Annotated in this window: 53 protein-coding genes (2 of these 53 running past the window's edge); 23 read left to right on the top strand and 30 right to left on the bottom strand. The window is 32.3% G+C overall.

Annotated elements, in window-relative coordinates; translation table 11 throughout:
* Positions 1-771: the 5' portion of a glycosyltransferase family 4 protein gene (locus tag BUA99_RS00800; RefSeq protein WP_072986952.1), read on the bottom strand. It extends 300 nt beyond the left edge of the window; 771 of the gene's 1,071 nt are visible here — the first part of the coding sequence; it begins with the start codon at positions 769-771; its stop codon lies off the left edge, out of view.
* Positions 772-1,005: 234 nt separating this feature from the next.
* On the opposite strand from BUA99_RS00800, the gene BUA99_RS00795 reads away from it, so the two are divergent.
* Both BUA99_RS00795 and BUA99_RS00790 read left to right on the top strand, forming a co-directional pair.
* Positions 1,006-1,770, top strand: coding sequence for a lipopolysaccharide kinase InaA family protein (locus BUA99_RS00795; protein WP_072986943.1), 765 nt, complete (start codon positions 1,006-1,008; stop codon positions 1,768-1,770).
* A gap of 74 nt (positions 1,771-1,844) precedes the next feature.
* The gene (locus BUA99_RS00790; RefSeq protein ID WP_072986940.1) at positions 1,845-2,660 is read left to right on the top strand and encodes a glycosyltransferase family 2 protein; all 816 of its coding nucleotides are present in this window, start codon (positions 1,845-1,847) and stop codon (positions 2,658-2,660) included.
* Positions 2,661-2,666: 6 nt separating this feature from the next.
* On the opposite strand, the gene BUA99_RS00785 is transcribed toward BUA99_RS00790, so the two are convergent.
* Together BUA99_RS00785 and BUA99_RS00780 are read right to left on the bottom strand one after the other, a co-directional pair.
* Complete coding sequence (locus tag BUA99_RS00785; RefSeq protein WP_072986937.1) at positions 2,667-3,725, bottom strand: glycosyltransferase family 9 protein; 1,059 nt, start codon at positions 3,723-3,725, stop codon at positions 2,667-2,669.
* Between the two features lie 131 nt (positions 3,726-3,856).
* Positions 3,857-4,696 (bottom strand): 2,3,4,5-tetrahydropyridine-2,6-dicarboxylate N-succinyltransferase, encoded by an 840-nt coding sequence (locus BUA99_RS00780; protein ID WP_072986934.1) that lies wholly within the window; start codon positions 4,694-4,696, stop codon positions 3,857-3,859.
* Positions 4,697-5,128: 432 nt separating this feature from the next.
* Here BUA99_RS00780 and BUA99_RS00770 point away from each other — a divergent pair, with 432 nt between their 5' ends.
* The 3 genes from BUA99_RS00770 to BUA99_RS00760 all read left to right on the top strand — a co-directional run bounded on the left by BUA99_RS00770 (position 5,129) and on the right by BUA99_RS00760 (position 7,427).
* Positions 5,129-5,347, top strand: coding sequence for a type II toxin-antitoxin system RelE/ParE family toxin (locus BUA99_RS00770; RefSeq protein WP_072986931.1), 219 nt, complete (start codon positions 5,129-5,131; stop codon positions 5,345-5,347).
* A 62-nt stretch (positions 5,348-5,409) separates the two neighbouring features.
* The gene (gene ruvX / locus BUA99_RS00765) at positions 5,410-5,826 is read left to right on the top strand and encodes a Holliday junction resolvase RuvX (RefSeq protein ID WP_072986927.1); all 417 of its coding nucleotides are present in this window, start codon (positions 5,410-5,412) and stop codon (positions 5,824-5,826) included.
* Positions 5,827-5,933: 107 nt separating this feature from the next.
* A complete protein-coding gene (locus BUA99_RS00760) occupies positions 5,934-7,427 on the top strand; it encodes a malate:quinone oxidoreductase (protein ID WP_072986924.1) in 1,494 nt (497 codons plus the stop codon).
* A 62-nt stretch (positions 7,428-7,489) separates the two neighbouring features.
* Here BUA99_RS00760 and BUA99_RS00755 read toward each other — a convergent pair whose 3' ends face one another.
* The gene (locus tag BUA99_RS00755) at positions 7,490-9,697 is read right to left on the bottom strand and encodes an FUSC family protein (protein ID WP_072986921.1); all 2,208 of its coding nucleotides are present in this window, start codon (positions 9,695-9,697) and stop codon (positions 7,490-7,492) included.
* A 195-nt stretch (positions 9,698-9,892) separates the two neighbouring features.
* On the opposite strand from BUA99_RS00755, the gene def reads away from it, so the two are divergent.
* From def to BUA99_RS00735, 4 genes are all read left to right on the top strand, one after another.
* Positions 9,893-10,480 carry a peptide deformylase gene (gene def, locus BUA99_RS00750; protein WP_072986918.1) on the top strand — a complete coding sequence of 196 codons (588 nt, stop codon included), beginning with the start codon at positions 9,893-9,895 and terminating at the stop codon, positions 10,478-10,480.
* A 79-nt stretch (positions 10,481-10,559) separates the two neighbouring features.
* Positions 10,560-11,048 (top strand): DUF5606 family protein, encoded by a 489-nt coding sequence (locus BUA99_RS00745; protein WP_072986916.1) that lies wholly within the window; start codon positions 10,560-10,562, stop codon positions 11,046-11,048.
* A gap of 78 nt (positions 11,049-11,126) precedes the next feature.
* A complete protein-coding gene (gene mazG, locus BUA99_RS00740) occupies positions 11,127-11,900 on the top strand; it encodes a nucleoside triphosphate pyrophosphohydrolase (protein ID WP_072986914.1) in 774 nt (257 codons plus the stop codon).
* Between the two features lie 101 nt (positions 11,901-12,001).
* A complete protein-coding gene (locus BUA99_RS00735; protein ID WP_072986912.1) occupies positions 12,002-13,450 on the top strand; it encodes an APC family permease in 1,449 nt (482 codons plus the stop codon).
* Positions 13,451-13,460: 10 nt separating this feature from the next.
* Here the strand turns inward: BUA99_RS00735 and BUA99_RS00730 are convergent, their stop codons facing one another.
* Complete coding sequence (locus tag BUA99_RS00730) at positions 13,461-14,141, bottom strand: Crp/Fnr family transcriptional regulator (protein WP_072986910.1); 681 nt, start codon at positions 14,139-14,141, stop codon at positions 13,461-13,463.
* A 109-nt stretch (positions 14,142-14,250) separates the two neighbouring features.
* Here BUA99_RS00730 and BUA99_RS00725 point away from each other — a divergent pair, with 109 nt between their 5' ends.
* From BUA99_RS00725 to BUA99_RS00690, 8 genes are all read left to right on the top strand, one after another.
* Entirely contained in the window at positions 14,251-16,626 is a 2,376-nt protein-coding gene (locus BUA99_RS00725; RefSeq protein WP_072986895.1) for a heavy metal translocating P-type ATPase, read from the top strand.
* 117 nt (positions 16,627-16,743) lie between these two features.
* The gene (ccoS, locus tag BUA99_RS00720) at positions 16,744-16,947 is read left to right on the top strand and encodes a cbb3-type cytochrome oxidase assembly protein CcoS (RefSeq protein ID WP_072986892.1); all 204 of its coding nucleotides are present in this window, start codon (positions 16,744-16,746) and stop codon (positions 16,945-16,947) included.
* Positions 16,948-17,001: 54 nt separating this feature from the next.
* Positions 17,002-19,179 (top strand): cytochrome-c oxidase, cbb3-type subunit I, encoded by a 2,178-nt coding sequence (gene ccoN, locus BUA99_RS00715; RefSeq protein WP_072986881.1) that lies wholly within the window; start codon positions 17,002-17,004, stop codon positions 19,177-19,179.
* Between the two features lie 19 nt (positions 19,180-19,198).
* Positions 19,199-19,378: a CcoQ/FixQ family Cbb3-type cytochrome c oxidase assembly chaperone gene (locus BUA99_RS00710; RefSeq protein WP_072986879.1), complete on the top strand. Its 180-nt coding sequence runs from the start codon at positions 19,199-19,201 to the stop codon at positions 19,376-19,378.
* Positions 19,379-19,396: 18 nt separating this feature from the next.
* Positions 19,397-20,278 (top strand): cbb3-type cytochrome c oxidase N-terminal domain-containing protein, encoded by an 882-nt coding sequence (locus tag BUA99_RS00705; RefSeq protein WP_072986877.1) that lies wholly within the window; start codon positions 19,397-19,399, stop codon positions 20,276-20,278.
* Between the two features lie 101 nt (positions 20,279-20,379).
* Positions 20,380-21,798, top strand: a complete 1,419-nt coding sequence (gene ccoG, locus BUA99_RS00700) for a cytochrome c oxidase accessory protein CcoG (RefSeq protein WP_072986875.1) — start codon at positions 20,380-20,382, stop codon at positions 21,796-21,798.
* Between the two features lie 156 nt (positions 21,799-21,954).
* Positions 21,955-22,410, top strand: coding sequence for a FixH family protein (locus BUA99_RS00695; protein ID WP_072986873.1), 456 nt, complete (start codon positions 21,955-21,957; stop codon positions 22,408-22,410).
* A gap of 55 nt (positions 22,411-22,465) precedes the next feature.
* On the top strand, positions 22,466-23,167 hold the full coding sequence (locus tag BUA99_RS00690; RefSeq protein WP_072986871.1) for a sulfite exporter TauE/SafE family protein: 702 nt from the start codon (positions 22,466-22,468) through the stop codon (positions 23,165-23,167).
* 62 nt (positions 23,168-23,229) lie between these two features.
* On the opposite strand, the gene hemN is transcribed toward BUA99_RS00690, so the two are convergent.
* The 6 genes from hemN to BUA99_RS00660 all read right to left on the bottom strand — a co-directional run bounded on the left by hemN (position 23,230) and on the right by BUA99_RS00660 (position 32,169).
* Complete coding sequence (hemN, locus tag BUA99_RS00685) at positions 23,230-24,594, bottom strand: oxygen-independent coproporphyrinogen III oxidase (RefSeq protein ID WP_072986869.1); 1,365 nt, start codon at positions 24,592-24,594, stop codon at positions 23,230-23,232.
* Between the two features lie 131 nt (positions 24,595-24,725).
* Positions 24,726-26,747, bottom strand: coding sequence for a DUF349 domain-containing protein (locus tag BUA99_RS00680; protein ID WP_072986866.1), 2,022 nt, complete (start codon positions 26,745-26,747; stop codon positions 24,726-24,728).
* A gap of 233 nt (positions 26,748-26,980) precedes the next feature.
* The gene (locus BUA99_RS00675; RefSeq protein ID WP_072986864.1) at positions 26,981-27,730 is read right to left on the bottom strand and encodes a shikimate dehydrogenase family protein; all 750 of its coding nucleotides are present in this window, start codon (positions 27,728-27,730) and stop codon (positions 26,981-26,983) included.
* Entirely contained in the window at positions 27,730-29,127 is a 1,398-nt protein-coding gene (locus BUA99_RS00670; protein WP_072986863.1) for a tetratricopeptide repeat protein, read from the bottom strand. Before BUA99_RS00670 ends, BUA99_RS00675 begins: the two co-directional genes overlap by 1 nt.
* A 246-nt stretch (positions 29,128-29,373) precedes the next feature.
* Positions 29,374-30,558 (bottom strand): aspartate aminotransferase family protein, encoded by a 1,185-nt coding sequence (locus tag BUA99_RS00665; RefSeq protein ID WP_143151698.1) that lies wholly within the window; start codon positions 30,556-30,558, stop codon positions 29,374-29,376.
* 15 nt (positions 30,559-30,573) lie between these two features.
* Positions 30,574-32,169: an OstA-like protein gene (locus BUA99_RS00660; protein WP_234972866.1), complete on the bottom strand. Its 1,596-nt coding sequence runs from the start codon at positions 32,167-32,169 to the stop codon at positions 30,574-30,576.
* Between the two features lie 469 nt (positions 32,170-32,638).
* Between BUA99_RS00660 and BUA99_RS00655 the strand changes: the two genes are divergently transcribed.
* Complete coding sequence (locus tag BUA99_RS00655) at positions 32,639-34,516, top strand: alpha-amylase family protein (protein WP_072986859.1); 1,878 nt, start codon at positions 32,639-32,641, stop codon at positions 34,514-34,516.
* 87 nt (positions 34,517-34,603) lie between these two features.
* Here the strand turns inward: BUA99_RS00655 and BUA99_RS00650 are convergent, their stop codons facing one another.
* The 7 genes from BUA99_RS00650 to rsfS all read right to left on the bottom strand — a co-directional run bounded on the left by BUA99_RS00650 (position 34,604) and on the right by rsfS (position 40,300).
* On the bottom strand, positions 34,604-35,377 hold the full coding sequence (locus BUA99_RS00650) for a superoxide dismutase (protein ID WP_072986857.1): 774 nt from the start codon (positions 35,375-35,377) through the stop codon (positions 34,604-34,606).
* Between the two features lie 95 nt (positions 35,378-35,472).
* Positions 35,473-35,736 carry an acyl-CoA-binding protein gene (locus BUA99_RS00645; RefSeq protein ID WP_072986855.1) on the bottom strand — a complete coding sequence of 88 codons (264 nt, stop codon included), beginning with the start codon at positions 35,734-35,736 and terminating at the stop codon, positions 35,473-35,475.
* Positions 35,736-36,389: a phosphatidylserine decarboxylase family protein gene (locus tag BUA99_RS00640; RefSeq protein ID WP_072986853.1), complete on the bottom strand. Its 654-nt coding sequence runs from the start codon at positions 36,387-36,389 to the stop codon at positions 35,736-35,738. The genes BUA99_RS00645 and BUA99_RS00640 overlap by 1 nt, the downstream gene beginning before the upstream one ends.
* Positions 36,379-37,269, bottom strand: coding sequence for a phosphatidate cytidylyltransferase (locus BUA99_RS00635; protein ID WP_072986851.1), 891 nt, complete (start codon positions 37,267-37,269; stop codon positions 36,379-36,381). The genes BUA99_RS00640 and BUA99_RS00635 overlap by 11 nt, the downstream gene beginning before the upstream one ends.
* Position 37,270: 1 nt before the next feature.
* The gene (locus tag BUA99_RS00630) at positions 37,271-37,873 is read right to left on the bottom strand and encodes a lactate utilization protein B/C (protein ID WP_072986850.1); all 603 of its coding nucleotides are present in this window, start codon (positions 37,871-37,873) and stop codon (positions 37,271-37,273) included.
* A gap of 110 nt (positions 37,874-37,983) precedes the next feature.
* Complete coding sequence (gene ftsH / locus BUA99_RS00625; protein ID WP_072986848.1) at positions 37,984-39,909, bottom strand: ATP-dependent zinc metalloprotease FtsH; 1,926 nt, start codon at positions 39,907-39,909, stop codon at positions 37,984-37,986.
* Positions 39,910-39,928: 19 nt separating this feature from the next.
* A complete protein-coding gene (gene rsfS, locus BUA99_RS00620; RefSeq protein ID WP_072986847.1) occupies positions 39,929-40,300 on the bottom strand; it encodes a ribosome silencing factor in 372 nt (123 codons plus the stop codon).
* Positions 40,301-40,394: 94 nt separating this feature from the next.
* Between rsfS and BUA99_RS00615 the strand changes: the two genes are divergently transcribed.
* Positions 40,395-41,123 (top strand): biotin--[acetyl-CoA-carboxylase] ligase, encoded by a 729-nt coding sequence (locus BUA99_RS00615; protein ID WP_072986846.1) that lies wholly within the window; start codon positions 40,395-40,397, stop codon positions 41,121-41,123.
* A 136-nt stretch (positions 41,124-41,259) separates the two neighbouring features.
* Here BUA99_RS00615 and BUA99_RS00610 read toward each other — a convergent pair whose 3' ends face one another.
* Complete coding sequence (locus BUA99_RS00610; protein WP_072986845.1) at positions 41,260-41,652, bottom strand: orotate phosphoribosyltransferase; 393 nt, start codon at positions 41,650-41,652, stop codon at positions 41,260-41,262.
* A 19-nt stretch (positions 41,653-41,671) separates the two neighbouring features.
* On the bottom strand, positions 41,672-42,319 hold the full coding sequence (gene pyrE / locus BUA99_RS00605) for an orotate phosphoribosyltransferase (protein WP_072986844.1): 648 nt from the start codon (positions 42,317-42,319) through the stop codon (positions 41,672-41,674).
* Positions 42,320-42,326: 7 nt separating this feature from the next.
* On the opposite strand from pyrE, the gene BUA99_RS00600 reads away from it, so the two are divergent.
* Positions 42,327-42,926, top strand: a complete 600-nt coding sequence (locus BUA99_RS00600) for an NUDIX hydrolase (protein ID WP_072986843.1) — start codon at positions 42,327-42,329, stop codon at positions 42,924-42,926.
* A gap of 159 nt (positions 42,927-43,085) precedes the next feature.
* Here BUA99_RS00600 and BUA99_RS00595 read toward each other — a convergent pair whose 3' ends face one another.
* A complete protein-coding gene (locus BUA99_RS00595) occupies positions 43,086-44,816 on the bottom strand; it encodes a M14 family metallopeptidase (protein ID WP_072986837.1) in 1,731 nt (576 codons plus the stop codon).
* 137 nt (positions 44,817-44,953) lie between these two features.
* Between BUA99_RS00595 and BUA99_RS00590 the strand changes: the two genes are divergently transcribed.
* Entirely contained in the window at positions 44,954-46,300 is a 1,347-nt protein-coding gene (locus tag BUA99_RS00590) for a DEAD/DEAH box helicase (RefSeq protein ID WP_072986836.1), read from the top strand.
* Between the two features lie 665 nt (positions 46,301-46,965).
* Here the strand turns inward: BUA99_RS00590 and BUA99_RS00585 are convergent.
* The 3 genes from BUA99_RS00585 to BUA99_RS00575 all read right to left on the bottom strand — a co-directional run bounded on the left by BUA99_RS00585 (position 46,966) and on the right by BUA99_RS00575 (position 49,425).
* Positions 46,966-47,544, bottom strand: coding sequence for a PhnA domain-containing protein (locus BUA99_RS00585; RefSeq protein ID WP_072986835.1), 579 nt, complete (start codon positions 47,542-47,544; stop codon positions 46,966-46,968).
* Positions 47,545-47,728: 184 nt separating this feature from the next.
* A complete protein-coding gene (coaD, locus tag BUA99_RS00580) occupies positions 47,729-48,184 on the bottom strand; it encodes a pantetheine-phosphate adenylyltransferase (protein ID WP_072987686.1) in 456 nt (151 codons plus the stop codon).
* 269 nt (positions 48,185-48,453) lie between these two features.
* Positions 48,454-49,425, bottom strand: coding sequence for a D-alanine--D-alanine ligase (locus tag BUA99_RS00575; RefSeq protein ID WP_072986834.1), 972 nt, complete (start codon positions 49,423-49,425; stop codon positions 48,454-48,456).
* A 119-nt stretch (positions 49,426-49,544) separates the two neighbouring features.
* On the opposite strand from BUA99_RS00575, the gene BUA99_RS00570 reads away from it, so the two are divergent.
* Both BUA99_RS00570 and BUA99_RS00565 read left to right on the top strand, forming a co-directional pair.
* Positions 49,545-50,168 carry a PASTA domain-containing protein gene (locus BUA99_RS00570; RefSeq protein WP_072986833.1) on the top strand — a complete coding sequence of 208 codons (624 nt, stop codon included), beginning with the start codon at positions 49,545-49,547 and terminating at the stop codon, positions 50,166-50,168.
* Entirely contained in the window at positions 50,158-51,198 is a 1,041-nt protein-coding gene (locus BUA99_RS00565) for an RluA family pseudouridine synthase (RefSeq protein ID WP_072986830.1), read from the top strand. Before BUA99_RS00570 ends, BUA99_RS00565 begins: the two co-directional genes overlap by 11 nt.
* A 474-nt stretch (positions 51,199-51,672) precedes the next feature.
* On the opposite strand, the gene BUA99_RS15285 is transcribed toward BUA99_RS00565, so the two are convergent.
* The 6 genes from BUA99_RS15285 to BUA99_RS00535 all read right to left on the bottom strand — a co-directional run.
* Positions 51,673-51,825, bottom strand: a complete 153-nt coding sequence (locus tag BUA99_RS15285; RefSeq protein ID WP_234972865.1) for a hypothetical protein — start codon at positions 51,823-51,825, stop codon at positions 51,673-51,675.
* A 233-nt stretch (positions 51,826-52,058) separates the two neighbouring features.
* Positions 52,059-52,973, bottom strand: coding sequence for a cysteine synthase A (gene cysK / locus BUA99_RS00555; RefSeq protein WP_072986826.1), 915 nt, complete (start codon positions 52,971-52,973; stop codon positions 52,059-52,061).
* Positions 52,974-52,978: 5 nt separating this feature from the next.
* Positions 52,979-53,815 carry a serine O-acetyltransferase gene (locus BUA99_RS00550; protein WP_072986823.1) on the bottom strand — a complete coding sequence of 279 codons (837 nt, stop codon included), beginning with the start codon at positions 53,813-53,815 and terminating at the stop codon, positions 52,979-52,981.
* 291 nt (positions 53,816-54,106) lie between these two features.
* Positions 54,107-55,495 carry a dihydrolipoyl dehydrogenase gene (gene lpdA, locus BUA99_RS00545; RefSeq protein ID WP_072986820.1) on the bottom strand — a complete coding sequence of 463 codons (1,389 nt, stop codon included), beginning with the start codon at positions 55,493-55,495 and terminating at the stop codon, positions 54,107-54,109.
* A gap of 161 nt (positions 55,496-55,656) precedes the next feature.
* Entirely contained in the window at positions 55,657-56,202 is a 546-nt protein-coding gene (locus tag BUA99_RS00540) for a hypothetical protein (RefSeq protein ID WP_072986818.1), read from the bottom strand.
* A 50-nt stretch (positions 56,203-56,252) separates the two neighbouring features.
* Positions 56,253-57,671, bottom strand: partial view of an ABC transporter ATP-binding protein gene (locus tag BUA99_RS00535; RefSeq protein ID WP_072986815.1) — the 3' portion only. Its footprint extends 336 nt past the window's final position; the window shows 1,419 of its 1,755 coding nt (coding positions 337-1,755); the start codon falls outside the window, past its right edge — the gene reads right to left on this strand; its stop codon occupies positions 56,253-56,255.

Here is a 57,671-nt window from a genome sequence, read left to right as displayed (position 1 = left end):
ATGACATTTTGATAAATAGTATTGCTTTGCAACTTCATTTATTTTACCAGTTAGAAAAACACGGTGTTCTAATTTATTATCAATAATAAATTTTTCAATCTCTTTGCCATATCTAGTATTGTTGTTTCCTGAAAGAATTAAATTATACTGTTTAAGGTAGAGCATCATTTTGACGACAGATAGAAAATTTTTTCTTTCTAAAAAATTACTTATTGAGTAAAGAAATGGCCTTTCAGTTGGGAATGGTGAAATAAAAGATGTTACATCTAAGATTGTAGATATAGGATTTCCATTCAAAATTACATATTCTGGAATATTAGGAATGTTGAAATAGTTATGTGTTTGTTTTTTAGCGTATTCCGAAATGTATGTTATCGCAGTGGCTCTTTCTAATTTTTTAAGAAAAAGTTTATTGACTTTGTCATCCATGTTAGTAGAGACCTCTTCCACAAAATTCACATCATGAACAGTTAATACATATTTATTACTGCGATATGGTTCTATTTTAGAGTTCTGATTCATGGAATGCCACAAGTCATAATGTTTTCGAGTTCGAAGAAGTGGTAATCGAGACAAATCAGTATATCTATTATACATAAACTTACTTCCAAATTCTGCAGCGAGTTCTTTTGGACGACTATAGTTTAAACATAGCGCTAAATTATCTAATTCTATTTGAGAAAAACCTTTAATTAACTCATAATTAAAAGTACCAAATCCAGTTGATTTGTTTTTAAGGTTGTGTGTTTCTAAAAATACAGTTTTACTCATATTTAGTAGTTTGATTCTATTATCTAGAGTTTTGATTTGTTGAGTTTATGTATGTGAAAATGCTCATTTATTAAGTAGACTTTAAATTAGTAAGAAGGTTTAATCATTAATTATTTATTTTTATCATTTAGAAATTAGAAAATATTTTAAAAAAACTGCAATTAAAAGACGTTTTTAAAGACACTCAGAAATCAATTCGCTATTTTTGTAACCTAACGATTCAGTAGATTATTCATGTTAATAACAGTCAATTCTAATTTCAAAGAAAAAAAAGATGCAATATTAAAGATCATTGCAAATTTTAGTACAAGTGGTTTTCTTTTTGGCGATGGACAACGTAATAAGATAAAATTGTTCGAATTAGATGAAAAAACCATAAATGTTAAATCTTTTAAAATTCCAAATGTTATTAATCAAGTAGCATATAAATATTTTCGAAAATCCAAAGCACGAAGATCTTTCGAGTACGCTAATAATTTATTAAATAAAGGTATTGGAACTCCTCAACCTGTAGCTCATGCAGAAGATTTTACAGTATTTGGGATCAAAGAGAGTTATTATATTAGCGAACACCTTGAAAGCGATTTAACTTTTAGAGAACTAGTGCAAATTCCTGATTTTCCTGATCACGAGAATATTCTCAGACAATTTGCTCAATTCACATTCGATTTACATCAAAAAGGAATTGAGTTTTTAGATCATTCGCCTGGAAATACACTCATAAAAAAAGTTTTCGACAATCAATACGATTTTTTTTTAGTTGATTTGAATAGAATGAATTTTCACGATAGCATGGATTTTAATAGGCGAATGAAAAATTTTAGTAGGCTTACGCCAAAGAAAGAAATGATTTCCATCATGAGTAATGAATATTCAAAATTATTTGGATCTAAAAGTGAAGATGAGATTTTTGAAAAAATGTGGTTTTTTACAAATGATTTTCAAGAAAAATTCCAACGAAAGATAGCGAGAAAAAAGAAATTGCTTTTTTGGAAATAAATTCTAATTCCTTCATGATAATTTCAATCTTAATATTTCCTAAAACCTTAATAATTCGTCATCAATAAACTTTTATGAAAGCATCTGTAATAATTAGTACTTATAATGCTGAAGAGTGGCTCGAAAAAGTCCTTATTGGATTTAGTATTCAAATAGAAAGTGATTTTGAAATTATTATTGCTGATGATGGTTCAGGCCCTAATACTAAAAAGCTAATTGATAGTATGAGGACTAATTTTTCTATTCCTATAGTTCATGTATGGCATGAAGATAAAGGTTTTCAAAAAACGCAAATTTTAAATAAAGCGATCATAAAATCGAACTCTGAATACCTAATTTTTACTGATGGAGATTGTATTCCGAGAAACGATTTCGTTGCCATTCACCTCCAATTTATGCAAAAAGGCTTTTTTCTATCAGGCGGGTATTTTAAATTACCCATGTCTGTTTCAAATTTAATTACTAAGCATGATATTATTTCACAATCTTGCTTTGACAAGGAATGGCTGATAAAACAAGGTTTAAATAAATCAGTTAAAAATTTAAAGTTAACTGCTTCTCCAATCAGAGCTAAAATTTTAAATGCTTTAACGCCAACAAACGCAAGCTGGAATGGCCATAATTCGTCCGGATGGAAAAGTGATTTGATTGCTATAAATGGTTTCAATCAAGAAATGCAATACGGAGGCGAAGATAGAGAGTTAGGAGAGCGATTAATCAATATGGGACTGAAGTCAAAACAAATTCGTTATAGCGCGATATGTATACATTTAGATCATAGTCGCGGTTATGTCAATGAGCAAGCATTGGCAAAAAATAAAGCAATTAGAAAGTCTACCAGGGAGAATAAAATAATTATAACGGATAGAGGGATTGATTCAAGTCTTTAAGAAACTTTAATTTTTCTTTAAAAATACTTTCAATTTTGGTAAAATAAGTTGAGGTAGAAAAGATTTGTATAAGTTTTCAGCGTTATTTTTCATTTCCTTGGGTGATTTATCTCCGTATAACTCTGGTTTAAAGTCTTTTAAATGAACCGAAATATTGGAAGTTTCATTTTCGAATGAATTCCATGCTTCTTTAATAATCCAAGTTGAAAATATTGTAAAGGTAGGTTTAATAATCGCCTTTGCCATATTAATTGCACCACCTTCATTACCTATTAGTCCATCACAGTGATATAAAATAGATAAAAAGGATCTAATATCAGTAGGCACCACATTTAGGTTTATAGCAGCTTTTGTTTCAGTTGAACATAAATTAAAAATCTTTCTAGCTTCTTTTTCTTGATTTGGCATGTAATTAAATAGTAAAATGGACTGAGTTTCTCTTACAATTTCATCTAATAAAGTCGCCATGTAATCAAAAGGATAAGTTTTGTTTTCGCCGCTACCTAAAACACTGATCATGTATATTTTTTTTGAAAAATCGACATTGTTCTTTTTAAGGATAGCCTTACCATTTTCAATTTCTTGGTCGGTTAAAAAGATTTTTGGTTTATTGATAAGTTCAATACTATTTCTTAAGTTAGATAGTAAATTAAGTCGGTTTTCAATTGCAGTTCCAGCATTAGTAATTGGGTTAGAGATTTCTTTCACCGTGTCAGTATAAATAAAACTTGTATACGATTTGTAAAACCCAATTCGAATTTTAGCAGCGCTAAAAGCGACAACTAAATTACTCTCGAGTTTACCATAAGCGTCAATTACAATATTGTATTTCTGTTTTCGTAAATGCAATAAAAACTTTAAAAAAGCTAGTTTACTCTTACGGTATTTTTCTTCAAATAAAATAATATTATCAATATCAGGGTTGTTTTCTAAAACCGGAAGCGTAAAAGGATAAACTAAATAATCTACTTGACAATTGGGATATATTATTTTAATATTAGAACAGATTATACTACTAGTTAATACATCGCCTATCATCTTCTGTTGAATCACAAGTATTTTCATTTAAACTTTTTTTTATTGACTTTACAAATTGAAACAAAAAAACAATTTTTACGGAATAATGTAAATAAAAATTCCAAATAAAAATCGACTTAACAATTAGAATTTGGAATTATAGGATAAAAAACATTCAATTATACCGCTACGTCATATTCTCTCAACGCATTATTCAAAGAAGTCTTCAAATCAGTAGATGGTTTACGTGTTCCAATAATTAGAGCACATGGAACTTGGAATTCTCCAGCAGCAAACTTTTTAGTATAGCTTCCTGGAATCACAACAGAACGAGCTGGAACAAAACCTTTCATTTCTACTGGTTCGTCTCCGGTAACATCAATGATTTTTGTAGAAGCAGTCAAGCACACGTTAGCGCCTAGAACAGCTTCTTTACCCACATGAACTCCTTCAACAACAATACAACGAGAACCTATGAATGCACCATCTTCAATAATAACTGGTGAAGCTTGCAATGGTTCTAGAACACCGCCAATTCCTACACCACCACTTAAATGTACATTCTTTCCTATTTGAGCACAACTTCCTACTGTTGCCCAAGTGTCTACCATCGTTCCCTCGTCAACATAAGCACCAATATTGACGTAACTAGGCATTAAAATAACGCCGCTAGAAATGTATGCTCCATAACGCGCCACTGCATTCGGAACAACACGAATTCCTTTTTCTGCAAAGCCTCTTTTTAATAACATTTTATCGTGATATTCAAAAATTCCAGATTCCCATGTTTCCATTTTTTGAATAGGGAAGTACATCACAACAGCTTTTTTTACCCATTCGTTTACTTGCCAAGAACTTGTACTGAGCGAAGTCGAAGTATCGCCAACCGGTTCGGCTACACGTAATTTCCCAGAATCTAATAATTCAATAACTTCCCTAATAGCTTTTGTAGTCGTTTCTTCTTGTAACAAAGCTCTGTTTTCCCAGGCTTGTTCTATAATAGTTTGTAATGGATTCATTTTAGATAGATTTTTGACAAAGATAGGATTTTTAACCTATAGCAAAAAGCCGAATTAGTTTGAAAATGTTGCAAATTTAACTTGTCGCGTTTTACTTTTTATTAATGGCATAGAGGGAAGAGGCTAAAAAAACTGCAATTGGCATAAAAAGTGGAGCATTTTTTTTCAACTCTAAAATGTTTTATCTTTGTATGAGTAATAAATTAGTTATGGAAGCAATTAGATTAGAATTTCAACCAAAAATAAAAGCCAAAATTCTGGAGTTATTGAGTTCGTTTTCATCAGACGAATTGAAAATAGTTCAGTAAGATACTGATTTTGATGAAAACAAGAAAAAATTGGATCTTTCTTTGGCTAAGATAAAAAACGATACAGCTGAATGTTGCTCTTTGGATGAGTTGGATGAATTTCTTGAAAAGACTATTTCGGAATATGAAAATTAAAATCACTAAAGATTTTAGGTTTGATTTAGATAGCCAAATTAGATATATTTTGAAAGACAAACCTTTAGCGGCTAGAAAGTTCAAAATTGATTTAATAAAAAAGATAAGGAAAGATTTAAAGAATCCTTTTTATTTTAAGAAGTCTAGTTATTTCAACGATGAAAATATTAGAGATTATGTTTTCAAAGGTTACACAATTGTTTATTAAGTTGATAGTGGGCAAGAAATAATTTTCGTCTTCGGTTTATTAAACACAAACACTACTTATAAATGCCAAGAATTCTTTCCATAGATTACGGACAAAAACGCACCGGAATAGCCGTGACCGATGAAATGCAAATCATAGCGTCAGGATTAACTACAATTCCAAGTGCTACCGCAATAGATTTTCTTAAAGACTATTTTTCTAAAGAGAAAGTAGAAACAGTTCTCATTGGCGAACCCAAGCAGATGAATGGGCTACCATCAGAAAGTGCTTCCATTATAAAGGGTTTTGTAACACATTTTACCAATCATTTCCCAGATATGAAAGTGATTAGAGTTGATGAACGATTTACCTCAAAAATGGCTTTTCAATCGATGATTGATAGCGGTTTGAAAAAGAAACAACGTCAAAACAAAGCTTTGATTGATGAAATTTCAGCAACAATTATGCTTCAAGATTACCTGTCACAAAAAAGATTTTAAATTGAATTATAAATTAAATTTGAAAACTTCAATTCATACTTTTTAACAATTTAATGTTATGAATTTTTTGGTTTTATAAAGTATCTTTGTGTCTTAAATTTTTTGTCATGCCAGATACAACCATACGTACAAATAGCGATGTAATTCTTATAGGTGCTGGAATTATGAGTGCCACTTTAGGCTTAATCCTAAAAGAATTACAACCTGATATCACTATTGAAATTTACGAACGCTTAGACATTGCTGCAGCCGAGAGTTCTGATGCTTGGAATAATGCCGGGACGGGACATTCTGCTTTTTGTGAGCTCAATTATACTCCTGAAAGTCAAGATGGAAGTATTGATCCAAAAAAAGCCATTAGTATTGCGGAATCCTTTGAAGTTTCACGACAGTTTTGGGCTTATTTAGTCCAACAAAATAAAGTTTCCTCTCCTGAAAATTTTATAAAAAGTATTCCACATCTCAGTTTTGTTTGGGGCGAAAAAAATGTTACCTATCTTCAAAAACGTTTTAATGCCTTACAATTTAATCCGCTTTTTAAAGAAATGATTTTCAGTACTGATTTTAATGTATTGAAACAATGGATGCCACTGGTAATGGAAGGACGAAAAGAATCTGATACGTTTGCAGCTACTTCAATGAATATTGGCACCGACGTTAATTTTGGTGAATTAACTAGAAATATATTTGGATATTTAACTAAATTAGATGGTGTAACCATTCATTTTCATCATGAAGTTAAAAAGTTAAAACAGCGAGAAGATAGATCTTGGAGAATTAAAATTACTGATTTGGCTACTGGCCAAAAGAAAAAAGCCTATGCTAAATTTGTCTTTATTGGTGCTGGTGGAGGTTCATTACCATTATTAGAAAAAGCAAATGTCATTGAAGGCAAAGGATATGGAGGATTTCCTGTTAGCGGACAATGGCTTAAATGCATAAATCCTGATGTGATTGCAAAACATCAAACTAAAGTTTATGGTAAAGCAAGTGTTGGTGCTCCACCAATGTCAGTTCCACACATTGATTCCCGAATGATAAATGGTGAAAAGCAATTGCTTTTTGGTCCTTTTGCAGGTTTCTCAACTCGTTTTTTAAAAAATGGATCGTATTCTGATTTGCCGTTATCAATTAAACCAGATAATATTATTCCAATGATTGCTGCTGGTATTAAAAATATTCCACTTACGAAATATTTGATCGAGCAAGTGCGTCAGTCTCCAAAAGATAGAATCAATGCTTTAAAAGAATATGTTCCTGATGCTAAAGCAAAAGATTGGGTTTTAGAACGAGCGGGACAAAGAGTTCAAGTGATTAAGAAAGATGAGAAAGAAGGTGGAATTCTAGAATTTGGAACTGAAGTAATTACCACTGAAGATGGTTCATTATCTGTTTTACTTGGTGCATCACCTGGTGCATCTACTGCGGTTTCTATAATGATTGATTTAGTTGAAAGATGTTTTAAAGATCAATTTAAAACTGATCAATGGCAAGATAAATTAAAAACAATGATTCCTTCTTATGGAAATAAGCTAAATGATAATCCTGAATTACTAGCTGAAATCCGATATGATACGGCGAAAGTTCTAAAATTAAAGTAAAAAGTGAATACTAAAAAAAAGAGCATTAAAATTAGAAATATTCTACTTTTAATGCTCTTTTTTTAGTTAGTTTTTAATGTTTTTGTTGCTTTTACAATGTTTTCAGATAGATTTATTAGCCAAACTAATTGCTCAATAACTAACTGTGCCTCTTGCAATTTTAATTTAAAATCTTCTGTATTTGTATCTTCACCTTCCTTTAATTCTCGTTCTCGAATGTCTTTTAGTGCTGTAAAATGTAGTGCTAAATCTTTTTTAATGAAATTATCATCCAAATCTTTTTCATCTAAAATGGTGATCGCAATTTCTAAGTTGCTTTCAACGGTTTCAACGACAATATTGAATGCTTTTGAAGCTGTAGTTGTTTTATGAGATTGGATATATGTTCCCAGTGAGGCTAGCGAGGAAAGCAATGAATGATTAAGAACAACTAGCTTATAAATTTGTGGTAACTGTTTCTGTTTTGATTTAGGTTCTTGAGACATTCTTTGATAGGAAGCCATTAAATTTCCTATTTCTATAAAAGCATTTTTTCGTGCTAATCTATAAGCAGTGGGAATAGTTCCTTTTTTATTGTAAAACAGTGCGATTTCTTTTAAGTATTCTTGATTAGCCGCAATTGATTTTTTCAAATGAATAGGAGCATTTAAGAATTCCCACGTTGGAAATAGAAAGTGATTTGCTACAAATGCTAAAACTGCACCCACAAGTGTATCTAAAATTCGATATTGAACTAAATCGCTAATATTGGGCGTCAAAATTCCGTAGATAAAAACGACGTACATCGTGATAAATGTTGCACTTACTTTATAATTTATCTGGGTAAAAGAAAATCCCAGGAGCATGCAAAGAATTGCTAAGACACTAGTTATCCTATTGTCATGAACAAAATAGAGAATGCCAAAAGCTATTAAGCCACCAATAATTGTCCCAATCATTCTTTGAAAACTGCGCTCCTTTGTAAGGCCATAACTAGGTCTTAGAATAACTATGATAGTCAACAATATCCAATAAACATTTTGAAATGGTAAAAAAACACCAATAATAAATCCAAACAATAATGTTATTGTGAGTCGTAATGAATGTCTGAAAATTGCAGAAGAAAAGCTAAAATTCTGCGTCAAAGTGCTAAGAGGGTAATAATGAGGAGCTAAGAATTTCTCTAAATCTTTATCTTTACCTTTCAAATCCTCAGTTAAAGATTTTTGTGTAAAAGCGCGACTAATAATATTTATTTTCTCAACCTGTTTTTCAGCATATTGTAGCATGGTAGTTAACATCAAAACACCTTCTGATGCTGAATTTCTCTCTACTTGCGATTCATAATCAGTGATGGCATGATTTAAACTCGCCAAATCATTTATAAGATCGTACTTGGAACTATATATTTTTCTGTTTTTTAAACTTTTAGATAATTGCTTTAAATTAGCGGCTAGATTATAGGCTAAATTCTGATAAGTCAATAAAACCTTTGGGTGGTCATCAAATTTTTGATGTAACTTATTATGATCAAATGAGGTAGATAATGCTAGTTCAAGAATTTCAACTAACGAGATGAAAACGAGTAACATTTTACGATTTTGATTAGAAGATCCTGTCGTAATAGAACTTCTAATAAGTACTTCTCTTATGTTTTCGTGAATTGTATTTAATTCTACTTGAAGGTGTAATTGTTTCTCAATAATTAATTTTCTGTCGGCCTTTACAGTCCATAAGTCTCCACGTAATTTGAGATATTTTGCCGTAAGTTTAATACACTCTCCTATTTGTAATTCGATATAACGATTAGGTCTTACGTAATAGAAAATTAAGGAAATCAAAAGATAAAATAAACCACCAGCAAGAATTAATCCCGCATGCTCAACCATTGCCCAGCCTTCATTGATATTTGAAAAAGCCAACGAAATAGAAATTAAACCAGAAAAAGAAGTCATTGTCGCACGGTGCCCATAAACAGAAATCATAGACAGCATGAAAATTAAAAGAGCTAAAAAAGGATAAAAGATCCAATTGTAGGGAAATATTATGTTGATCGCTAAGTTTATGAAGGAAACTAAAAAAGCAGTAAATAAAACACCATTTACTTTATGCTTCAAACTACTAGGAATGTCACTTGGATAAGTAAAAAAAGCGCCTAAAGCTATTGTAAATCCTATTCTAAATTCCCCTAAGAGAGAAAACAGAACTACAGGGATGACCGCTGCCACCGTAACTTTTAAAGCATTAGTAAAATAAATGGAATCTATAAATTTTTTAGTTTTTTGTAGCATAATATAGTCTTACTGCAAAGGTAAGATTTGTATGAATTATATAAACAATTAATACAGCTCTTTTAACTTTAATTGTTAATATTAGCTAATAATGAACTAACGATTATTCATTGTCTAATTTTTTACTATTTTTGCGACCTGAAATAAATGGGAGGTAGTTCCTAATGTAGCAGTTAATATTTTAATGCAAGACTAATGATTTTACCAATTATAGGATATGGCGATCCAGTTTTAAGAAAAACAGGAGAAGTTCTTACACAAGAGCATCCCAATTTAAAGGAGACAATTGCTAATATGTATGACACTATGTATAACGCCTGTGGTGTTGGACTTGCTGCGCCTCAAGTAGGTTTAGCGGTGCGGTTATTTGTTATTGATACCACGCCTTTTAGTGATGATGAAGAGCTTGATGATGCTGAACAGAAGCAACTACAAGGTTTTAAAAAAACTTTTATCAATGCCAAAATGATAAAGGAAGAAGGTCCAGAATGGACCTTCAATGAAGGTTGCTTAAGCATTCCTGATGTTCGAGAAGATGTTTATCGAAATCCCACAATAACAATTGAGTATTGCGAAGAAGATTTTGTCATGAAAACAGAAGTTTTTGACGGCCTAATCGCAAGAGTAATCCAACATGAATACGACCATATTGAAGGGATATTGTTTACCGATAAAATTTCGTCATTAAAAAAACGTTTGATCCAGAGGAAATTAAAAAATATTATAGAAGGTAAAACATTCCAAGAATATCGAATGAAATTTTTTGGTAAAAAAGGCAGATAAGATTCTATACCACTTGGTATAATTTTTGGTTTCAAACAATAAAATAACAAATCAAATTTTTAATAATAATTAGAAAAACATGAATTTAGAAAAAATTTTAGCCATCTCTGGTAAACCAGGTTTATATGTATTACAAGTACAAACACGTACTGGATTCGTTGCAGAATCATTAGTTGACGGTAAAAAAATTACTGTTAATTTAAAAAGTAATGTTAGCTTATTATCTGAAATCTCGATTTATACTTATGAAGCAGAAAAGCCCTTGTCTCAAATCATGCAAACTATTGCCGATAAGGAAAATAAAGGACAAGCTATTTCGCATAAAGAGGACAACGCAACTTTAATTGCCTATTTCAAAGAGATTTTACCTGATTATGATGAAGAGCGAGTTTACCCATCAGACATCAAAAAAGTTTTAAACTGGTACAATATGCTTCAAGCAAAAGGCTTATTAGTAGATTCTGTTCCTGTTGCGGTTGATAACGAGTCAGTTCATGCTGATGCAAATGAAACTGAAGCTGGGGAAGTTGAAGTTCCAGCGAAAGTTGAAAAAGTCGCAAAAAAATAATCCTATAATTAATTATTTATAATCCTGTTCAGCTTTTTTTCTGAACGGGATTTTTTATTTTTACTAAAAATACTCGTTATGAATTCTAGACAAAACCAACTCCAAGCTTTTGAAAGATTATTGAACATCATGGACGATTTGCGTGAAAAATGTCCTTGGGACAAAAAGCAAACGATGCAAAGTTTGCGTCATCTAACCATTGAAGAAACTTACGAATTAGGTGATGCTATTTTGGATAATGATTTAAACGAAGTGAAAAAAGAATTAGGCGATTTACTTTTACATTTAGTTTTTTATGCTAAAATAGGAAGTGAAACTAATGATTTTGATATTGCAGATGTATGCAATGGAATTTGTGAAAAACTTATTCATCGCCACCCTCATATTTACAGCGATGTTGTTGTAAAAGACGAAGAAGAAGTGAAGCAAAACTGGGAAAAATTAAAGCTAAAAGAAGGCAAAAAATCAGTTTTAGAAGGAGTTCCAACAAGTTTACCTGCATTAGTAAAAGCGAGTAGAATTCAAGATAAGGTTAAAGGAGTAGGATTTGACTGGGAAGAATCACACCAAGTTTGGGATAAAGTGCAAGAGGAATTGGCCGAATTACAAGTTGAGGTTGCAGCGGGAGATCAGGATAAAATTGAGGCTGAATTTGGAGATGTATTATTCTCTATGATAAATTATGCTAGATTTTTAAAGGTAAATCCTGAAGATGCTTTAGAACGAACCAATAAAAAATTCATCAAGCGCTTTCAATATTTAGAAAGTAAAGCAGGTGAATTAGGAAAACCTTTAATGGACATGACACTAGCTGAAATGGATATTTTTTGGGAAGAAGCAAAGAAATTATAGTTCTCAGTTTTTAGGATTCAGTTTTAAGAGCCTAGTTTATAATAGTTAGACTAGCGAATCGATTAACAAAGCAGATAAAATAAATTAAAAACTAATTATCAATGTCAGAAAATAAAATCGAGTTAAAACGGTCTTTAGGATTAATAGATGCTACGAGTTTAGTTGCAGGATCAATGATTGGTTCGGGGATTTTTATAGTTACATCAGCGATGGCGCGAGACATTGGTTCTGCAGCATGGTTATTAGTAATTTGGATTGTCACAGGTTTAATCACCGTGGCAGCCGCCTTAAGTTACGGGGAATTAGCTGGAATGATGCCTAAAGCTGGAGGACAATTTGTTTACATTCAGCGTGCTTATGGTAGATTGATTTCTTTTCTATACGGCTGGACGGTTTTCACGGTTATTCAAACTGGAGTTATTGCTGCTATTGCAGTTACATTTGCTAATTATGCCGCTATTTTTTTCCCTGTTTTGGATACAACTCTTTTTAATGTTGGTCCAAGCTTCATTTTTTCATACCAAAAAGTAGTAGCTATTTTGAGTATAATTTTGCTGACCTATATTAACACCAAAGGTGTGGAAAGCGGAAAAACTGTTCAGTTGATTTTTACTTCAGCTAAATTAATTGCTCTTTTTGCACTGATAATTTTAGGGTTATATGTTGGTTTACAAACTAATATTTTATCTAATAATTTTGCAAACATGTGGGAAGCTAGTAAAACGGTTGTAAATCCTGATGGTACTATTACGGTTACAAAACTAGCAGGAATAGCACTTCTTGGAGCCGCAGGAGCAACAATAATTAATTCGCTTTTCTCTAGTGATGCATGGAATAATGTAACCTTTATTGCAGGTGAAATTAAAGAACCCAAAAAAAATATTCCTCGTAGTTTGTTTCTTGGAACTTTGATAGTAACTGTAATTTATGTTTTAGCAAATTTTGCTTACTTAGCTTTATTGCCAATGCAAGGAATTCCTAGCGTGAATGATATTAGCGGTAGCGGAATCATGTTTGCCAACAATGATAGAGTAGGAGCTGCAGCAGCTAGCATGATTATGGGAAATATTGGTGTTTTTGTAATGGCTGGATTAATTATGGTGTCTACTTTTGGTTGCAATAGTGGCCTAATTCTATCGGGTGGTAGATTGTTTTTTGCTATGGCAAAAGATGGACTGTTTTTTAAACAAGCAACGCAGCTGAACAAAAATCAAGTTCCAGCTAAGGCGTTATGGGTACAATGTATCTGGGCTTGTGTTTTATGTGTTTCCGGAAAATTTGGAGACTTACTGACTTATGCTACCTTTGCATCGTTAGTTTTTTATATACTAACGATTTTAGGAGTATTCATACTTCGGAAAAAAGAACCGAATGCAGATAGGCCGTATAAAGCTTTTGGATATCCAATTGTACCAGCAATTTATATAATTGTAACAACAGCAATTTGTTTTACGTTACTTATTTATGACACTTTCAATACTGGTTTAGGATTATTTATTGTTTGTCTTGGAATTCCAGTTTACTATTTTACGATGAATAAAAAGGAATAGCATGAATAATTTATTCTGATATCTTTTTAAGTTTATTCACATCTTTTAAAATTATCTTTTTTCCATTTAGTTCAATTAAATCTAATTTTTTAAATTCAGATAGTAAGCGAATGCAACTTTCAGTGGCAGTTCCAATTATACTTGCTAATTCGTCTCGAGAAAGTTGGACTTTCAAAGAATTATCTTCATTTTTCCCAAAAGTATCGTTTAAATACAATAGTGTTTCTGCTAATCGTTCTTTCACTGTTTTTTGAGCTAAATTGACCATGTGGTCATCTGCTTCCTTCAAATCACCACAAATTGTTTTCATCACGTTCATTGAAAACTGATTGTTTTTATCGAAAAATCTCATTACTTCTGTTTTTGGAATAAAACAAACCTCCATATCCTCAAGAGCAACTGCACTTAAATTTACAGGCTCTTCACTTATCATAGAACGTTGTCCTAGTAATTCACCTTTTGTAACCAGCTTAACAATGTGATCTTTGCCATTGCCACTAAGTTTCGTCAGTTTACAAACACCATCCTTGATACAATATATTCCATTTACATTTTCTCCTTCTTCAAATATAATTTCCCCTTTTTTAATAATATGTGATGTTTTACAACTAGAAACTTTTAATAATTCATCTCTAGTAAGTGCTTTCAATGAGCTAAGTTCTCTCACGATACATTGTTCACATTTACTCATAATTCATTTGTTTTATAGGTATTACAAAAGTACTTTTTTAATATGATAATTGTCATATTTTAGTTAACAATCGTTTAAGTACTTTGCAAAAGGTAAAATGAGCAAAGTTATGGACACACAAAACTGTTTCCATTGTGGTTTAGATATTATAAAAGAAGACGAAATTATTTTTGACAATAAAAGTTTTTGTTGCAACGGTTGTAAAACGGTGTACGAAATTTTTAGTCTCAATGATATGACCTACTATTATGATTTTGAAAAATCACCTGGAGCAACCCCGCAAGATATTAAAGGGAAGTATGATTTTTTAGACAACGAAAGTATTGTTGCAAAATTGCTAGAGTTCCAAGAGAATTCAACGGCTATTATTTCACTTAACATTCCGCATATTCATTGTAGCTCGTGCATTTGGATTCTGGAAAATTTGCAACGTCTTCAAAAAGGAATAAGCACTTCACAAGTTAACTTTCCAGAAAAAAAAGTTAGAATTACTTATAATCCAGAAGTAGTTTCTATTAAAACAATTGTTTATTTATTGAGTTCCATTGGTTACGAACCTTATATTAGCCTAGAGAATTACGAGACAGGTAACAATACTGTTGATCGAACGCTCACCTACAAATTAGGCGTTGCCTTCTTTTGTTTCGGAAATATTATGTTATTGTCATTTCCGGAATATTTTGAAGTAAAAGAATATTGGCTAGATCAATACCGTGGTTTTTTTAGATGGTTAATTTTTGCCTTAGCAATGCCAAGTTTCTTATACTCGGCAAGTGGGTATTACGTCTCGGCCTTTAAGAGCATCAGATCTAAAATGCTAAATATTGATATTCCTATTGCTTTAGGAATAGTTGTAATGTTTGTAAGAAGTGCTTTTGACATCATCATGGATTATGGTTCTGGATTTTTTGATAGCTTGACAGGATTGATTTTTTTCATGCTTTTAGGAAAAATGTTCCAAATCAAAACCTATAGTTTTTTGAGTTTTGAGAGGGATTTTAAATCTTATTTTCCAATTGCTGTTACTAAAATTAATACTGATTTTTCAGAAGAAAGTGTTCCTATCTATGATGTAGAGAAAGGAGACCGATTATTAATTAGAAATCAAGAATTGATTCCTGTTGATGGAATATTAATTTCAGAAAAAGCAGAAATCGATTATAGTTTTGTAACAGGTGAGGCAGTTGCTATTGAGAAAAAATCAGGTGATAAAGTTTTTGCAGGAGGAAAGCAGATAGGGAAGGTAATTGAAATGGAAGTGCTTCATTCTGTTTCACAAAGTTACTTGACGCAGTTGTGGAGTAATGATGTTTTTCAAAAAAATGTCGAGCAAAAACATAAAACAATCACAGATCAAATTTCGCGCTATTTCACACCCATACTTTTACTAATCGCTTTCACTTCATTTGGATATTGGATATTCATTGATGCAAATATTGCCTTTAATGTTTTTACTGCGGTATTGATAGTTGCTTGTCCGTGTGCGCTTGCGTTGACAGCTCCCTTTACTTTTGGGAATGTTTTGAGGATAATGGGTAAACAAAAATTCTATCTTAAAAATGCTTTGGTTATAGAGCAATTATCTAAAGTTGATACAGTAGTTTTTGATAAAACAGGAACAATTACTACTAACAAAAAATCAAATATATCTTACGAAGGCAATTTGTTTTCAGAAGAGATCAAAGTATTAATAAAAAATGCACTTCGAGGATCAAATCATCCTTTAAGTAGGATGTTATATGATTATTTACCGGAAGCAAAAAAATTAAAAGTAGATGCTTTTGAAGAAATTACAGGTAAAGGGATTATGGTACAAATAGATAATCATCAAATTTTGATAGGATCAGCTAGTTTGGTGAAAATAATTGACAACAATAGTATCCAGCAAACATCGGTTCACATAAAAGTTGATGGTCAATACTACGGAAGATACAATTTCAATAATCAATACCGAGATGGTTTAGAGCAGTTGTTTTCAACTTTAAAAAATCAATATCAAATTAAAGTTTTGTCAGGCGATAATGATGGAGAAATGGAAACTCTTGAGCAGCTTTTACCGAAAGGTACAGAATTAGTTTTCAATCAGAAACCAGAACAAAAACTAGAATTTATTAAAAAATTACAGCAAGAAGGGAGAAATGTGATGATGGTAGGCGATGGGTTGAATGATGCAGGAGCATTAGCGCAAAGTAACGTGGGAATCTCTATTTCTGAAAATGTTAACGTCTTTTCCCCTGCTTGTGATGCAATTTTAGATGCGACTGAATTTCAAAAATTAAACTACTTTTTGCAATTATCAAAAAATTCGATAACAACCATAAAAATGAGTTTTGCACTTTCTTTATTGTACAATATTATAGGTTTATCATTTGCTGTGACGGGTAATTTATTACCGCTAGTTGCAGCTATTATAATGCCATTGAGTACAATAACAATTGTCAGTTTTGTTACGGTTATGAGTAGTTATTACGCATGTAAAAAATAGAAGTATATAAGTTTGCGAAGTGCGTTTTCACATATATTTAACAATTGTTGTAAAGTATGATATATGTCATGTTTTACACGAATAATCCACAGTAATTTTGTTACTATAATTTAAGGTATGAGTGTCATTTATTTATTAATAACCATCAGTATAATTATTGCCATCGGCTTTTTTATTGCTTTTATAACGGCGGTAAAAACAGGTCAGTATGATGATGATTATACGCCATCAGTACGAATGCTCTTTGATGACGAGCTGTTAAAATCAACTAAAAAAGAAAATACAGTTGAAAAAATTGAGGAAATTAATCTAGAAGAGTAATTCTACAATTATTGAGCTTAAAAATTTAAAATAAAATAATAAACAAATTTAATTATGGAAATGCAGCAGTTTTATTATGACAACAAAATTGTAAAGAAGTTCATTTACGCTACAATCCTTTTTGGAGTAGTAGGAATGATCGTTGGGCTTACACTAGCTTTTATGTTTCTTTTTCCTAACATGACTGACGGAATTTCGTGGTTAAGTTATGGTAGATTGAGACCATTACATACAAATGCTGTTATTTTTGCCTTTGTTGGTAACGCCTTTTTTGCTGGAATGTATTATTCCATGCAACGTTTATTAAAGGCTAGAATGTATAGTGATTTATTAAGCAACATTCACTTTTGGGGGTGGCAATTAATTATTGTAGCGGCCGCTATTACTTTGCCTTTAGGGTTTAGTAGCTCAAAAGAATATGCTGAACTGGAATGGCCTATTGATATTGCAATCACAATTATATGGGTTGTAATGGGGATCAACATGATTGGAACCATGATAAAACGTCGAGAACGCCATTTATATGTTGCAATTTGGTTTTATTTAGCAACTTTTGTTACAGTGGCTGTTTTACATATTTTCAATAATTTAGAATTACCTGTTTCAGCTTTCAAAAGTTATTCTGTTTATGCAGGTGTTCAAGACGCATTAGTTCAGTGGTGGTACGGTCATAATGCAGTTGCATTTTTCTTAACCACACCATTCTTAGGTTTAATGTACTATTTTGTTCCAAAAGCGGCTAATCGTCCTGTTTATTCTTATCGCTTATCTATTGTTCACTTTTGGTCTTTGATTTTTATCTATATCTGGGCTGGACCACACCACTTATTATATTCTGCTTTACCTAACTGGGCACAAAATTTAGGTGTTGCTTTCTCTATTATGTTACTTGCGCCATCTTGGGGTGGTATGATCAATGGATTGTTGACTTTAAGAGGTGTATGGGATAAAGTACGTGTAGATCCCGTTTTGAAATTCTTTGTTGTAGCGATCACAGGTTATGGTATGGCTACTTTTGAAGGTCCTATGTTGTCTCTTAAAAATGTAAATGCAATAGCGCACTACACGGATTGGATTATTGCTCACGTTCACGTAGGTGCATTAGCATGGAATGGTTTCTTAGCCTTTGGTATGATTTATTGGTTGGTTCCTAGAATGTCTAAGACCACTTTATTCTCTTTAAAACTGGCTAACTTTCACTTTTGGATTGGTACATTAGGTATTATTTTATATACAATTCCAATGTATGTTGCTGGATTTTTGCAAGCTTCAATGTGGAAACAATTCAATCCAGACGGAACATTAACTTACGGTAACTTCCTTGAAACAGTAACTCAAATCATGCCAATGTATTGGATGAGAGCAATTGGTGGTACTTTATATTTAACAGGAATGCTTGTTTTAGTGTATAACATTATTCAAACATTAAGAAAAGGTTCTGCAATAGAAGATGAATTAGCTGAAGCACCAGCTTTAATACGAATCAGTTCGAGTCGTATAAAAGGAGAAAAGTTCCACCCTTGGTTGGAAAGAAAACCTATTCAATTAACGATTTTAGCAACTGTTGCTATTTTAATTGGAGGTGTCATTCAAATTGTTCCAACTATTATGGTTAAATCTAATATTCCAACAATTACAAGTGTAAAACCTTATTCTCCACTAGAGCTTGAGGGGCGTGATTTATATATTCGTGAAGGATGTGTTGGTTGTCACTCTCAATCTGTTCGACCTTTCCGTAGTGAAGTAGAACGTTATGGCCCACAATCTAAAGCAGGTGAGTTTGTTTATGATCATCCATTTTTATGGGGATCAAAACGTACTGGACCAGATTTGTTAAGAGTAGGTGGTAAATACAATGATAACTGGCATTTCAACCATTTCTGGAGTCCTCAAAGCATATCAGCAGGCTCAATTATGCCAGGATATAAATGGTTGTTTGATAATAAGCCAATGGATATTTCTTTGACTCAGAAAAAAATGCAAGCTATGGTAACGCTGGGTGTGCCTTATACAGACGCACAAGTTGCAAGCGGTCTTGATGATTTAAGAAAACAAGCGATTGCAATTGAAGAAAGTTTAAAAAACGATCCTGATTTTGTAAAGAGTTATGATGAAAGTAAGAAAAAAGCAGCAGCAAGAGGAGAGGAATTTGTTCCAATGAATGAAAGAGAAATTGTAGCTCTTATTGCTTATATGCAACGTCTAGGAACAGATATCAAAGTAAAAAAATAGCTCTTAAAAAATAGAAATCATGTTTGAACAAGTAAAACACAACTTAGAAACCATTGATGGTGTTGCAATATTCCCCATCTTATCGCTATTGATTTTCTTTTTCTTTTTCGTAGGTCTTGGTATTTGGGTTTTCTCGTATAAAAAAGAGAAAATTGATGAACTGAGTCAGATGCCTTTGCAAGACAATAAAATAGTTTAATTTTTAAAAATATATAGAATGAAAAAATTAATTCCATCCTACTTAAGCGTACCCGTTATTTTCTTTGTTGCATTTGGAGCAGTAGAATATTTCGTTGACTCTGGAGACCGTCCAGCTTTTATAAGATACCCTATGGTTTCTGTGTTCTTGCTGATCTTTCTTTTTCTAGTTATAGCAATTGAAATTACAATTACCGCTGTTAATAATGTAACGTATCTTTTACTTACAGCTGAGGAGAAAGCAACACTTAATGAATCTAAAAATTGGAGTATAGCTGAAAACAAGTGGTACAAGAAATTAGTGGGATTGTTAATAAAACCAGAATCGTCAGCAGAGGTAAATGAGGATCAATTATTATTAGATCATGATTATGACGGTATTAAAGAGTTAGATAACAATTTACCACCGTGGTGGGTGTATTTATTTTATGCATCAATCGTTTTTGGAGTAGTTTATATGGTGCGTTTTGAAATTTTAGGGGCCGATGATCAAGAGATGGAACTTAAAAAAGAAATCGCACAAGCCAAGATTGAAGTTGCCGAATATATGAAAACTGCACCAGATATGATGGATGAGAAAACAGTTACATTATTGACCGAAACGGGAGATCTGTCAGCAGGAAAAGAAATTTTTAATACGAATTGTGCTGCCTGCCATAGAGCTGATGGAGGCGGACAAATTGGTCCTAACCTTACAGATGATGAATGGATTCTTGGAGGAGGAATAAAAAATATTTTTCATACTCTAGTAAATGGCGGTCGTGATGGCAAGGGAATGATTTCATGGAAAGGTACATTAAAACCAAAAGAGATGCAAAAAGTAGCCAGTTATGTGATTTCATTAAAAGGCACTAATCCGCCTGACGCTAAAGCACCCGAGGGTGAAGTGTACACTGAATAAGTCAACTCTATTACAGTTAAATATCAATTAAAAACACGCGTTTTTATTTAGCTTTTTGATTTTAAGAATTATTTTAAAATTGTGTTTTAAATAAAAAAGAAATGTCAAAATTACCAGATGAAGCTTTTAGAGATACTATTGGAACGATAGACGAAGAAGGAAATAGAAAATTTATTTTTCCAAAAAAACCTTCGGGAAAGTTTTATGATTATCGAAAATGGGTTAGTTATTTTTTACTTATTGTTTTAGTTGCTAATCCATTTATAAAAATCAATGGCAATCAATTTATGATGTTTAACATTTTAGAAAGACGATTCAATATTTTCGGATTTCCATTTTGGCCTCAAGATTTTTATATTTTTGTTCTTTTTATGATTGTGGGCGTTGTCTTTGTCATTTTGTTTACAGTTATTTTTGGGCGTATATTTTGTGGCTGGATTTGTCCGCAAACTATATTTTTAGAAATGGTATTTCGTAGAATAGAGTATTGGATAGAAGGCGATAGAGGAGCTCAAATACGATTAGATAAACAAAAATGGGATGCGGAGAAAATTCGTAAAAAAGGTATCAAGTGGTTTATATTTTTAATAATTTCCTTTTTTATTGCTAATGTTTTTCTGGCGTACCTTATTAGCAGTGACAAATTACTATTGATGATTGAAGAAGGTCCAGCAGATCATATTAGTACATTGATTTCGCTACTGATTTTTACTGGAATTTTCTACTTTATTTTTGCTTGGTTTAGAGAGCAAGTGTGTATCATTGCTTGTCCTTACGGAAGATTACAAGGTGTTTTATTAGATGATAAGTCTATTAATGTTGCCTATGATTTTGTTCGAGGAGAAAAAGAAACTGGAAGGGCTAAATTCAATAAGCAAGAAGATAGAGCTTCAACTGGAAAAGGTGATTGTATTGACTGTAAGCAATGCGTAAATGTTTGCCCCACAGGAATCGATATTCGCAACGGAACTCAAATGGAATGTGTCAATTGTACGGCATGTATTGATGAGTGTGATACTATTATGGATAATGTAGGCTTACCAAGAGGTTTAATTCGATATGCATCTGAAGATGAGATCGAGAAAAAAGTAAAATTTAAATTTACTGCTAGAATGAAGGGATATTCAGCTGTACTATTTATTTTAGTTGCTATTTTAATTGGTTTATTGTTTTTACGTACTGATGTTGAGGCAACAATTTTAAGACTTCCAGGGCAACTGTTTCAACATAAAGGAGAGAATATTAGTAATATTTATACTTTTAAAGTTATAAATAAAACGAATGATGATTTTGACGATATTACTTTTAAATTAGTTGGCATTAAAGGAACATTAAGTATTGTAGGGAAGCAAAACTTAAAGGTTCCAAGGCAAGGGATGAGCGGTGGAACCTTGTTTATAGAAATTAATAAGAATTTATTAGATAGCGATAAAACAAAACTCAAAATCGAAGTTTATGATGGTGATAAAAAGATTGAAACGAGCACAACAAGCTTCTTGAGTCCGCGAAGTTTTGATTAAAAGTAGCAGTATAAATTTGTTTTTTGATCGAAGTCAACGCATTTTAAAAGCTACTATTTTATTAAAAATTCATTCAATTTTGGTTAAAAGTAATAGAAAATTTACTGCCGATTTGATTACCACATTATACCTAATAGGAATTAAAAATAAAAAATCATGAAAATTAATTGGGGAACTGCCATTGTAATTGCATTTAGTATATTCATTAGCTTTATTTTATATTTTGTAATTAAAGTTCAATCGGATTCTAAGTACGATAATGATCTAGTTGTAGAGGAGTATTATAAGTATGATGCTAATTTTGGAGACGAAATGAAACGCGTACAAAATGCAGAAGATCTAGTAGCCAAGCCAGTAATTTCCTTGACCACTACCGGAGTTACAATTGTTTTTCCAGATACATTTGTTCCAAAAAATATTAAAGGAAAAGTGTCCCTTTATAGACCGTCTAACAAAAAATTAGATTTTGAAATACCCATTTCGTTATCTGATGCTACTACTTTGCTCATACCTAAAAAAAGTTTGGCAGGCGGTCGATGGGACATTAATATGGAGTGGCAATATGGAGGGAAATCCTATTTATCCAAAGAAACAATTTACGTTAATTTATGAGCAATAACAAAGTCTTGAATTCCGAGAGGAATATTTAAACTTTAAATTTTATAAAATGTTATACTCAGCTTTTATTTTCGGTTTAATAAGTAGTTTTCATTGTATAGGAATGTGCGGACCTATTGCAATGATGCTACCTGTAGATCGAAATAATCAGGCTAAAAAAGTAACCCAAATTATAACATACCATTTAGGAAGATTAACAGCTTATGGAAGCATAGGTTTTGTTTTTGGGCTTCTTGGTAAAGGTTTTTTTTTAGCAGGAATACAGCAAAATTTATCTATTTTTATAGGTGTTGTAATGATTCTCATTGTGCTAACTCCCGAAAAACTTTTTGCTAGGTATAATTTTTCAAAACCAGCTTTTAAGTTGATTTCTAAAATCAAAACCGCTTTAGGGAGTCAGTTTAAAAATAAAAGTTACAAATCACTTTTTACCATTGGCCTATTAAATGGATTTTTACCTTGCGGAATGGTATATGTGGCTCTTTTTGGCGCTATCGCAATGCAAAGTGAAAGCTTAGGCGTTCTTTATATGATCCTCTTTGGTTTAGGAACAGTTCCTATGATGAGTAGTGTAGTTTACATTAATTCCTATTTAACAGTGCCAATCAGAAATAAAATTCAAAAAATTATTCCTTATGTAGCAGTGCTTATTGGTTGTTTATTTATTTTAAGAGGTTTAGGTCTGGGAATTCCATACATATCTCCCTCTAGTATGAGTTTATTTGTCCAGGAAAGTCCTAATTGTCATTAGTCTTTACCAGAAATAAATACAAAATGCGCTGAATAGCGCATTTTGTATTTCTGATTGTGAAATTAAATTGTCATCGAGAACAATTCCGTTTCTGGTGCTTTACGCTTCAATCTTAAATCGAATGCCATACATATATTTCGTACGTAAGGTTTTCCAGCAGCAGTTACCTTTAAATATTTATCTCCAAATTCTAAAAGACCATCATTTTCCATTTCCTTTAACTGTAGTAGCACTTCAGGGATTTCTTTAAAATAGTTTGCGCTATCACTCCAAGATGTTTCAAATTGGCACATTAAATTCAAAATATGTTTTCGAATAATTAAATCTTCATTAGTGAGTAAATGTCCACGATAAACCGGTAGTTTGTCCCGTTCCAATATTTGATAATAATCCTCTAAATTTTTTACGTTTTGTACAAAGCTGTACCAACTATCACTAATTGAAGATACACCTAAACCAATCATTAATTGCGTTTTTGAAGAACTATACCCCATGAAATTGCGGTGTAGGTTTCCATTTTGAAAAGCCTCGTATAAGCTATCAGTATCTAGTGCAAAATGATCCATTCCTATTTCGTTATAACCATTTTCAAAGAGTAGTTTTTTGCCTGTTTCGTATAAAATTCTCTTTTGATCATCTTTTGGAATGTCTTCATCTTTAAATCCTCGTTGTCCATTTCCTTTGATCCATGGCACGTGTGCATAACTGTAAAAAGCTAATCGGTCCGGTTGTAACGACTTTGTTTTTTCGATTGTGTCAATTACATCATCAATATCTTGAAACGGCAAGCCAAAAATGATATCATGACCAATAGAAGTGTAACCTATTTCTCTAGCCCAAAAAGTAACTTTTGCAACATTATGAAAAGGTTGTTCTCTATGAATCGCTTTCTGAACTTTAGCCGAGTAATCTTGAACACCATAACTCACTCTTCTAAATCCTAGATCGTATAATTTTTGCAAATGTTCGTAAGAAGTATTGTTGGGGTGACCTTCAAAACTAAATTCATAATTATTCGCCTTTGTAGCACTTTTAAAAATACCATTTATTAAATCTTCTAAATTTTTAGGCGAGAAAAAAGTGGGAGTTCCACCACCTAAATGAATTTCTTTTATAAGTGGTTTTTCACCAATTATTTTACAATAGATCGACCACTCTTTTAAAACAGCTTTGATATACGGATTTTCAACCGTGTGATTTTTCGTGATTCGTTTATTACAGCCGCAAAAAGTGCACAAGCTTTCGCAAAAAGGTAAATGAATGTACAAACTAATTCCTTCTTTATCATTACTTTCTATAAAGGATTTTTTTAAAGTGTCCGTCCACATTTCATACGAAAAATCTGCTTCATCCCAATAAGGAACCGTAGGGTAACTTGTATACCTTGGGCCTGCAACATTGTATTTCTGAATTAATGAATTTTTCATGATAAAATCTTTTATTAAGCTTCAAAAATAGTGTTAACATTCAATATTTAAAATGATATTTATCATGTATGAGTGGGACATAAAAAAAGAGACTCAAAGGAGTCTCTCAATTTTAATTTTAATTTTAATTTTTATTCTAAATTCAAATTTCGCAATTGCTTTAATTTTTCTTTCCAAACGTCAAGACTTTCTTTATGAATTGCAATGTTTTTTCGAACTTCTAAAACTATTGAATTTTCTTTTTTAGCATTTCTAGTATTTGTAAAAAACTGAATATTGTTTTCTAACTGAAAAATTTCATTTTGCACTTCATCAATTTTTCGCATAATGAAAATCTTTTCATTATCTAGTTTTCGAGTATCATTACTCTCTGATAAATTATCCATTCTATTGGAAAAACGCATCATATCTGTATCCTTTTTACTCAAACTTAATTTCTCGAACAAGGCATCGAGAATTTTATTGAATTTACCTTCAATGTGTCGTCTTGGAAATGGCACTTTGCCAAAGCTTTTCCAAGTTTCAATGTGTAATTTTATCGCGTCTAAATCGGTTTTGTGTTCCCCAACTAATTGGAATTCTCTCAATGTTTCTAAATATGCTTTTTTATTGTCAAAAGCAGCAACTTCTTCGCCGTTTTCTTCGTTTTTCTGCTCTTTTAATTTCTCAAAATAATGATTACAGGCATCCTTAAACTCTTTCCAGATTTTATCTGAATACTTTCTTGGTACATGTCCTATTTGCTTCCATTCCTCTTGAATTTGCTTCATTATAGGAGTGGTTGCTGCAAAATCTACACTTTCTTGAAGTTCCTTAGCTTTGGCAACAAGAGCTGTTTTTTTTGTTAGGTTATCATTTTGATCTTTTTTAATGTCTTTGTAAAATGAATTTTTAAAAGAATTGAAATTTCTAACTGCAGTTTTAAAAGCCGACCATGTTTCTTCATTAACATCTGAAGGTACTTTTCCTGCCGAGAAGAAACTAGTTCGCAGTGCTTCTACTTTTTCTATTTGAGCAAGCCATTGAGAATGAGCATTAACTTTTTCAGTAGCGAGCACTTCGATTTTTGCTATAATTTCTTTTTTCTTAGCTAAATTTTCTAGTTCTGTTCCTCTTTGATTTTCAAATAAAACTTCACGCTTATCATGCATTTGCTTCGTCAAATCACTAAACTTATTCCATATTTCGTCCCGATGTTCTCTGGAAACGGGACCAATATCTTCTTTCCAAATTTTATGTAGGTCTTGTAATTCTCTGAAAGCTTTATTTATGTCAACTTCATTTACTAATTCTTCCACACGTGCTACAATTTTTTGTTTTAAATCTAAGTTATGCTTAAAATCCAAGTCTCGAGCTTCTCTATCTAGGTGCAAATAGTCATAAAAATTTTCGACATGAAAATGATAATTGTTCCAAACGTGATTGTATTTGTCCTTAGGTATGGAACCAGCGTTTTTCCATCGCTCTCTTAAATCGTTAAAATGTTTTAAGGTATCTTTTATATTTTCTTGTGGATTGATCAGTTCTTTCAATTCTTCGACTATAGCCAATCGGTTTTCTAAATTGGATTTTAAATTTGTCTGTAAACTTTTAAAATGTATGTTTTTTGCCTCTTTGTAAGTAGAATAATATTTATCAAAATTCGATTTTAAAGGAGAATGATACTGAAAATCTTCATTCGGATCCTGATTTTCGGCTATGAATTCTTCTTTTTTCTCTTCTAAAAGATGATTGTATTTCGCTAAAAAAGACTTTTTTATTTCCTCAATATGATCTTTAGCTGCCAAAACTTTTTCTGTCGAAACTAAATTCTTTAATTCCTCAACTAATTCCTCAAGTGATAATGTATCATAATCTTGCATTGGGATTTCATGACGATCTTTGCGTGTTTCATCTTCGCTCTCTTCCGCATTTGAATCTAAAATCGAATCTATGGCAGTTTTATTCTCACTTTCGGTAGAATCTAATGATTTTGCAATTGCTTCTTTAGTTGGTGTTTTAAAATATTCCTCGGCAGGAGTATCATTTTCCTGTATTGGTAAAGTTTCTTCTGCTCTCACAGGAACTTCTTCAATAGTTTGATTGTTGTTTTCTACATTTCCATCTACTTCATTTTCGTTTTGAGGCAGGTTATCGTTCTTTTCTTCTAACATTTTTTCAATGTATAAGGTTTGTAATTGTATCTATTGCGAAAGGTACTAAAGCAGTTTGTAACTACAAAATAAATAGCTTCTAAATCGCTTGGATTGCATTTAATAGAATTTGACGAAATGGAAAAGGAAAACAAGAGTTTCTCCTAAAATTAGATTTTTAAATTGTAACAAAAAAACTACGATTTTTAATGTCGTAGTTTATTAAATATTCGAATGTAAATGCTTAGCGCTATCTATTTGTTCCAAATTTTCCAAGCTTTTTCCGCCTGAAAAATAAGCATATCTAAACCGTTTTTAATTTGTGCACCGTTCTCTTTTGCCTTCTTTAAAAATTGAGTTTCTGTGGGATTATAAATGAGATCAAAAGCAATATGTTTTTCTGTAAAATATTCATACGGTATTAAAGGAAATAATTCAATATTTGGGCTAGTTCCCACTGGAGTTGAATTAATTATGATTTGGTAATTGTCAAATGTTTTCGCATTGATTCTATTATAACCTATTGTGTTTTCTTTATTTTCTCTAGAAACAAATGTGTAAGGTATTTTAAGTTCATTTAATGCAAAGGCTACTCCTTTTGAAGCGCCTCCAGTACCTAAAATCAGAGCTTTTTTGTGATGTTCTTGTAACAGTGGCTCTAATGATTTTTTAAAACCGTAATAATCAGTATTATATCCTTTTAGTTTTCCTTCTTTCGTAATTTTTATAGTATTTACGGCTCCAATCAATTTAGCTTTTTTCGATAATTTATCTAAAAACGGTAACACAGTCTCTTTATAAGGAATAGTGACACTTAGTCCTTTTAGATTTATATTCTTTTTAATGATTTCAGGGAAAGAGGCTATTTCAGCAATATCGAAATTCTCATAGGTGCAACCTTCAAAATTTTCATTTTTGAATTTATCTGTAAAGTATCCTTTAGAAAAAGAATAACTTATATTTCTGCCTAGTAAACCAAAACGTTTTAAAACAACATCACTCATTATAGATTTTTGTATTTTGATATATAATTCTGAACCATTTTCTTTGCCCAGACTACAGGAAATAATTCTTCTAAAAGTATAACGTTTTCAAGATTTAAACGCATTCCATTGCTTAAGTGAAATTTTGCTTTAGTGCCATCAGTTAACATGAAATAAAGTCCTGCTAATCTATATTCAATTGCATTTTCCTCAGGAAAGTATTCTGAAGCTTCTAATAATGTTTGGATGGCACTTTCAAATTCTCCTAAATATTGCAAAATATCAACCCAAAATAACCAAGTGTCGAGAGAGTGATCGCCAAATTCAACTGCTTTTCGATAGCCAAATTCTGCTTCTTCAAAGGAGTTCATGTTTTTATTTATAGAAGCATATCTTTTCCAATAATTCTTATTTTGATTGTCAATTGCTAATGCTTTATTGACGTAAAAAAGAGCCTTTTGATAATTTTTTTGGCGAACGTAAAAATCGGTAATTGCAATCCAACCTTTATCTAAAAGCGGATCTTCATGTACCGTTTGATTGAAATATTTTAAAGCAAGTGCTTTATCACCTAATTTTTCATAGCATTTACCAATGCGTAGTAATGCATAAGAAGTGGGATCATCTAATTCAATTGTTCTTTCGTAGCTTTCAATTGCTTCTTTATACATCTTTAAACGTTCATATGCTTTTGCTTTTTCCATAAAAGCACCTAGAAATTCATCATCAATTAGCGTTGCATAGTCAAATGCTCTAATAGCACTTTCATATTCTTTTTCACTATAATGTAAACGTCCCACTTGATGCCAAGCAATTTCACTATATGGATTTTTGTCTATATATTGATTTAAGAAAACGATAGCATCTTGGTTTTGATCTAAAAACTCAAAGCAATAAACAACATTGTACAAAGCTGATTGATCTTCTAAATCTTCCTCTAAACATTTAATGAAATTTTGCTTCGCTAACTCAAAATTATCCATAAATAAATGTTCCATACCTATTAAATTATACACATCAGCGTAATCATCAGTATATTGTAATGCTATTTTTAAAAGTTCAACAGCTTTTTCATGCTGGTCTCTCTTAGAATAGATATTTGCTTTTTGAATGTATATTTCTTCGTTTGTAGGTTCTATGGCATAAAGTTCATTCAATAATTTTTCAGCGAGCTCTAGTTTATCATCATAGACTAGCATCTCTACTTGAACTAATTTTAGTCCAGTTGATTTAGGATGTTGATCTAGTGCAAGTTTAAGTGCCTTTTTTGCCAAAGCGGATTTACCCATATCGAGATAATGAAGAATGATTTCTTCAAATTCTTCTGAATCAAAAAAGAGCACTTTGTTGGTTTTCAACATAGACTCAAATTTTGAAAGGGATAAGTTATAGTCTTCTTCTTCGTTGCTTAATTGCATACTATTTTTTTTAGTTTGGCCTAACTAAAGTTAGACATCCTTGTGCTTTATATACGGTGAGATGTTTATTCTTGTGAACAATTTAATTAACAAATTAAATTTTGATATGTAACATAGTTTTCAAAATAACCTTAAAATATGATCTTGCCGTAATTTTCTAGCCCGGATAGAAGTGGAAATCCTTTTATGTTCGCAATAGCGCACATAAAAGATTGCAACGCATAGCCGGATTAGCTCCAAAAAACATTAACGATTTAAAATTTCATCCATTACTTCAAGAATTATGTTACATCCTTCTCGTATTTCATCTTCTGAAATGGTAAGCGGCGGCGTAATTCTTATTGCAGTTCCTTCAAATAGTAACCAGAATAAAATTAGTCCTCTGTCTTGACACTTCAGGATTACTTCATTTGTAATATCAGCGCTTTTTGTCATTGCTGCAAGCATTAATCCTTTACCTCGTATCTCTTCTATCAAAGGATGTACCAGAAGCGATCTAAATAATTTTTCCTTCTCTAAAGCTTCGGACATTAAGTTGGTCTCGGTGATTTCCTTCAAAGTTGCCAAACAGGCTGACGCTATGACAGGATGACCTCCAAAGGTAGTTATGTGTCCTAATTTAGGATTATCACTCAATAAATCCATTCTTGCTGATGATGCGGTGAAGGCTCCCACAGGCATTCCGCCACCCATTCCTTTTCCCATTACGACAATATCAGGAATGACATCATAATTTTGAAATCCAAAAAGTTTTCCTGTTCTTCCAAAACCGGGTTGAATTTCGTCGAGAATCATCATGGCCCCAACTTCATCACAACGCTGACGTACTTTTTTAAGAAAATCATTGTGTGGCTGAATAAAACCAGCTCCACCTTGAATAGTTTCTAAAATTATTCCTGCTGTTTTTGTTGTTATTTTTTGTAAGTCGTCTTCATTGTTGAATGTAATAAAATCAACATCAGGAATTAGGGGTCGAAAAACTTGTTTTCGTTCCTCAAACCCCATCACACTCATCGATCCCATGGTATTTCCATGATACGCATTATGACACGATATTAACTGGCTACGTCCTGTAGTTCGTCTTGCGAGCTTTAGCGCTCCTTCAATTCCCTCAGTCCCTGAATTAACTAGATACGTTTTGTCTAATGAGGGCGGTAGGAGTGAGGCTAATAATTTACAATATTCAACAGCGGGACTTTGTGAATATTCACCATAAACCATTACATGTGAATATTTATCAAGTTGATCTTTTATTGCTTGATTTACCTTTGGATGCTGATGTCCAAGTGAACAAGCTGAAACTCCTGCTACAAAATCTAAATATTTTTTATTATCAGTATTATAAATGTATGAACCTACTGCATGAGAAACCTCCATACCTAAAGGATATGGTGAAGTTTGTGCTTGATATTTTAAAAAATCAGTTTTCAAAACTATAATTATTTTTTATTTAACTTTTTCAGCTTTCGCTGATTTTGGTTTTTGTTTTTTGTCGTAGTTCAAAGTTTCCTTTCTAATTTTCATCGGTTCTAATTGCTTGACTTCGACTGATTTCGTTTCTTTGACTATTATAGCATTTTCTTCATCCTCTTCAGGAGGAAAAATATCGTCTTTTGAGTTAATTTGTTCTTCACCGCGCCACACTAATCCTCTTAATTTACGAGCATTTTCAGGCAGTTCACTTTCAGGATAAATATCTCCATCCACTTGCTGAAAGAACGTGATGGTTTCAATTTCATTTTTGTTTAAAAGAAGGTTAATTTTGCTACTAACATTTTTATTTATCCCAATAAGCTCTTGAGCATCATTTCGCATATAATAAATAACTTCGGCATTTTTTATAATGTCGACATCTCGTAGCTTTCCCTCGTCAAACTTACCATATAAATTTTGACCTTTTACTTGGTTAAAACCAGTGCCAATAGTGTCTTTTGAAACAATAAAAGTATTGCTTAAAACTTTTAAAGAGTCTAATTTTTTAGTGGTATTGTTTCCAATAAGATGCATGATGTCTCCTGTTATCTGGCTTTTTCCGTTCCAAAGGATTGGATTTCCTATCATCTTAGTCAAAGCAGTTTTTGAACTAGAATGAATAGAATCACATTTTCCACTCATGTCTGTTTTGAAAAAGCGAACATTATTGAAAGCTCTGATTATTCTATCACCTTCTTTTCCAGTCACCATTAATTTTTTTCCATGAATGTAAACAGAATCATTTTCGACAAAGTTTACAGCTAATGCTCTTTTAGTTACAAATACAGAATCTTTCTTTTTATACATTTCAGCATAATGACCTTTTATAATACCTCGATTAACAGAATCCGTTATTTTAACATTTCTGGTGGCCGATGCAAATTCTCTATTGCGATCATAATATAAACTATCTCCACGAATTACCCTATCATCATACTTAATGTAAGATTTATTGAGAAAGTGAGCTAGATTTTTTTTAGTATCATAAAATCCTTTTTCTGTATAAATATAATTCGCTTTACTAGTAATTGTTGATGGTCCAAAAAGATAAGAGTGTCCGGAATTACTATAATAATCAAGATGATTTGATTTAATTACGTAGGTGGGATTGGTAATTGTAACGGCAGTTAAAAATTTAAATTTTTTTTCATTAACGTAATAGCGTCCGGCATTACTTTTTAAGACATTATCTTTATTGACTATTGTTCCCGGAGTATCATAAAAAACTTCCTGAATATTTCGGTCAAAATTAATAATTTCTGTTTCTAATGTTGCGTCTGGAGAACTCATGACTGCATCGCCTGATGCAAAGGCTTTTTTTAAATTACCATTGTATTCTGCATATTTACTATTCAAAAACAAAGTATCACCTTGAATCATTTGTACATTGCCAAAAGCTTTTATATAATTTTCTTTTTGGAAATAATAGGCTTTATTGCAAGTCATCACAATTCCATCATGATTTACACGCACATTTCCTATTAGTAAGAGCGCGTCAGGAATCTCTACTTGATTGACATCAGCAAAATCAGAGTTTTCTATAACAATTTTTTTTGGGGCTTGTGCCAAAACTATTTGCGAAAATACTATTTGCAAAAAACAACAAACAAAAAATAACGATTTCTTCAATGGAATTAATTTTCAACAAATTTATGAAAAAGCATACAATCCTAATCTATATTAAGGTTTATTTATAACAGAGCGAAATAAGGAGTTCGAATTTTTAAAAGGCATAAATTGTTTTTGTTAAGTGAATAATTATTTAGTTGCGTTAGCTCAAAGTCAATTTATTATCTAATGTAATTGAATATATAAATAATCATTTTCTATCAAAAATCGTCGTAGAGAGAAATTCTAAAGTTATCAACAAATAGAATAACTCTTTCGTTGTAGTTATTGGTATTTAAATAAATTCATTGTAATTAAGAAACCAAAATCACTATTTGCAATAAATTACATTAATTTTAAAGGTCAGTTTTAAATACAGTGGGATTCTATCTTAGATGTATTTCTAATAAATCGTCTTAAAAACTTTATAATGATTAAAAAAACGGTAGGGGTAATAAGTCTGAGCACAATAATTTTTGTTTCAGCTTGTAAATCGGGTCAAACAAAAATGAATTTAAAACAAAAGGAAACTTCTACCGCAAATAAAGAGGTGGTTTATCAGGTATTTACTCGATTATTTGGAAATAAAAACACAACTAATAAGCCTTGGGGAACAATTGAAGAAAACGGTGTTGGGAAATTCAATGATTTCACAGATGTAGCTTTAAACGAAATTAAAGATTTAGGTGTAACCTATATTTGGTATACCGGAGTGCCGCATCATGCTTTAGTTAGAGATTACACTGCAATTGGAATTTCCAATGATGATCCAGAGGTAATCAAAGGTCGTGCTGGTTCGCCTTACGCGGTCAAGGATTATTATAATGTAAATCCTGATCTAGCTGTTGATCCAGTAAATAGGTTACAAGAATTTGAATCACTAATCAAGAGAACGCACAAGGCGGGAATGAAAGTATTAATTGATATTGTTCCCAATCATATCGCTCGCAAATATGAAGGTAAGACCAATCCAGTGGGAATAAAAGATTTTGGTGCCGAAGATGATGTTACAGTTGAATATAAAAGAGACAATAACTTTTACTATATTACTAAAACTCAATTTGAAGTCCCAAACGGTGTCGTGCCACTTAACGGCGAGAAAAATCTATTAATTGATGGATATTTTGAAGAAAATCCGGCAAAATGGACCGGAAACGGATCTCGAATGGCAAAACCAGACAAAAATGATTGGTATGAAACGGTGAAGATAAATTATGGAATCCGACCTAATGGATCCAAAGATTTTCCAGAACTACCGCCAGGTTTTGAGACGAAATCCTATCAAGACCATTTCGATTTTTGGAAAAATAAAGATGTTCCAAACTCATGGATAAAATTTAAAGATATTGCTTTATATTGGACAGCAAAAGGAGTCGATGGTTTTCGCTTTGACATGGCTGAAATGGTTCCAGTCGAATTTTGGAGTTATATGAATTCTGCAATAAAAGTAAATAATCCAGACGCATTTCTACTGGCAGAAGTGTATAACCCAAAAGAATATCGAAACTATATTCATTTGGGCAAAATGGATTACCTATATGACAAAGTAGAAACTTACGATAAACTCAAAGATATTATTCAAGGTAAATCGGCTCCAAATGAGTTGACAATTATTCAAGCGGGACTTGAAGACATTGAACATAATATGTTGCATTTTTTAGATAACCACGACGAACAACGTTTAGCAAGTGAGCAATTTGCGGGAACGCCACAAAAGGGAAAACCCTTAATGGTATACTCTACAACCGTAGGCACTTCACCAACTATGGTTTATTTTGGTCAAGAAGTAGGTGAGGCTGGCAAAGAAAATGCAGGCTTTGGAACACAAACACGAACTTCCATTTTTGATTATATAGGTGTGCCTAATCATCAGCGATGGATGAATGATGGTATGTTTGACGGAGGGCAATTAAAAAAACAAGAAAAAAAACTTCGTGATTTTTATAAAAGACTATTAAACTTTTCGATCAGAAGTTCAGCATTAATGGGGAAATATCAAGAGATACAAACTTTTAATGAAGGTAGCACTAGAGGATATGCTCCAGGAATTTATGCCTTTGCACGCTGGTCTCAAGATCAAAAATTAATAATTGTAACCAACTTTTCTTGGTTAACGGATAGTTATTTTGAGTTAAAAATACCATCAGATATTATCCAAAAATGGAATTTAAAAGATGGACGTTATACATTAACTGATCAAATTTATCAAAACAATTCTATAATACTCAAAGTTGTGAAGGGAGACGGAACAGCAACAATTAAGATCGCACCATCAGAATCTTTTATCTATCAATTGGAAATGAATTAATTAGCGAAAGCTACTTATAATTAGATTTATATGCAAAAAAGTGCTGTTTCATAATTGGAACAGCACTTTTCAACTGATTTTTTAAATTTATTTCTGTAATGTGTTTTCGTAACTTTCACCTATTTTTTGCCAATTAATTACTCTGAAAAAAGCATCAATATAATTACCTCTTTTGTTCTGATAATCGATATAATACGCATGTTCCCAGACATCCAGAGCTAATATTGGAGTTCCAGGTATTATTGCATTTCGCATTAAGGGGTTATCTTGATTAGGAGTACTGGTGACTTGAAGTTTTCCTGCTCGATCGACAATTAACCATATCCAACCAGAGCCAAATTGTTGTGAAGCTTCATTCTTAAAAAGCGAAATAAAGTTATTAACTGATCCAAAATCTCGAGTTAAAGCCTCTGCCAAGCTACTTTCTGGTTCACCTCCACCTTTTGACGACATGCATTTCCAATATAAAGAATGGTTGTAAAACCCTCCCGCATTGTTTCTTATAGCTTCATTGTTTGGGTCTAGTTTTGCTAAAACTTCTTCTATATTTAAGTTTTCAAGCGGTGTATCTTTAATTGCTTTATTTAAATTATTAGTATAGGATAAATAATGTTTAGAGTAGTGTAGTTCTAATGTTGTAGCTGATATGCTTGGCGCTAAAGCATCGTAAGCATAACCTAATTTTTCAAGTTGAAAAGAACCTTCGTCAGCTTTAATATCATCTGGCGATCCCATTGCTATTTTTTGCTCAACAACCGTTGGTAAAGGGACTTCGACAACTTCAATTAGCTTTTTGTCATTACAAGATTGTAATAACAAAACAAAAAATAGAATAGGTAATAAAGATGTAGATTTTTTCATAATTTAGTTTTCATTCGATTTTTAGTAAATTTCGATTAAAATTATTTTTGTTGAAGTCTTATAAAACTTAAAAAAAATTAATTCTTTCCAAATATTTATTTTAAGGAATGGATCATTAAGATGTAATTTTCTTTTGCTTCATCAATACTTAAATGACTGATTTGCATCCAAGCATTAGTTTTAAAAGCATCTCTTAGATGGTATGCTGAATTCTGCTTAAGATCTACAGTTCCCATAGTTGCTTGTTTATACAAAGCATATAGTCTTAATTGATCATCCTGAGGTAAAGAGGCTTGAGTCATTGCAACTGCTATTTCAACTGCCTCTGCAAATCGAGTATCTAGGTCTCTTTCAATCATTATAATTTAGTAGCAATCACAGTTTTACCTCCTACTGCTTTTTGATTTAAAATCACGTTAATAGGAGTTCCTATTGGTAGAAAAATATCAACTCTTGAACCGAATTTTATAAAACCAGCATCAGTTCCCTGAACAACTTGCATGCCTTCCTTTGCGTAATTTACTATACGTCTTGCTAATGCGCCAGCAATTTGACGATATAAAACAGCACCAAAACTTTTATTTTCGATAACTATAGTGGTACGTTCATTTTCTTCACTTGCTTTTGGGTGCCAAGCCACTAAAAATTTTCCAGGATGGTATCTGCTAAATTTTACAACACCACTAAGTCCATAACGTGTTACGTGTACGTTAATAGGTGACATAAAAATAGAGATTTGCAAACGCTTATCTTTAAAATATTCTCCTTCAAATACTTCTTCTATAACCACAACTTTGCCATCTACAGGTGCAAGAATTTGATTTTCATTTAGGATTACGTCCCTTTTTGGATTTCTAAAAAACTGTAGAATAATAATCAAAAGTAGCAAAGTAGCAATTTGTACAGCCATTCTTAGCCAAACGATTTGGATAAAATAATCAGACAGTAAAAGGATTATAGCGGTAAAAATACTTCCTAGTAAAATGGATTGGATTCCTTCTTTATGAAACATAATTTAAAATTTGATAAAATAAAAAAATAATTGGTGCTACAAATATAACACTATCTAAACGATCTAGTATGCCTCCGTGACCGGGCATTATGCTTCCGCTATCTTTTACACCAGCAATTCTCTTGAATTTAGATTCTATTAGGTCGCCGATAGTTCCTGCAATCCCTGCAATCACAGCAATAGAGATCCAAATTAAGATGGATCTATCGCTAAATTCAGGATTTGCTTTTATGTAATATTTTGAAATTATATATCCTGCTAAAACAGCAAATAATACTCCGCCTACAAATCCTTCTATTGTTTTTTTAGGTGATATCTTTTCAAATAATTTGGTACGTCCTATAGATTTACCCACTATGTAAGCAAAGGTGTCATTAGTCCAAACTAATATAAATAATCCAATAATAATTTTCGGATTATAATCGTTTATTCCAAATGAAATTTTAGTAATAAACACAAAAGGTAAAATAATATAGCCTACTAAATATAAGTATTTTGAAGAATTGCTGATAGTTTGTATGCTATCGTAAAATAAAAATAGAATACACTTAAGTAGAACAACAAGAGAAATTACCAGTAATACGGTATTCAATTGCTGTATATTGACTGCTAGTTCTACATCTATGTTAAATATTTTTTTTAATTTTTCCTCAGTAATTTTATTGTAATTACTAACTAAGGTTACAATAGTATACATAAAAAACCCTATGAGCAGAGGAAATGGTTTTTTTAAATTTACTAGATTACAAAATTCATAGATTGCAATGAGTAGAAAAATCCCAAATAACAAAAAAAAAGTTTCAAGAGAATATAAAATGGAGACAAGTAATAATATGATATAAACAGCGCCTGATATACCTCGTTTTAGAGTTTCATTCATCTTACAGATCTTCTAAAAGCAGTAAATAAAGATTTTTTGCTGAACTTCCATATTGAGTAAAGTCTTCTTCTTGGACTTTCTGGAAGTATTTTATTGTCGTTATATTAGTTGGATAATCTGTTATATATTTTCTTTTAATAGCGCTAAGTCCGTCTGTTTTCTCACCTATTATTTGACTCGTTTTACCTAAAACAATTATGTTTTCTGGCAGTTCATTTGGTTTGTGCTGTTTAACTTGTTTGGAGGAGAATAAAATAGAACCTTCATCGGCTATTAAATTTTCACAATTTGCAAATAAAAATTTAGGATTAGTGGTTTTGCTGTACGTTAATTTATTATCATCTAGCATACCATATAAAGCGGGGTCATAACAAAGCACGTCGCTTTCAAACCAGTCATTTTCTTCTAAGATGTTTTCAAATTGTTCTTTTATTTCTTTAATATTTTCACAATAGAGAAACTTACCTCCATTTTTTTTAAAATTATGAATGAAAAGTTCGTCGATAGCAGTTGTATTCTCGGTAAAAGGTTTACTAAATTCAGTTTCTTTTTCTTCATCAGAAGCTAGATTACTGGACCCAAAGATTTTTCTAAAAAGACTCATACACTTTTAAACTACTTCATTAATACTTGAAAACGTCCAAAGATAAAAAAATCTTAATTCAAAAGAGGTTTTTGAATTAAGATTTTTATATAATTGAGTAATGATGTACTTTAAGACACCACTTCTTCAAGATTTTTGTCCCATTCTCTTCTTCCAAAGATTGCTTCTAAATCGTCTTTAAAGATTACTTCTTTTTCGATTAAGATATCTGCTAATTGGTTCAATTTGTCTTTATTTTGTTCTAAGATATTTATTGCTCTTTCGTATTGGCCTTCAATTAAAGTTGAAATTTCGGCATCGATGACCTTAGCAGTTTCATCAGAATATGGTTTTGAAAAATTATAATCACCTTGTCCTGAAGAATCATAATAAGTAACATTTCCTATTTTATCATTTAAACCATAAATTGTTACCATGGCACGAGCTTGTTTAGTCACCTTTTCTAAGTCACTTAATGCACCTGTTGATATTCTGTCGAATGTCACTTTTTCTGCGGCTCTACCGCCCATTGTAGCACACATTTCGTCTAGCATTTGATCAGTTCGTACGATTTGTCTTTCTTCAGGTAAATACCAGGCTGCACCTAAGCTTTGACCTCGGGGAACAATTGTTACTTTAATAAGCGGAGCGGCATGTTCGAGCATCCAGCTAACAGTTGCATGGCCAGCTTCATGAATTGCAATAGCTCTTTTCTCGTCTGGTGTAATAATTTTATTCTTCTTCTCCAGTCCACCAATAATTCTATCAACAGCATCTAAGAAATCTTGCCTATCCACAGCTGTTTTATTATGACGCGCTGCAATTAGTGCCGCTTCGTTACAAACATTTGCTATATCAGCTCCGGAAAAACCTGGTGTTTGTTTCGCTAAGAAATCTAAATCTAAACCTTCAACTTTTTTGATTGGTGCTAAGTGTACTTGGAAAATTTCAGCTCTTTCTCTAATGTCTGGTAAATCAACAAAAATTTGTCTGTCAAATCGACCAGCGCGCATTAATGCTTTATCAAGTACATCGGCTCTATTAGTTGCAGCTAAAACAATTACATTGGAATTAGTTCCAAAACCGTCCATTTCTGTTAATAATTGGTTCAATGTATTTTCACGTTCGTCATTACCACCTGACATATTGCTTTTTCCTCTAGCTCTACCAACTGCGTCGATCTCATCAATAAAAATGATAGCTGGAGATTTTTCTTTAGCTTGTTTAAATAAATCTCTCACACGAGAAGCACCTACACCTACAAACATTTCAACAAAATCAGATCCTGACAATGAGAAGAATGGTACTTGTGCTTCACCAGCTACTGCTTTCGCTAACAAGGTTTTACCTGTTCCTGGAGGACCAACAAGTAAGGCTCCTTTAGGGATTTTCCCACCCAAGTTAGTGTATTTTTCAGGATTCTTTAAAAACTCTACAATTTCTTGTATCTCCTCTTTTGCTCCTTCTAGACCAGCAACATCTTTAAAAGTTGTTTTGATATCGGTTTTTTCATCAAATAATTTTGCTTTTGATTTTCCAATATTAAAAATCTGACCTCCTCCGCCAGCGCCGCCACCAGACATTTTTCTCATGATAAAGATCCATACAGCGATGATAATTATAATTGGCAAAAGACTAATCAAAATATCTGACCAGTTATTTTTTGGTAAGAAATTAAAATCTTTAAGCTTCCCTTCCTTAACTGCAGCTTCCAATTTATTTTGGAAGATCTGATCATTCCCAATGTCAAAGGTGTAATGTGGTCCTTTGTTAGGTCTATCAAAAACATCTTTTGATACTTTCTTGTGTGCGGCATCTTTTAACGCAGCTGCACTAAGAAACACTTCAGCTTCTGTTTTATTATAAACTGTGACCTTGTCAATTTGACCTTTATTTAAGTATTCGTTAAATTTAGATGAAGTTAGCTGTCCAGGTTCATTTAAACTAGAACCGCCAGTTATAAAACTTATAAATAAGAAAATTAATAAAATTGCCGTGTAAATTAACCACGGACTTACTTTAAACTTATTCGGATTAGGATTATTCTCTTTCGCCATTACTGTGCTTTAGGTGTCTTTAGTATTTGTTTTCAATGGTAGTTATTTTAGCATCGCCCCATAAACTTTCGATGTTGTAATATTCTCGAATGTGTTTTTGAAAAACGTGAACTACAATATTCACATAATCCATTAATACCCACTCTGCATTATCAGTTCCCTCAACATGCCAAGGCTTGTCTTTCAACTCTTTAGAAACTGTTTTCTGGATAGAACCTACAATGGCATTGACTTGTGTATTTGAATTTCCACTACATATTATGAAGTAATCACATACCGCTGTATCTATTTCTCTTAAGTCAAGAATTGTAATATCACTACCTTTTACTTCTTCAATCCCGTTAATGATATTCGCTAGTAGGATGTCATTATTTACAGTCTTTTTCGCCATGAATTATTTTTATATAAGTTTGTAAAGTTACCATTTTTTGTCATTATTTTTGAACCTTAACATAATATTAAATTCTGTTTACAAAAAACGTAAAATGAAAGTAATCAAACTCGATGCCATAGATTCTACAAATGAGTTCCTTAAAGGCCTGTCAAACCAGCAAAATATAAATAATTTTACTGTTGTAACTGCAAATAGTCAAACAAAAGGTAAGGGGCAAATGGGAGCTGTTTGGTCGTCTGAAGTTGGTAAAAACTTAATAATGAGTATTTTGATTAAAGATTTTTTATTAAATGTTCATCAGATTTTTAATCTCAATATCCTAGTTTCTGTTTCTATTCTAGAAGTCTTACAATCACTCAATATCCCTAAACTTAGTATAAAATGGCCTAACGACATAATGTCAGATAATAAAAAGATTGGTGGCATTTTAATTGAAAACAGTGTTAAAGGAGATGGAACAATTGCTTCTGTTGTTGGATTGGGTTTAAACGTGAACCAAACTAACTTTGAAAATTTGCCGCGTGCATCCTCTTTGGTCATAATGAGCGGTCAAAACTTTGAATTAGAAAATCTGTTATATACAATTGCTGAAACTATTGAAAAAAATTTCATTCTATGGCAATCTTTAAAATTATTATTTAACAGCAAATACACAAGTTATTTATTTAAAAAAGGAATCCCAATGCCTTTTTCAGATATGCAATCTAATAAGTTTATGGGTATAATTCAAGGCGTTTCTGCGACTGGAAAGCTAAAAATTATGTTGGAGGACGATTCAATTCCGGAATTTGATATCAAAGAAGTACAAATGCTTTATTGATGTATTCATAATAAATAAAATCGTATTGATAATATTGGAGGTAAATAAAATACAATCACATTTAACAAAAAAAGCAAAGAAAATAAACAATCGTCTAATTTCTTTGTCTTTTTTTACTTTTTAAAAGTTTTTAAAACTACAATTTATGCATATTGCTTGCTAAAGTTTCAATGAATTTTCCAATAGGTCCTTTTATCATCATAGCCATCATAGCATTAAACTCACCTTCAAAATCAAGTTTTACAGCGCTTGAATTTTCAGATAAAGATTCAATATTTGCTATCAAAGTAAAAGGCAATTTATCACTTGCGGCACCTAAAACAATTTTTGTTGGTTCAACTTTCTCTTTCATTTTTAACTTAATTTCGGGCATTCCTTTCAACCCAAAAATAAAAGCGTCTTCGCCAATAACTTCAAATTTAGCTATATTTTCTGGCATTAATTTTTCAAAATTTCTGACATCACTGAGCGAGTTAAATAATTCAAGAGCTGATTTTTCAACTGTAACTTTAGGACTTTCTAAGTTCATTTTCTATTATTTTTAATTATTAAACCTCAGTTGTCCAAGTAGAAGGACTCACATTCCATTCTCGTAGTGTTTGTTCTTCATCATCAGTGATATACCTTTTGGCTACAGCCAAATTCAATAAATGTTGATAATTGCTTAATGAATACAAATCAATGTTAGCTGCTTTAAAGTTTTCTTCGGCCACACTAAATCCGTAAGTAAATATTGCAGCCATGCCTTTAACATTAGCACCTGCTTCACGAAGAGCCGCAACAGCCATCAAACTGCTGTTTCCGGTACTTATCAAATCTTCTACAACAACAACATTTTGTCCTTTTTGTAAAAATCCTTCAACCTGATTTTGTCTTCCGTGTTTTTTAGCTTCTGGTCGGACATAAACGAAAGGTAATCCCAAACTTTCTGCTACTAGAACTCCAATTCCTATCGCGCCAGTGGCAACACCGGCAATAACATCTGGTTTTCCAAATTGCTTTTCAATATTTTTCGAGAATTCATCTCTAATATAATTTCTTACTGCTGGAAATGAGAGAATTAATCGGTTATCACAATAGATTGGCGATTTCCATCCCGAAGCCCATGTAAAAGGATTTCTTGGATTCAATTTAATTGCATTTATTTGCAAAAGGAATTCGGCTGTTTTTTCGGCTGTATCTTTATTAAAAATCATAGTACAAATGTATAAAGTTTTTGTTAACGACAAGCCACTTTTTTTGACAAATCACATCTCTAAGGAGACTGATTTTCAGTTATTTCTATTAGAAAGTATTGACATAGAACAACTTATAGTAAAAATATTTCAAAATAAAATCCAGAAAGCTTATTTGTATCATCCTGATGAAAGCTTGATTATGAAGACATTAAAATCTAAAATTAGTGTTTGCAAAGCTGGAGGAGGATTAGTATATAATAAAAAGGGTGAAGTATTATTTATTTTTCGAAATGGTAAATGGGATTTGCCAAAAGGCGGTATTGAAAAGGGAGAAGAACTAGAAGACACAGCAATGCGTGAAGTAGAGGAGGAGACTGGTGTAAATGGGTTGTCCATTTCTCATAAGCTTCAAAAAACCTACCATGTTTTTAGAAGAAATAGCAAGTATAAGTTAAAAATTACACATTGGTATGAAATGCAATCCGACTTTGAAGGCACGCCAAAAGGTCAAATCGAAGAAGGTATAGAAAAAGTAGCTTGGCTCAATCCAGAGCAAGTTAAGGAAGCGCTAAAAAATTCATACGAAAATATCAAATTATTATTTGAAGAGGAGAATAAGTTATAATTAATTGCTACTTTGAGGTCACTAAAACGGTAAAAATTTAAAGGCGGATGTCTACAAATTTATTTATGTAAATCCGTGAAATCTGCGTTTTATTTTTCACCATTTATATTAAAATTCTGATTGCTTATTTTTGAATTTAAAAGCAAAAAATCATCGTTATTATTTTAAAATGCGATATACGGGATACTGTAAATGAGCTTTTTCGTAATACTCGGAATGTTTATAAATCCAATCCAATTGTGCTTCTGGAATTTTTAAAAAGTCGGCATCACTTTGCTTTTTTTGGTCAAATTCTGCTTTTAATTTGGGATTCTCTTTCATTATTTGTGCCGCCGTATCCTCAAAAACATAGTTGGAATAGCCTTCTTTTTGTTGTAAAATGGTATCAAAGAAATTCCAATTAAAAAAGGAATCAACCGCTTCAGGCTCTAGTGTTTCTAGTAAATATTTTACACCCTTTTGTGCTGTTGAAACAATGTAATCTCCTTTAGCAAAAGTTAACTTTTTTATTTGAGATGTTAGCGTCGTATTTCTATGTAAATAGTGTCCTTCATAAGCCGAATTTACCGTTTTAAAATCAGCAATGCGGTAGCTTTCTACCTCAATTAGCGTGTCTTTTTTTAGCTCTTGCATTTGAATTCCGTTACTTTTTAACAACTCTATAACGTCCCAAAATCCTTGTGGTATAATATACGCTGAAGGTATGATAATCTCTTTAGTGGATTTGTATTCTTTGCTAAAGGGAACATCTTTTTTATACGGTTTTGTGCGGTCGTAGAACAATCGATTTCCTGTTGTTACATCACTTTTTTTATAGCTTGCTTGATATCCTAAAAATGGGAACGGCAGCGATTTTGTAGTATCAATTTCCCATTTTATAGTGTAGGATTTTTGCGGTTGGTACTGCTCTTCATTTTTTAATCTTAATTGTTTAATTTTAGAATAATTAGCATCTGTAAAATCAATTGCGGATCGCATATATTCATAAGTAACTCTAACGCGTTCGGCATATTTTTTAAGCATGTGCGTTTCAACTACAAAACCGATAGTGTTGAATAAAGAAGTGTAACCCGTTGCATATCGCGGACTCTCGAAAAATTGCGCAAAACCTTTGTCAGGTGTATCTGAAAATGCGTTTACATAGGGAGTAGTTTCAATTTTCTTTTTTTGTAGATCCTTCACTAGCTCTGGCATCATATCAGTATTTAAAAAATCACCTAAAATAGTTCCTAATTTGTTGTGCTGTGTCATGATATAAGTCAATTTATATTGGTAATCAGCGCCATTGCTTACATGATTATCAATAAAAATATCAGGATTTATTTTGTGGAATATTTCTATAAAACTTTTTGTGTTTCTCGTATCTGATTTTATAAAGTCGCGATTTAAATCATAGTTTCTAGCATTTCCTCTAAAACCATACACTTCTGGTCCATCTTGATTGGCTCTTGATGTTGAATTTCGATTTAAATAGCCACCTATATTGTAAACAGGAATAGAAACGATGACAGTATTTTTTGGAACGCTTATGCGGCTTAAAGCCAAATCTCTAAATAGTTGCATACTGGCATCTATACCGTCGGGCTCGCCCGCGTGAATTCCATTATTTAATAAAATTACAGCTTTATTTTTTTTAATTTTATCAAAATCAAATTGTTTACAAGCACTAAAAATCACTATATTTAGAGGAACTCCACTATCCGTAAGTCCCATTTCTTGAATTTCAATAGTTGGAAAATCTTTAGCTAAAAGGCGGTAATAATTAATTGTTTCTTGGTAATTAGCAGATTGATTGCCATTTCCTTTTTCGAAAAAAGTATCGTATTTAGTTGTTTTTTGTGCCAGCAAACTAACTGATAATAGTAGAAGAAAAAATGTAAAAAATCGCATAGTTTGATTTTTAAATTGAATATCAAATGTAACTATTTTTTAGATACTTTTTTAGAAGGCGGCAACTCAGTGAAAGGACTTATTTAAAAAAAACAAAACATTAAAATTTAAAATTACCTTTGCACAAATAAACAAAAATGAATAAGAAACACCATTCTAACAATATACTGTTGAATTTAGGCATTGAAAGCTTAAACGAAATGCAAGAAGTTGCTCAAGATGCGATTTTAAATGATAACAATGTTTTATTGCTTTCGCCAACGGGTTCAGGAAAAACACTCGCTTTTTTATTGCCTATTTTAGAAATGTTACAGCCCGAAATTCTTTCTGTTCAAAGTTTGATTCTAGTTCCGTCGCGTGAATTAGGATTGCAGATTGAGCAAGTTTGGAAAAAAATGGGTACTGAATATAAAGTTAATGTTTGTTACGGCGGACATTCTATAGACACTGAAATTAAAAATTTAAGTAATCCGCCCGCAGTTTTAATAGGAACGCCAGGCCGAATTGCAGATCATATTGATAGAGGAACTTTTCGTATTGATAAAATTCAAACCTTAATTCTTGATGAATTTGATAAGTCATTGCAATTGGGTTTTCATGAGCAAATGTCGTTTATCATAGGTAAATTAACCAAATTGAATAAGCGTGTTCTGGTTTCAGCCACATCTGATATTGAGATTCCAAGGTATACAAGAGTGGTGAATCCAACAATTTTAGACTTTATCCCCGAAAATGAGCAGGAATCAAATCTTGCAATGAAAATGGTAGTGTCTAAGGAAAAAGACAAAATAGGTAGTTTGTTCAACTTGATTTGCTCTTTAAAATCAGAATCAGCTATTGTTTTTTGTAATCACCGCGATGCTGCAGAAAGAATTAGCGACACCTTGAACGAAAAAGGAATTTATGCGACTTATTATCATGGCGGAATGGATCAGGATGAGAGAGAACGAGCGTTAATTCAGTTTCGTAATGGAAGTGTCAGTTATTTAATTACCACTGATTTAGCCGCTCGTGGTCTTGACATTCCCGAGATGAATCACGTAATACATTATCATTTGCCTGCTAAAGAGGATGAGTTTACACATAGAAATGGTCGTACTGCTAGGATGCTAGCATCTGGAACAGCTTATATAATTACTCATGAAAGTGAGAAAAAAGTAGATTATTTAGATTATGGGATGCCAGTTTTTAATACAGAAAATAATATTTCTTTACCTAAACCACCTCAATTCCAAACCATTTACATTAGTGGCGGAAAGAAAAATAAATTAAATAAAATTGATATTGTAGGTTTCTTTTCTCAAAAAGGTAATCTTGAAAAAGGTGATTTAGGATTGATTGAAGTAAAAGATTTTATTTCCTTTGCAGCAGTGAAATTCAATAAAGTAAAAGATTTACTTCATGCTATTAGAGATCAAAAAATGAAAGGAAAAAAATTTAAAATCGAAGTAGCGAGAAAAGTTATTAAGAAAGAAGAGGAGTAGAGTAGTGGTCAGCTTTAAATAATATTGATTGTTGGGTATTCAGTTTTGAAATACTAGTAAGTGCTCAGTATTAAGCTTAAAAAAAATAGTGAGCACTAACCAGTTTTTAAAAGTACTCAGTTCATTTAATTTTTTATGCTGGAGGCATTCCTATAAAGTTGGTCAATAGTATTGAGTCGCTTCCAGCGTGACAATTGGAATTGTATTGTTTGGTAGACGTGGCTTGATAAAGTTTATTTTTACTTTTTCATACTCGAAGTATCTCTATAAAGTATCTCGATAATGCCGAGTCTCCTCCAGCGTGATAATTGGAGTTGTATTTAATTATTAATAAAAGAACGTACAGGTTTTAGGTAATAAAATCTAAACTTACATATTTCCGTAGTAAAAAGCCGTTAGCAAGAAATAATTTTTTGCTAGCGATTTCTTTTATTTTTAACCTCAATTTTGTCATGCTGGAAGTATCGCTATAAAGTTGATCGATATTGTTGAGTCGCTTCCAGCGTGATAATTGGAATTGTATTTTTGGGTGGTAAAGAAAAATAAAAAAAGCGTTAGCAGTATAAATTTATACTTGCTAACGCTTTTTTTATTGATTACTCAGAACTGAACACTGACCCCTTATGAAACTGAACACTCAAAAAATAACTACTTAAAACTTAAATTTAAGTTTTCTTAACGTACTGTGTGATAATTACAATCGTTTGTCCATCGACTTTTCCTTCAATATATTCAGCATTTTCATGATCTAAACGTATGTTTCGGACTGCAGTTCCTTGTTTAGCGACCATACTTGAACCTTTTACTTTCAAGTCTTTTATTAATACAACTGAATCGCCATGCTCCAATATTACGCCGTTACTGTCGCGATGTATTATTTTATTTTCGTCCTCTTCTCCTTCGCCTGTAGCTTGTGCCCAAGCTAAATTATCTTCATCTAAATACATTTGGTCTAATAATTCTTGAGGCCATCCAGCAGAACGCAAACGACTTAATATTCTCCAAGCTACAACTTGTACCGGAACTTGTTCGCTCCACATACTATCGTTTAAACATCGCCAATGGTTTAAATCTACTACATCGGGATTTTCGATTTGGCTAATACAAGTGGAACAAGCCATTATACTTTCATCGACTCCTCCTTTTTTTGTTGGAAGTACTTCGTACACATTTAAGTTTTCAGTTGCGCCACAAAGTTCACATTTTGATCCACTACGTTTGTTTAATTCTCTTTCTATGCTCATTGTATGTTGTCTTTATTTTTTGCGAATTTACCATTTAAAATAGTTTACGCAATTTATTAAGGTAGTGTTTAATTGTATTCCAAATTCTTTTGAATATTGATCGTAGAATGATTACTTAAGTTGCTTTTAAAAAATAATAATGATACGCTTGTAGCATGGCAAATAAACTATATTAACTTTAAAATTATTTTACTCGAACTGCGTCAGGAACGAGTAATTCATATTGTCCGCCGTTTCTAAGAACATCCCTAACTATGCTTGAGCTAATGTAAGAGGTTTTTGCAGCTGTCAATAAAAATACTGTTTCAATTTTAGATAAACGGCGATTCGTATGAGCGATTGCTTTTTCAAATTCGAAATCGGCTGGATTGCGCAAACCACGCAAAATGAAATCTGCATTTAGTTTTTTACATAGTTCAGTAGTTAGCCCTTCGTATGTGATTACAGAAACTTTGGGTTCGTCTTTGAAAGTTTCCTCTATAAATCGTTTTCGATCTTCTAGTGAAAACATATATTTTTTCTCAGCATTGACGCCAATGGCGATTACGATTTCGTCAAAGAGTGATACTGATCTATTAATAATGTCCTCATGACCTAACGTTATTGGATCAAAAGATCCTGGGAATATTGCTTTTTTCATTATTTTATTTTTTTTCACCGCTAATTATTATGCTTGATTTTCATTAGCCTCAAAGGCACAATGCATGAATTTTTATTTGACTAATAGTTTCTTGATTTGCCTAGCCAGAGAGGCACAAAGGCCCAAATTTTTATTTTTTAGTTTGGATAGGACTTTTTTTATTTTCTTAGCCGCAAAGGCACAATTTAAATATGGATTGGTGCTTTAGTGTCTTCGTGGCAATTTGAAATACATTTATAACATTATACTCATTTTATATACTCATTGTTTTATACTAAAGCCAATTCAATAGCATTTGTAAACAAATCTTCAAGTGAAATACCAGCAGCTTTAGCTTGCTGCGGAATTAAACTCTCAGTAGTTAATCCCGGAATAGTGTTCATTTCCAGCATGAATGGTTCCCCTTCTACAATTATAAATTCGCTACGAGAGAAGCCTTTCATTTTCAAGACTTCATATGCTCGTTTGGCTATTTCGCTTACTTTTAGAGTCATTTCATCAGAGATTCTAGCGGGTGTGATTTCTTGTGATTTCCCAAGATATTTAGCCTCATAATCGAAGAAATCATTTTCAGAGACAATTTCTGTGATGGGTAAAACGATAACTTTCCCATTATAGTTAATGACGCCTACAGAAACTTCGGTACCATCCAAGAAGCTTTCAATAATGATTTCGTTATCTTCTTGATAAGCCAATTCAATGGCAATAGGTAATTCAGCAGCGGTTTTTACCTTAGAGATGCCAAAACTTGATCCTGCTTTATTTGGTTTTACAAAACAAGGTAACCCTACTTTTGCTACAATTTCGTCTTCGTTAATTTTATCTCCTTTATTTAAGTAATAGGAAGTCGCCGTTTTGATTCCGTAAGGTTTTAAAACCGACAATAAATCACGCTTGTTGAATGTTAGTGCGGCTTGGTAATAATCGCAAGAAGTTTGTGCGATATTTAAAAGTTCAAAATAGGCTTGCATCAATCCATCTTCGCCTGGTGTTCCATGAATGGCATTAAAAACACAATCAAAAGTCGTTTTATTTCCAGAAACGGTCACTGAAAAATCATTTTTATCAATGGGGAATTCGGTGTCATTGTCATCAACATAAACCCATTTTTCTTTAAAAATATGGATTCTGAAAGCGTTGTATTTTGTTTTGTCTAGAAATTGATAAACCACGTTTCCGCTTATCAAAGAGATTTTGTATTCGCTGGAATATCCGCCCATGATGATGGCAATGTTCTTCATTTTAATAGTTTAATCGGTTAAACGTTTAATCGATTACCCGATTATACGTATGCAAAACAAAATTATCATTTTTTTTGAAACGAAATAGCTTTATCTTTGCCGCATCTAAAAATAATTTTATGACTTTACGTAAATATCTTACCAGTCGCGTATTTGGAGTACAAGTATTAATTGCAATTGCAATTGTTGCATCTTTAACTTATTTATTTATGCATTGGTTGACTTTTACCACTGATCATGGTCACGAAATTTCAGTGCCAGATTTGCGAAAGCTGACTGAGGAACAAGTACAAACTAAACTAGACGAACTGGACTTAGATTATGAGCTCTTAGACAGTGTGGATTATAGAAGCGATTTTCCACAGTTTAGCGTAGTAGAACAAGATCCTTCGCCGGGAACTAAGGTGAAAGTGGGTAGAAAGATATACATTAAAATCAATACTTCAGGCTTTTCATCTGTTCGAATTCCTAATTTAATTCAAAAAACCTATCGTGAAGCGGTTCCAACACTACGAGCTTTAGGGCTAGATGAAGGAACGGTGACTTATGTGCCAAATTTAGGCAAAGACATGGTTCTGGAAATGCGTTTTAAAGGAAGAAACTTGAAAGTAGGCGATAGAGTGTTGAAATCATCAAAAATCGATTTGGTTTTAGGCGATGGAAAAATGAGTTACCAAGAAGAAGAAAACGCTGCAGATACATTGTCTGTGCCAAATGAAGAAATACCAGTTAATGAACAATAATATAGATACTGTAGATTTAGAGGATGAGTTATACGAACATTTTAAGTTTGAAGTTCCTAAAGGCCAAGCGGCTCTGCGAATTGACAAATACTTAATGGGTTTGATCCAAAACGCTACTCGCAACAAAATACAAACTGCCGCAACCGAAGGGAATATTTTTGTCAATGATGCGACAGTAAAATCAAATTATAAGGTGAAAGCTAATGATGTGGTTCGCGTGATGCTGACACATCCGCCTTATGAAAATCATATTATTCCAGAAAATATTCCGCTCGATATTGTTTATGAAGATGACACTTTACTACTGATCAATAAATTACCAGGAATGGTGGTTCATCCTGGTCACGGAAACTATACAGGAACTCTTGTGCATGCATTGGCCTATCATTTTGATAACTTACCAATGAATAGTAGTGAGCGTCCGGGATTAGTGCATCGAATTGATAAAGATACCTCGGGTTTACTAGTTATTGCTAAAACCGAAGCTGCTATGACTCATCTAGCGAAACAATTTGAAGCCAAAACTTCTGAAAGAGAATATGTCGCTTTAGTTTGGGGAAATGTTGCCGAAGATAAAGGAACGATTGAGGGTAACTTAGCACGTCATGTGAAAGATCGAATGCAAATGGCCGTTTTTGCTGATCCAGAAATAGGAAAGCCAGCCATTACCCACTATCAAGTATTGGAGCGTTTTGGGTATGTGACTTTGATTTCGTGCCAACTAGAAACAGGGAGAACGCACCAAATCAGGGCGCATTTAAAGCATATAGGACATCCTCTTTTTAATGATGAGCGATATGGTGGCCATTTAATTTTGAAAGGAACTACGTTTACTAAATACAAACAATTTATAGACAATTGTTTTAAAATTATACCAAGACAAGCCCTACATGCTAAGACGCTCGGTTTTATTCATCCTACAACAGGTGAAATGATGCGTTTTGACACGGAACTTCCACAAGATTTAGAAGATTGTATTGAGAAATGGAGAGGATACTCAAAGTCGCACGAGACGGACGAAGAAAAATAATGTAATTTAAAAGCCTCGTGATGAGGCTTTTTTTATGTTCTGATACGTAATTTTTCTATTTGAAATATTTTAAATTAAAAATTAAAATTTAGTAACCATTAAAGTTATGAGGTGAAATTGATTGTTTAGTCTAACAAGCTTTCGAAACGAAAAAGTTTAATTTATTCCACTTCATTTTTGATGGATTTTAACGCGTTTCAAATCTACCAGCTATTTTGATCAATTTTAGGTTTTGATTAACATCATATATTTTTTTGTAGTTATTTCAGATAATATATCTATATTATACTTCTATATCGAGTAAAAAATATTTAATTTGAAAGATTTCAACTTTTTTTATTAGTTTATAAGGAGAATTTAAGATACTATGAAGATTATTTCTGGCAACTTTTATGCTTACATTTTCTATGTAATATTCATAAATTTTATCCAGTTGACATTCTTCAAAGTCAGACCAGATAATTTTAAAACTCATTAATTATACTTTTGTAAAAGCTCCGAAGTAGTTTTGTAATTGCCATTTTCAAAATCAGATTCTGATTTATCGATTCGGGCATTAAGCTCGCTAATTGACATTGGATCTAAAGACTGGTCGTCATCGATATCTGCGGCAGATTTCTTTATCAATAAATTTTAAATTTAAAGATCACTTCTTAGCTTTGATGGATAAGAAAAACTGGTAGAAATTGTATTTTTCGACTTTAAATATCCGACTTTATATGTTTTAATCAAATTTACAATTAGTGTTGATCAGACTTTAGTTTTTTAAAAATTAATATCTAATCCAAAAATAAATAGTAAACCTCCATAAATCTTTAATCGTAGGAAGGACTTATGAAGGCTAAATTTATATTTTTTACCTAAACAAACAATCCCTCAACACTTAAATAATGTTCCCCAGTATCATAGCAAAAAGTCAGTACCGTTGCATTTTCAGGGATTTCAGCTAGTTTTTTAGCCACAGCTGCAAGTGATGCTCCTGAAGATATTCCTATAAACATTCCCTCTTCTTTAGCAGCTCTTTTAGTATATTCAAATGCTTCGTCTTTACTCACTTGAATTGACCCGTCGAGTAAGTCAGTATGAAGATTTACAGGAATAAATCCAGCGCCAATTCCTTGAATAGGGTGCGGACCAGGAGCGCCACCACTAATCACTGGCGAAGCCTCTGGTTCTACAGCGTAAACTTTTAGATTTGGATAATGTTGTTTTAGAATTTCGGCACAACCTGTTATATGGCCTCCAGTACCTACGCCAGTGATCATATAATCTAAACCGGCAGGAAATGCTTTGATAATTTCTTGTGCTGTTGTTTTTTTATGAATTTCTATATTTGCGGGGTTATCAAATTGAAGAGGTGACCAAGCATTATTCGTTTCTTTTATTAAATCAGCGGCTTTTTCAATAGCGCCTTTCATCCCTTTTTCACGGGGTGTCAAAACAAACTCAGCACCGTACAAACTCATCAGTCGGCGTCTTTCAATTGACATTGATTCCGGCATTACTAAAATTAATTTGTATCCTTTTACGGCCGCTACCATTGCTAATCCTATTCCCGTGTTGCCAGAGGTTGCTTCAATAATAGTACTTCCTTCTTTGAGTAATCCTTTTTCTTCGGCATCTTCAATCATTGCAAGAGCGATTCTGTCTTTGATACTTGCTCCTGGATTTGCGCGTTCTAGTTTGATATAAACATTATGGTTTGCACCAAAAAGGCGATTGATTTTTACATGTGGCGTATTGCCTATTGTTTCGAGTATGTTATCGTATTTCATAATTATTATATTGAGAAAAAATTAATATCTTTTATTTCTTGTTGGTTTAAAACTGTATTTTTATTGGACTGCATAATTAGTGAATATGGATTAACACTTTTTGAGATAAAAGTATTTCCACCTACGATACTGTGATTTCCTATGATGGTACTTCCTCCTAGTATTGTGGCATTAGCATAAATAATCACATGATCTTCAACGGTAGGATGCCGTTTTTTTTCCTGCATACTTTTTTCAACTTGTAAAGCTCCTAAAGTGACACCTTGATAGATGCTCACGTATTTTCCTATTATTGTACTTTCGCCAATAACTATTCCGGTACCGTGATCGATCATGAATGGAACATCTATAGTCGCATTTGGGTGAATGTCAATTCCCGTTTTACTATGCGCATACTCGGTTAAAATACGAGGTATCAAGCACTTTGTGCGGGATGCAATGGCATTTGCAATGCGATATACTTCAATGGCAAAAAAACCAGGATACGAATTTATGATTTCCTCAATGCAGTCAGCAGCAGGATCCGTGTCAAGAATAGCTTGCGCATCCTTTTGCATGGAAGAATAAAGTTCAGGCAGCGCTTCATAAAAAGCGTCGGCAAGTTCCCGGCTCTTATCAACCGCTTTTCCTTTATTTATTTCAGTTAGAATAGTGATAAAATTTATTTTATTTTGATCTAACAATAGTTCGATTTGGATGCTCTCCAAAGTTTTTTCTGGAAATAATATTCGGAATAGGTCATCAATCCAAGTAATAATTTTTGAAGAATCTATGGCTCTAACCCAATTCTGGTTTTGATTATTATGTAATGTTTTAGAAAATTCGTAGTTTTTGCTGTTCATTTATAAAATGGTATATTGGTATTTATTGAGTAAAAAACCTGGGGTCACAAATATAGACTACAATTGAATAGATTTTTTGATACGATTTGTAAATAAATGTTAATGTATTAAAAGCATAGAACATTTACTAATTATAAAGACAACTGAAATTAAAATTTTTTATAATCATAAAAGAACGACAAAACTATAATTCACTTTGTTTAAAAGACATAAAAAAAGATCCGATTAGAATTTCTAACCGGATCTTTACTACTATTCTGAACTTTAAACTTCGCAGTTCACATTTCGTATTTACAAATGAATTACTTCGCCATAAGCATCAGCAACCGCTTCCATAACGGCTTCACTCATTGTAGGGTGAGGATGAATTGTTTTAAGGATTTCGTGTCCTGTTGTTTCTAGTTTACGTGCTACAATTGCTTCAGCAATCATATCAGTAACTCCAGCGCCAATCATGTGACATCCTAACCATTCTCCATATTTTGCATCAAAAATTACTTTTACAAAACCATCTGGCGTGCCGGAAGCCTTGGCTTTTCCTGATGCAGAAAATGGAAATTTACCTATTTTTAATTCATATCCTTTTTCCTTAGCTTGTTTTTCAGTCATACCTACTGATGCAATTTCAGGAGTTGCATACGTACAGCCTGGAACATTTCCATAATCTATAGGTTCTACATGAAGTCCAGCGATTTTCTCTACACAATTGATGCCCTCAGCAGAAGCGACGTGAGCTAATGCTTGACCTGGCGTAACATCACCAATAGCGTAATATCCTGGGATGTTAGTCTGATTATAGTCGTTCACAAGTATTTTATCTCTGTCAACAGCGATTCCTACTTCTTCTAATCCAATATTTTCTATGTTAGTTTTTATTCCCACCGCCGAAAGCAAAATATCAGCTTCTATTTCCACCTCTCCTTTTGCTGTCTTGACAAATGCTTTTACACCAGCGCCAGAAGTATCAATACGTTCTACCGATGCGTTTGTCATGATTTTTACACCTGCTTTTTTCATGGAACGTTCCATTTGTTTCGAAATGTCCTCGTCCTCAACGGGAACAATGAGTGGCATAAATTCAACAATAGTTACATCAGTTCCCATTGCATTATAAAAATGAGCAAATTCTACACCTATAGCTCCAGAACCAACGATTATCATCGACTTAGGTTGAGTAGGTAAAGTCATTGCTTTTCTATAACCAATCACCTTAACATCATCTTGTGGCAAGCTTGGTAATTCACGTGAGCGAGCACCAGTAGCAATAATAATGTGGTCCGCTGTATATTCATTAACCGTATTGTCAGCTGCAGTAACGTCAATTTTTTTTCCTGGCTTTAGTTTACCAAAACCCATTATAACGTCAATTTTATTTTTTTTCATTAGGAACTGAACGCCTTTACTCATGTCTCCAGCTACATTTCTTGAACGAGTTACTACAGCGCTGAAATCTTTATCAAATTCTTTGACAGTTAGTCCATAATCAGATGCATGTTTTAAGTAATCAAAAACTTGTGCTGATTTCAAAAGTGCTTTTGTTGGAATACAACCCCAATTTAAACACACGCCACCTAGGCTTTCTTTCTCAATAACTGCTACTTTAAATCCTAATTGAGAAGCTCTAATAGCGGTTACATATCCTCCAGGACCACTTCCTAAAACTATAATGTCGTATTTCATTTTTATTTATTATGTTTTATTATTTATATATTGATAATCTACAATATTCATTTAATTCACTTGAAGTATTGTAAAACGTTTTCACGCTGCAAAATTAATGATTTATTTGAAAAGAAATTCAGCCATATAGTAAGTTTATTAACTATCAGGAATTCCACTTTTTATTGTTTCATTTTTAAAAATGCCGCCATGTAATTGCTGGTTGTAAAATATTCATCTCTCAAACTTTTCAAATGGCTTAGTATCTCTTCATGTCGAGGGTAATTAGGTTTTAGACAATCTTTTAGATCGGAGTCGGCAACTGTTAGAATTAAATACCAATAGCCATTTATGGAGATATACATGTCCTCTAACATGGGATCGTTTCCATTATCAGTCCTTTTCATGTCGATGGCGAGGGGAATCAAATTTAATGTTTTGGTCGATTTTTCACGCTCATAGAAAGATAAATAGTAGGTAGTGTTGTTGATGATAATAGGTACATTTGATTCTACATTATTGTGCTTTAAATTATATTTGGTATTGACAAAATTATAAAACTCATCTGCGTTTTTAGTATCTTCAAAAATAAAACTATAGAAATTAGGTAGATTCTTTTTAAATTTTTTTGCTTTTACTAATTTTTCTCCTTTAATGCTGGGAGCAATTTGCAAAGGAATGCAAGAATGTGCCATAAAAATCAAAATAAAACCAATAAATTTTTTCATAAAAGTGTTAAATTTGTTTGATATTAACGGAGCACAAATGTAATAATTTATTAAACCACTGCAGCAAACTGCGATTCATACAAATCCTTGTAGTAGCCACTTTCTCTATTTATTAGTTCTTGATGCGTTCCTTGCTCCACGATAAGTCCTTTATCCATTACTACAATTTTATCAGCATTTACTATTGTTGCTAATCGATGCGCAATAACTATAGATGTTCTGCCTTTAGTTATGGTTTCAGTGGCACGTTGAATCAACTCTTCGGAATAAGTGTCAATAGAAGAGGTGGCCTCATCCAGAATCAAAATACTTGGATTACTAACATAAGCTCTTAAAAAAGCAATTAATTGTCTCTGACCTGACGATAGCATTACGCCACGCTCTTTTACATCAAAATCATAATTATCAGGCAAGCTCATTATAAAATCGTGAACGCCTATTTTCTTGGCTGCAGCCAAAACTATGTCGCGTGAAATTTCGGGATTATTTAAGGTGATATTATTGAATATGGTATCAGCAAAGAGGAAAACATCTTGCAAAACCACTGCAATTTGCTTTCTTAGGGAATCTAATGTATAATTTTCTATGTTGTTTTTATCAATATAAATAGAACCACTATTAATTTCATAAAAGCGATTCAATAAATTTATAATAGTCGATTTACCAGCACCAGTTGAACCGACAATCGCTATAGTTTGCCCAGCATTTACTTCTAAATCAATTCCTTTGATCACTTCCTCATCTGCAATATATCCAAAACTTACGTTTTTAAACTCAATTTCTCCTTTAAATGTTGGTGCTTCGATAATACCTGTATCTTGTATTTGATCATTAGTATCTAAAATTTCAAATACTCGATTTGCAGCAATCATTCCCAGTTGCATTTCGTTAAACTTATCGGCTATTTGACGCAGTGGATTAAACAACATGGCAATAAACATAGTATAAGAAAATAAATCACCAAATGTGGTAAAATTATCACCATTAAGAATTTTTATTCCACCATAAAGTACAATAAAACCTAATGTAAGCGACGAAATAATATCAGCGATTGGGAAAAATATTGAGTTATAAAGAATCGTTTTTATCCAAGCTTTTTTATGTTTGTAATTAATTTCTTTAAATTTATCAGATTCAATTTTTTCACGATTAAAGAGTTGGACAATCTTCATACCTGTCACTCTTTCCTGGACGAAAGAGTTCATATTAGCAATTTGATTCCGCACTTCCTCAAATGCTACTTGCATTTTACGTTGGAAAATTCTTGTGATAAAAACTAAAACTGGCATAGCGACAATTACAATCCATGTCAGTTTCCAGTTCATGTAAAACATAAAAATCAAAACGACAAACATTTTCATCAAGTCACTAATAATCATAAATAAGCCTTGACTAAAAATACGCGCAATTGATTCAATATCCGAAACAGAACGAGTCACAAGTTGACCCACGGGAACAAGATCGAAATA

This window comes from Flavobacterium segetis, from assembly GCF_900129575.1.
Taxonomy (GTDB): domain Bacteria; phylum Bacteroidota; class Bacteroidia; order Flavobacteriales; family Flavobacteriaceae; genus Flavobacterium; species Flavobacterium segetis.
This window is presented reverse-complemented; position numbering and strand designations above follow the sequence as displayed.

Excerpts from the sequence above, each read along its gene's own strand:
- BUA99_RS00795 (WP_072986943.1), top strand. The coding sequence starts at position 1,006 with ATGTTAATAACAGTCAATTCTAATTTCAAAGAAAAAAAAGATGCAATA.
- BUA99_RS00790 (WP_072986940.1), top strand. The coding sequence starts at position 1,845 with ATGAAAGCATCTGTAATAATTAGTACTTATAATGCTGAAGAGTGGCTC.
- BUA99_RS00785 (WP_072986937.1), bottom strand. The coding sequence starts at position 3,725 with ATGAAAATACTTGTGATTCAACAGAAGATGATAGGCGATGTATTAACT.
- BUA99_RS00780 (WP_072986934.1), bottom strand. The coding sequence starts at position 4,696 with ATGAATCCATTACAAACTATTATAGAACAAGCCTGGGAAAACAGAGCT.
- BUA99_RS00770 (WP_072986931.1), top strand. The coding sequence starts at position 5,129 with ATGAAAATTAAAATCACTAAAGATTTTAGGTTTGATTTAGATAGCCAA.
- ruvX (WP_072986927.1), top strand. The coding sequence starts at position 5,410 with ATGCCAAGAATTCTTTCCATAGATTACGGACAAAAACGCACCGGAATA.
- BUA99_RS00760 (WP_072986924.1), top strand. The coding sequence starts at position 5,934 with ATGCCAGATACAACCATACGTACAAATAGCGATGTAATTCTTATAGGT.
- BUA99_RS00755 (WP_072986921.1), bottom strand. The coding sequence starts at position 9,697 with ATGCTACAAAAAACTAAAAAATTTATAGATTCCATTTATTTTACTAAT.
- def (WP_072986918.1), top strand. The coding sequence starts at position 9,893 with ATGATTTTACCAATTATAGGATATGGCGATCCAGTTTTAAGAAAAACA.
- BUA99_RS00745 (WP_072986916.1), top strand. The coding sequence starts at position 10,560 with ATGAATTTAGAAAAAATTTTAGCCATCTCTGGTAAACCAGGTTTATAT.
- mazG (WP_072986914.1), top strand. The coding sequence starts at position 11,127 with ATGAATTCTAGACAAAACCAACTCCAAGCTTTTGAAAGATTATTGAAC.
- BUA99_RS00735 (WP_072986912.1), top strand. The coding sequence starts at position 12,002 with ATGTCAGAAAATAAAATCGAGTTAAAACGGTCTTTAGGATTAATAGAT.
- BUA99_RS00730 (WP_072986910.1), bottom strand. The coding sequence starts at position 14,141 with ATGAGTAAATGTGAACAATGTATCGTGAGAGAACTTAGCTCATTGAAA.
- BUA99_RS00725 (WP_072986895.1), top strand. The coding sequence starts at position 14,251 with ATGGACACACAAAACTGTTTCCATTGTGGTTTAGATATTATAAAAGAA.
- ccoS (WP_072986892.1), top strand. The coding sequence starts at position 16,744 with ATGAGTGTCATTTATTTATTAATAACCATCAGTATAATTATTGCCATC.
- ccoN (WP_072986881.1), top strand. The coding sequence starts at position 17,002 with ATGGAAATGCAGCAGTTTTATTATGACAACAAAATTGTAAAGAAGTTC.
- BUA99_RS00710 (WP_072986879.1), top strand. The coding sequence starts at position 19,199 with ATGTTTGAACAAGTAAAACACAACTTAGAAACCATTGATGGTGTTGCA.
- BUA99_RS00705 (WP_072986877.1), top strand. The coding sequence starts at position 19,397 with ATGAAAAAATTAATTCCATCCTACTTAAGCGTACCCGTTATTTTCTTT.
- ccoG (WP_072986875.1), top strand. The coding sequence starts at position 20,380 with ATGTCAAAATTACCAGATGAAGCTTTTAGAGATACTATTGGAACGATA.
- BUA99_RS00695 (WP_072986873.1), top strand. The coding sequence starts at position 21,955 with ATGAAAATTAATTGGGGAACTGCCATTGTAATTGCATTTAGTATATTC.
- BUA99_RS00690 (WP_072986871.1), top strand. The coding sequence starts at position 22,466 with ATGTTATACTCAGCTTTTATTTTCGGTTTAATAAGTAGTTTTCATTGT.
- hemN (WP_072986869.1), bottom strand. The coding sequence starts at position 24,594 with ATGAAAAATTCATTAATTCAGAAATACAATGTTGCAGGCCCAAGGTAT.
- BUA99_RS00680 (WP_072986866.1), bottom strand. The coding sequence starts at position 26,747 with ATGTTAGAAGAAAAGAACGATAACCTGCCTCAAAACGAAAATGAAGTA.
- BUA99_RS00675 (WP_072986864.1), bottom strand. The coding sequence starts at position 27,730 with ATGAGTGATGTTGTTTTAAAACGTTTTGGTTTACTAGGCAGAAATATA.
- BUA99_RS00670 (WP_072986863.1), bottom strand. The coding sequence starts at position 29,127 with ATGCAATTAAGCAACGAAGAAGAAGACTATAACTTATCCCTTTCAAAA.
- BUA99_RS00655 (WP_072986859.1), top strand. The coding sequence starts at position 32,639 with ATGATTAAAAAAACGGTAGGGGTAATAAGTCTGAGCACAATAATTTTT.
- BUA99_RS00650 (WP_072986857.1), bottom strand. The coding sequence starts at position 35,377 with ATGAAAAAATCTACATCTTTATTACCTATTCTATTTTTTGTTTTGTTA.
- BUA99_RS00645 (WP_072986855.1), bottom strand. The coding sequence starts at position 35,736 with ATGATTGAAAGAGACCTAGATACTCGATTTGCAGAGGCAGTTGAAATA.
- BUA99_RS00640 (WP_072986853.1), bottom strand. The coding sequence starts at position 36,389 with ATGTTTCATAAAGAAGGAATCCAATCCATTTTACTAGGAAGTATTTTT.
- BUA99_RS00635 (WP_072986851.1), bottom strand. The coding sequence starts at position 37,269 with ATGAATGAAACTCTAAAACGAGGTATATCAGGCGCTGTTTATATCATA.
- BUA99_RS00630 (WP_072986850.1), bottom strand. The coding sequence starts at position 37,873 with ATGAGTCTTTTTAGAAAAATCTTTGGGTCCAGTAATCTAGCTTCTGAT.
- ftsH (WP_072986848.1), bottom strand. The coding sequence starts at position 39,909 with ATGGCGAAAGAGAATAATCCTAATCCGAATAAGTTTAAAGTAAGTCCG.
- rsfS (WP_072986847.1), bottom strand. The coding sequence starts at position 40,300 with ATGGCGAAAAAGACTGTAAATAATGACATCCTACTAGCGAATATCATT.
- BUA99_RS00615 (WP_072986846.1), top strand. The coding sequence starts at position 40,395 with ATGAAAGTAATCAAACTCGATGCCATAGATTCTACAAATGAGTTCCTT.
- BUA99_RS00610 (WP_072986845.1), bottom strand. The coding sequence starts at position 41,652 with ATGAACTTAGAAAGTCCTAAAGTTACAGTTGAAAAATCAGCTCTTGAA.
- pyrE (WP_072986844.1), bottom strand. The coding sequence starts at position 42,319 with ATGATTTTTAATAAAGATACAGCCGAAAAAACAGCCGAATTCCTTTTG.
- BUA99_RS00600 (WP_072986843.1), top strand. The coding sequence starts at position 42,327 with ATGTATAAAGTTTTTGTTAACGACAAGCCACTTTTTTTGACAAATCAC.
- BUA99_RS00595 (WP_072986837.1), bottom strand. The coding sequence starts at position 44,816 with ATGCGATTTTTTACATTTTTTCTTCTACTATTATCAGTTAGTTTGCTG.
- BUA99_RS00590 (WP_072986836.1), top strand. The coding sequence starts at position 44,954 with ATGAATAAGAAACACCATTCTAACAATATACTGTTGAATTTAGGCATT.
- BUA99_RS00585 (WP_072986835.1), bottom strand. The coding sequence starts at position 47,544 with ATGAGCATAGAAAGAGAATTAAACAAACGTAGTGGATCAAAATGTGAA.
- coaD (WP_072987686.1), bottom strand. The coding sequence starts at position 48,184 with ATGAAAAAAGCAATATTCCCAGGATCTTTTGATCCAATAACGTTAGGT.
- BUA99_RS00575 (WP_072986834.1), bottom strand. The coding sequence starts at position 49,425 with ATGAAGAACATTGCCATCATCATGGGCGGATATTCCAGCGAATACAAA.
- BUA99_RS00570 (WP_072986833.1), top strand. The coding sequence starts at position 49,545 with ATGACTTTACGTAAATATCTTACCAGTCGCGTATTTGGAGTACAAGTA.
- BUA99_RS00565 (WP_072986830.1), top strand. The coding sequence starts at position 50,158 with ATGAACAATAATATAGATACTGTAGATTTAGAGGATGAGTTATACGAA.
- cysK (WP_072986826.1), bottom strand. The coding sequence starts at position 52,973 with ATGAAATACGATAACATACTCGAAACAATAGGCAATACGCCACATGTA.
- BUA99_RS00550 (WP_072986823.1), bottom strand. The coding sequence starts at position 53,815 with ATGAACAGCAAAAACTACGAATTTTCTAAAACATTACATAATAATCAA.
- lpdA (WP_072986820.1), bottom strand. The coding sequence starts at position 55,495 with ATGAAATACGACATTATAGTTTTAGGAAGTGGTCCTGGAGGATATGTA.
- BUA99_RS00540 (WP_072986818.1), bottom strand. The coding sequence starts at position 56,202 with ATGAAAAAATTTATTGGTTTTATTTTGATTTTTATGGCACATTCTTGC.